Origin of the sequence: Nocardia sp. NPDC059764 (assembly GCF_042732555.1) — a bacterium.
In the GTDB taxonomy this organism is placed as follows: Bacteria; Actinomycetota; Actinomycetes; order Mycobacteriales; family Mycobacteriaceae; genus Nocardia.
Genome location: NZ_JBHWHH010000003.1, coordinates 1 through 57,671, shown reverse-complemented (window position 1 = coordinate 57,671; position 57,671 = coordinate 1). Strand labels below are relative to the sequence as shown.

Below are 57,671 nucleotides of genomic sequence, written 5' to 3'. Positions count from 1 at the left end.
GTTTCAAGGCAACGGCGTCGCGCAACCCACTGACCAGCGCCGCGATCGCGACCAGCATCGCCAGCGCGAGCACCCAGAATCCCGCAGCCGGTGAGATGTTCTCCCTGAACCCCCGTGCGTAGGCCATCACGTCGCCCGACGCGATCGACAGCACCATCCCGCCCGCGAACGCCGCGATCCAGAACAGAACAGTGCGCCGAGCACCCATCCTCACCACAAGCAATATCCCCGTCACCCCCGCCACGAGCACGACGAGCACATACGGAACGGCGTACATCCAGTCGGGATAGTGGGGTCCGCCGCTGTCTTTCCAGACAGAGGCTTCCCAGGATTGGTCATAGAACTGAATTTTCGCCACAGGCAGCCACAGCACCGCGAACACCAACACCGCCGCCCCGACCAACAGGCCCCCGGTGACCCGCCCTGCCCCCGCAGTCCTTGCCCCGGCCTCACCCACAACGCCGTCACTCCGCATATAGCTCATAGCTCCGCCCATCCCTCCCCGTGTGATGCTGCGACCCTAATTGCCCAGTTCTCCGGACGCCAACGAGAGCGTGCCCGAGGAAGGCCCGACATTGAGGAGGCGTGCGTGCCGACCTAGGACGAACGCTTCAATCGCGCAGCGCGTTCCGCGAGCTTTCGATCCAGCTCCGCGCGTCGGTGGGCGGCATTGCTCCCATCCAGTTGTCCGCTGAACGCTTGGCGCGCGGCGTCCATCGCGTTGCCCCGCAGCATCACCTGCGGCCGGGTCCTTTCGCGGCTTCAGTCGTCCCTTCGTAGCCACTCCTGGAAGCCGGCGAGTCACCAGTCGTCGGCGCGGATTCGGCCCGGGGTGATGTCGTCGAGTTCTTCGACGTCGGTGAAGGTCATGGCTGGTTCGTTGAGATGCCGGTCGGGGGAGTTCGGGGGTGCGGTGGAGGCGGGGATGGGTTCGGGGATGCGTTCGGTGAGGTCGGACATGCCTTCGATGAGGTCGGACATTTTGGGCATGCGGCCGCGGCGCTCTTGGATCGGGCTCAGGAGCTCGGAGCTCTTGCGGGCCAATTCGGTGGCCGCGGCTTGGGCGGCTTCGGTGATGGCTTTGGCGAGCTCGAGGAGTGGGAGGTCTTCGAGGTCGGGGTCCAGGCGGGTTTCGATGACGGTGCCGTCGGCGTTCACGACTACGGCGACCCGTCTCTGCAGCGCGTAGCCGGTGGCCATGAGTTGGGCACGCTTCTGCTGCATGTCGCCGAGGACCCGCATTTGCTGCTGGAACTCGTCGAGCATCGACGCCAGTTCGGCTTTCGCGCTCTCGTTCGCCATGGTTACTTGAACGCGCCGGCGCTGTTCTCGTCGGTGCCGCCGAGCTGCTTGCCGGACTTGGTCTGGCCGTCGGAGTTGTCTCCGGCGTTCTTGGCCAAGGTCTCGGAGAGCTCCTTCAGCGTCTTGCGGGCCGCTTTGTAGCCGGAGCCGTTCTCGGCGCCCGCGAATTGCTCACCGTAGGTGTCGTTGCCCCACGGTTCGCCCTTACCGCCGAGGGAAGCCATGAGGCTGTCCACCACGGTGCGTAGTCGCTTGTTGACGTGGTCGGTCTTGACGGCCGCCTGCCGCAACAGCTCCGGATCGACCTCGACTTTGTCCGTCATCTGGTACTACTCCTCCCCGTACAACACTGGCGCCGACACTAATTGGGCATCGGCATCGACGCCAACGCGATATTCAGCCGCGCTGCCGCATCCGTTCCTGGAAACGCTGCGCGAAGCCCGCGATGTACACGTTCGGCGGCACCGAGGACGACGATGCCTCGATCACCCCGTCGTCGGCCGTGTAGTAGATGGCGCGGCCGATCATGATCTCGCCGGGCCGGGTGGGCACGAAAACCATCCAGCCGTTGTCGATTCGCTCGGCGGTCAGCTGCTCGAGGGGGTATCCGCTGGTGTCGGTCCCGCGCGCGAGGATGAATCGGCGGACCTGTTCGATGGCGTCGATCCGGCTCAGCGGCGGCGCGGTGACGAAGGTCCGCAACCCAGCGAGCGTGAACTGGTTCAGCGCCGAATCCACGTCGTGCTCGGCGGGATCAAAGACCGCGGCCACCGTCTCGTAGGTCACGACGCCGGCCTGGGCCGCCGAAACCAGGTTCGTGACAGCGGATTTCGTGGCATCGGTGATCGTCTTGCCTGCCGAGTTCATCACCTGCAGGATCGTGTCGACGGTCGAGCCGGTCGTCCAAATCCCGGGCACCGCGGCAGCCACCCCGGGGCCGAGCGGCGATTCGCCGCGGAACCACTGCCCGTCCTCCCACCAGTAGCAGAAGGTCAACTGCCCGGTCGCGGCCCGCGGATTCAGCACCGCGTCGGTGACCCAATCCGGTGCGCCCGCATACAGATTCGGCAGGGGAGCGCCATCGTTGTAGACGGCATCGAGCTCGGGCGCGTTGAGCACTCCGCCCGAGATGACGGCCCGATCGCCGGGCAGCGTGTACAGCGTGCTCCCGCTGCGATTCGGGCCTTCGAACCAGGCCAGTGCGGGCAGTATCCGCGGACCGTGCGGAGCGTCGAGGGCGACGAACACCGCCGCGAGGGCGGTCCAGTTGGACCACATCACCGGCAGCGGTGGGAAGACCTCGGTCGTCGCCTGCCCGCGGATCTCCTTGGCACGGTCGGATCGTGCCTGCTGGGCCGCGACCCGCGGCGACCGCAGCAGCCGCTCGCCGTGGCTCACATACGCCGCCAGCCAGACGGGTAGTCGTTTGCGGGGATATTCCCGCAGGTCCGCCAGGTACGCCTCGGCCGGAAAGAGCTGGTCGTCCGGGAACGGCTCGTCGCCGTAGTCGTAGTCGGTCTGCACCTGGCCCGCGGTATTGAGGCTGATTCGCATCCGCCACCACGGGCCTTCGCTCATCGCGGCCGCGATCTCGCGCTGTTCCTGCACGAGCAGCAGGACGGTCTCCGACGGCTCGGCTCGAAACGCCTGGTCCCCGGCGGAGTACACCACGCTCCAGGTCTTGGCGGTGACGGTCCACGCGAAGGTGGCGTCGACGCGCTCCCAGCCTTCCGGCGCCGCGGTCGCGAGTTCACGGGCGATGCGGTGGGTCAATTCCCGCGCTTGCTCGACGATCTGGCCCTCGTCGGGAACGGATTCCGGTCCCGGGTGCGATACGACGCTGAACCCGATATCGGATTCCTGATTCGCCCGCTCGAATCCGGCCATGAACGACCGCATGAATTCGTCGTCCGGATTCCCCGCCTGAGGCCTGTCCACGTCTCGAGCTCCCCCTCCTCGACCGCCGCACGTTCCACCCGGTCGGATACCTGTGCGACCTTACACATTCGAGGTACTCGTGTCGGCTCCGGCCGAGGTTCGCTCAGTGTTCGCGGGGACCGATGTGACCGTCGTCGGTGATGTGCAGAGCGTCCAATCCCGCGGTCGGTCCGCCGGTGATGGCGACATCCCAGCCGCCCTCGGTGCGCTGCGGCGCGAAGGATATGGCGTCGGTGTCGACGCCCGCGCCGATCAGGTACAGCCGGATCCGGTCGGCGGCCTCCGATTCCAGCAGCCCGCCGGGGGGAGCGTCATGGACCGGCCAGGGACGACGCCGCCGGAAGCCGAGGCATTCGATCTCCCGGGCCTGCTGTTCCTCCAGGTTCTCGCCGCGCCCGCGAGCCAGGATGCTCCACACCGCGTCGCGCTTGTCCCAGCGGTAGAAGAACGCGCGGCTGGTCACCTGCAACCGGGCCGAGATCAGCCCGGAGTCCTGACGCTGCTGCACGTCGATGCGGGCGCTGTGCCCGTACCGATCGTCGAGCAGTACCTCCAGGTCGCGGGTCTTGGCCGACGAATCCTCCCGGGTCCGTGTCACCACGGTCGACGGCATGGCCGCGAATCGCCGTACCAGGTCGTCGAATTCGGTCGGCGGGCCGGAGAATCGGGCACTGATCTGGTGAATCCGCCCGTTGAAGCCCTTGTCGACGCGGTTGAACCCCTCCCCGACGAGACCGGCCTTGTCCCAGGTTTCGGACCCGTCGAGTTCGGGCTCGAACCCCAGTCCCTCGAGCAGCGAGACCAGCTCCCGGGCGCGATGCGCACCCTGCGCGATCACCGCGGCGGCCTGGCGTTTGCTGATCGGCGTCAGCGTCGAGGCGACCCCGCCTCGATAACCCGTGTACTCCTCGGGACCGATCCGGCGCACGCCCTGAGGAATGAACCACAGTGTTCGCACGGCGACATCCCTTCCGCGTCGGTCCGGCCCCCGGAATCTTGCCGCCGACCATAGCCGATCAATAGCGGCGGGGCGCCGCCCCAGTTGATCCTCGGCGCGTTCTGTGGCAGCGTGGCGCGAGATCGTGAGCTGTCACGGCGTGAAAGGCGCTGCCGGACAGCGCATCAGCAGAGCAGGTCAGCGCGTATTCGGGGGCGGTCGTGGCGTCGCGGGGGTGTCTGGTTGAAACCACTACCGGGCGAGTGATTCTCGTCGCAGGTGGTCGGCGATGATCTGGGAGCCGCCGCTCGCGGGGACGCTCGGGTGGCTGGTCGGCATGAAATGGCCGGACGGCAACGAGGATTCCATGTGGGGAATCGCCGACGACTGGAAGGCCAGCGCGCAGGATCTGCGCTCGATCGACGCCGATATCGACGATGCCATCGCGGCGGTCCGCAAGGCGTATCCGACCGGCGACGGCGGCGACAAGATCATCGAGCAATTGCGGACCATGCGCGTCGGCGACCAGTCGATCGACAAACTCGCCGAATGGTTCGAGACCATCGCCGGCACGGCGGAGAACACCGGAACCGAGCTCGAATACACGAAGCTCATGTTCTATACGACGCTGATCACCCTGGCCGCCGATATCGCCGCGGCCTGGCTGTTCCCGCCGACCGCGCCGATGGCGGAGGGCGCGGCGATCGGCATCGGGCGGATCGCGGTGCGCATCCTGACACGGCGGGCCATCAATTTCCTCGGCAAGGAGGGGCTCAAGGCCACCCAGATCTCGCTGATGCGGTTCGCATTGCGGCAGACGATCATCGGTGGTGCGCTGGGCGCGTTGCAGGACGGCGGAATTCAGGCCTATCAGCACGAATTCGGCCGCCGGAGCGAGATCAATACGCAGCAGGTGCTGCTCTCGGCCGGTGGCGGGGCGGCCGGTGGACTCGTCGCGGCCCCCATCGGCAGATGGCTTCCGCAAGCGATGGTCAACCAGATCGCCAAAGCGCCCATCAAGAGGATCACCGCCGAGAAGGCCTCCAATCTGCTGGGCGGCGGAATCGCCGGCGGCGTGGCTGGGCTCGCGGGCTGGGCGGTGAGCGGCGGCGTCACGCACAACTGGCATTTCGATCCGCGGGTCGTGACCGGCGGCATCGCGGGCGGCACCTTGCCCGGCCTGGCTCATGAGGGCAAGTCACCGTGGAAGGGGAGTCCGGACAAGCTCGGAGTCACCAGCCCGACGGTCGATGGCTCGCCGTTGGCGGTCACTGACAAGCAATTTCATCCTTCGGCGACCAATGATGTTGCGCTCACTGGGAATTCGCCGCACGAGGCAGCTCCGTCCCATGAGAAGAACACGGTCGGAACGACTCCGGGTGAGCATCCGCAAGGCAGAGTCGCCGATCCGCAGCCTCGCACCGCCGATCCCGGGACCGTCAAGGAGTCCCTCGCCGGTGTACCGAAAGCTGATCCGGTCGTGCAGGTTCCGGTCCACAGCGGTCCGGTCGTCGATGCGCGTCCGGTCGATACGCCGCACTCCTCCCCGGCGCATACACCGGCGTCGGGCGAACCCAAGCACGTTCCCGCAGCGGCTCCCCGAACCGAGACGCCGGTGGCTGCCCGGCCGGAGACCACGGTGGCGGCGCGCGCGGAAGCACCGGCTCCCGGCCGTGCGGATGCGCCGGGCACTCACACGCAACCCGCCGAACCGCGAGCGACTCCCGCGGCGATCCGTGACGCCGGGAGCCAGCCGACGCCGATGACGGCTCGGGCTACCGGCCTCGAAGTCCCTGCCGGTCGTGTGGGGGAGCGGGTGGATCTCGCGGATCCCGGACGTGCGGTCGAGTCCACCGCGCGCCCCGAACGCGAGCTCGTCGGCGCGGGTACCGGGCCCGAATCCCGCATCGGCGCGCGACCCGAGCACGCGGCGGGGTCGCCGGAACAACACGGCCCGCGGCGCACCGGCGACCAGACCCCCGATTCGTCGAGGCCCGGCGATCATCCCGTCGGCGACCAGAGCGCTCGTCATGCGGGTGATACCACCGCGGAACGTCCTGTGCTGCCGGAGGATTCGCCGATTTCGGAGGCCGAGCACGTGCACGCGCGCGAAGCCCTTCAGCAGTTGCACCCCGACGGCTCGCCCGAGCATCTGCTGCATCCGTCCGACACCGATATCGCGGGCGCGCACAACCGGGCGAGCGAGAACCACGAGTGGTGGCACGGCCTGACGCCCGAGCAGCAGCACGCGACGATCAAGGCGCATCCGCACGAGGTCGGCAATGCCGACGGTCTGCCCCCGCATGTGAAGGATGAGGCCAACAGGCTGGCCATCACCCGGGACCTGAACGCGCTGCACGAGCAGAATCCGCGCATCGAGAAGTGGACGAGCCGGTTCACCGATCCGGAGAACTTCCAGCAGTGGAAGAACCTCGAATCCACGCGCAAGGCGCTGGAGGAAGCACACGATCTCGCGGCGAAGTACGCCGACAAGTTCGGCTGCGAAGAACCGCCGGTGCATGTGCTGTCCTACGACTCGAAGGAATTCAACGGCGAGGGCCGGGCGGTCGTGGCCTTCGGCGATACGTCGAAGGCATCGTCGGTCTCCTTCCATGTTCCGGGCATCACGACCACGGTGCGCAGTCTCGAAGGCAATCTGGAGAACGCCTTCAACCACATGTGGGAGACGGCGCAGCGCACCCAGGAACCCGATATGGTCGCCTCCATCGCGTGGATCGGCTATGACGCGCCGAGTGGATTCCCGAAGATCGTCCGTGAGATGACCGATGCCCGCCTGGCGCAACGAGGCGGTGAGCTGCTGGCCCGAGATGTGGCCTCCTTCAGTCAGACTCGCCGACTGGGTGCGGAACTACCAGGCGGTCACCCCACCCCGGATGTTCACCTGTTCGGCCACAGCTACGGGTCCACGACCACCAGCTTCGCGGGCGCGGGCGGCCGCCTGCACGGCGACATCTCCACGATCACCCTGCTCGGTTCACCCGGATCGGGTCCCGTCGGCCATGCCGCGGACTTCGGCATCGGTGCGCACACTATCGGCGAAATCGGCCGTGTAGCACCGAAACTCGGCATGGGTCTGGGCATGGACCCTGCCATCGAAGCATTCGGCGCCCGCCGCGTCGCCGCCCAATTCCCCGGCGGCACACACACGTTGAGCGACATTTCGACGCACACCGGCTACTACAACCACATGGATGAGGGCCGCTCCGTCCCGAGCGAGTCCCTGCACAATTTCTCCCGCATCGCGTCCGGCCAAACCCCGCACCTCCTACCGGAGTACTCCCGTCCCGGCCACGAAGACCTCAACGCCCGGCAACGCACCCTGGGCTCCAGTCCCCACGACCCGGCCCGCTTCCGCGCCCCCGAAACCGAAAGCCACCAGGGCGAACACCCCTACGGCTACGACGATCTGGTCCACGCCAACCGCACCCTGGACCCGCCCGCCGCCCCCGAACGCACCCACACCGAAACCAACGACTGCGGCCCCCAAGCCCTCCGCCAGGTCCAGGAACTGACCGGCAACCCCAACATCCACGTCCCCGACGACCCGACGATCGCCGACCACGGCATGACCGCCGCGGAACTCGAGCACGCGGCCGGTGCCCACCTCGACCGCCACGAAACCCTGGGCTCCATAGCCGACCAGCTCCACCGCCTCGGCGACGGCGCAACCGCCCTGGTCGTCGACGAATTCCACGGCCCCACAGACGCCAACGGCGTCGGTGCCCACGCCTACACCATCACCAACGCCGGCGGCCGCCTCGTAGTCCACGACAACGCCGTCCCCAGCGGGCCGCACCCGTTCCCACCGGACCACACCAACGTCAAATCCACCCACGCGATCGTCTTCGACTCGCACGGCAATCCGGTGCGTCCACTCGAATCCGTCCCACGCGAGAATCCGGTCGGACAGCGGCCGGAAGCCCGTATCGGTCAACCGGATTCGCACCCCGCTGGACCCGAACACGCGAACCCGGCCCATGTCCCGGACGGCGCCGAGCCCGCGCGCCCGAAGCTGCCGGTCGAGGGCAAGCCGTACTACGCGAACCCGCGCTACCAAGACCCCACGGCCTCACACGAATACGCCGCGAAGAACAGGATCAGCCACGGCGAGGTCCAAACCATCCGCGACTTCGAGACCGCGAACCATCCCGAGATCTCCCGGCTCACCGATTCCGAACTGGATGCGATCCGTCGTAACCAAGGGTTCAACCTCAACGAGCCGGTCAACGAAGGCACACGCAACGGCAACCCAACCGCGCTGGCCGACCACGACGTCGAGATCCGCACCCTGGTCTCGGCATACAACAAGCTGCCGGATCATGAGGGGACCGTCTATCGCTCGCTCTACTTCGATGATCCGGTCGCTTTGGAGAGGTTTCTCGAGGCCTACTCTCCGGGCAAAGAGCCACCGGCCGACCCCGGATTCGCCTCGGCGGACAAAGACAGCTCGATGCCAGGCGGCAATGTCGAGCTGATCATCGATTCCCACACCGGGAAGGACATCTCCTGGGCCAGTCTCTCCCAAGAAGAGGTTGTCTTCCCGCCAGGCACCCGATTCCAGGTCGAAAGCCGTGACCTCATCGGCGGCAAGTACGTAGTCCGTCTCACCGATATAGGAAGGACCCCCGATGCCCATCAGCCCGGAGGAAATGGAACGCATAGCGCGGAAGGTTCTGGGCCCCACGATGCGGGACGAGATCGAGGACCCGGAACTCCGGGCGAAGCGCGACCGCGACTTGGCGATCCTGCGGGAGAAGGACGCGAAGGGACGCCGCCCGGCCACCGAGGACCAGATCAAGATCTGGCAGGCATGGGGCGAGTCGGAGATCGCCCGGATCAACCGGGAACGGGGAGAGAACACCTAACCGGCGAAGATTCCGCGGCTCCCAACAGAGCCACCGAACCCGAACAACGCTCGCCCAGTAATCATTTCGATCCGACCCTAGAACGTCCGTCGGCGCTGACACCCCACCTGGCCTCCCGTTTCGAGGAAATGCGGGCCGCTGCGGGTGAAATCGCGAAGGCCCATTACGAGCCGACGCGCACCGCCGAACTACCCGCGCTCCGTGAGAAATTCGTCGAGATCCTGGACCGAGTGGGCCTCATGGACCCACGCGAGAGCGTGACTCCCTGGCGCCTCCTCAAGGAATACGATCCCGCGCTCGCCCGGTACTTCGAGCAACACCACGAGACGTTGCTACCCAAGGCAACCGAACCCGCCGCGCCGCACGCTCCCGAACCCACCCCTCACGAGACCGAGCCCGCAACCCATCCGACCGAATCACAGAACCGCCCAACCGAATCCGACCACCGCCAGAACCCCGACTCACACCAGGATTCGGACCACGGGGCCCCGGACCGCACCCACACAGAAGATCCGCTATCCCACTTCGCGGAGCGCACCCCCGCCGGCCTCTCGCTCCACGACGAGCCCGAAATGCGCGAACTGGCCCGCCAGGTCCCCGAGGACCCCCGCTACTTCACCATCGACGCGCACCTGACCGAGCGTGGCACCGTCCTCCTGGACGGTCGCGAATACACCATGGAGCAGCTGGCCACTCGCCTCCGAGAACTCGGCTACGACGGCCGCCCCATCCGCCTCGTCGGCTGTGACGCTGCCTCCACCGACGCCGCAGCCCGCCTGGCCAAGGCCACCGGCAACGACGTCCTGGCCCCGACCAAGCCAGCCTGGACCGACCCCCAAGGGCGCCTGTACTCCTCCGACGCGACCGTCACTCCCGAAGGCACTCGCCGCCCCCGCATCCCACCCGACGGTGACTGGGAACTCGTGCATCCCGACGGCACCAAAACCAAAGTCTCCGAAGACGGTTTCGTTCCGGGGACGCGGGAGGAGGACAAGCAAAGCCTCAGCTACGAAGATGCTCGGGATCGAGGCGGTGAAGGTCCGCGCGAACCTCAATACGATATTCCAGGACGAGACAGGGAAATTCGTGAGGGCGATCCGGATTTCGATGACCCGTTCGTCGAATGGGACCGACCTACCCATAAGCCGCCGGATCCGCTGGATCCGCAGGCGCCTCGCCAGCCGGTTGAAATCCACGATGAGATAAAGGCCGCCCACCGCGATCGGGAAACCGTTCCTGACGGCAACCGTGCCCCCGATCAGCTGAGCCCTGTCGAGCATCCCGAAGTAGTGCCGGTTCCATTGCGGGCGTATATGGGTGACGAGCCACTGAAGCCTTGGTCTGCTTACCCGGTTGTAAACGAAAACGGCACGAGAACAACATTCTTCACCAATGGAGACGGCCTCGTGAAGTGGGTTGAGGCTATACCGGGGTCTAGGTCACAGGCGCTCAATGGAAAGGGTCCGTGGTCCGGATTCAATCCAGATCTAAGCCATCCGCTCCTACCAGACGTTCAATATCAGGTGCCGAACTTCCATAATCCGGAGAAGGTACTGACCTTTCATACCGATATGCATGGACAGACCGACGCGTTGACGGGCGACGTCGAAGTCGGCGGGCAGAATGGAAATTTCCGAGACGACGATGGTGGAAAAGGCGCCCAGCAGCGCGCCTTTCAGGAAGGTGAATCGGCCTATCCCAGCGATCCGCCAGGCCGTAGTCTTAGCGCTGACGAGATTGAGCTTGCTCGAATCAAATGGGCGGGTGGGCACCTGATGGCAAACGAGTTGGGTGGCCTCGGAGAGTACCTGAACATGCATCCGCAGATGGCGGCCTCGAACTCGGGGAACAATAGAGACGGATGGGTTCATGCGGCAAGCTGGCGTGCTAAGGAGAACCAACTGGTTGCGTTTGCGCGAGAGGAACATCAGGACATCCGTGACTATCAGGTCAAGATGACCCGTGAGGTCGATGGTGTCGCGAACGAGGTCGTCATGCGATGGCAAGAGGTCACGTATGCGCGCAACGACGACGGCAGTGTCCGGCTGGGATTTGACGGCAATCCTATTGTGGAGTCGGTAGTGACGAAGGAACGTGTATTCCCGAATAGAGGTGCGAATTTTGGGCCACAGGATCGATACTCTAAGCGATGAGATCTGTGCGGCAGCGGAAGCGGGGGCGCCACTCGGGTGGGCCACGATCACGCTGGAGGTATGGTCGAACGTGATGGCTTGGGAGGTTGCGGTGTCCGCGCAGGGTCCCGATGGGCTCTCGGTGGGCGAGATGAGGCAGCTTGCGATCACGGAGAAATTGCAGGAACTGCGTGACGAGATGTGCGACGCGGATACCGGCGCGTGGCTATCCGCTCGGTTTATTGTGAATCGAGGCCGCCAACGGGAGATCATCTTCAATTACGATGAAAACCCGAATTGGTTGCCGGAGCTCCATCCGCTCATGTGGTTGCGTGACCTCGAAGCGTATCCGCGAGCGGAACAGCATGTTCCGCAGTGGTTGCGCGAGATGGTCGCTCTCGGACTGGATCTGGAACACCGACATGAACCAGGTGAGCCAGCCTAGTAGGCTGGGCGGCTAGCGAGATATCCGAGGAGGCCCTACCCAATGTCGAACCCGTTGCCGCTAGGACCGTTGGAGCAGCAGGACAGGCTTGCCGAGATTACGAGAGAGATTCTACCTACGCTGCCGATGGGCTGGAAGCGCCTCGTCATTCGCGCACGGTCCATCGGTCGTCACGCCGAACGCGAGACCGGAGTGAAGCTCACTGATGGTACGGTGCGTGGCTGGTCCTTCGAGCCTGACGTATGGCGAAAGTTCATGGAATTGCGAGCGGGAATGTATGCGCCGGAGCTGGGGACTTGGGTCGAGTTCAAGTACCTGCTCGATCCACCCGGGCGGTTCAACATCCAGTACAACCGCGATCAGAAGCCACAGTTCGAGACGTGGCCCGCAAGTGCTGATTTCGTGATCGAAAACGAGCGGTTTCCCCGTTCTATCGAGAACATGCCCGAATGGTTCCAGCAAGGTCTCGATGGGAAGGCTGTGAGCAGCTGATTTTAGCCGGGGACCAACTCTTGGTCCAGATGTCCTGCGCGAGTGGAATTCAGTCCTCGGCATGTGGCGAGGCGGGGGTTCAATTCCCAGGACAACCACCCTCATTCGTGGTACTTGCCGCTTTTCCTTCCGGATCGCCTTGATAGTTATGGAGATACCCGAAGCCTTGCGTGCACGGGCGAACCAGCCATCGCCCCCCGCGATTGACCAGGTTCGTGACTTCCTGAGCAGCTATGTCGCGGACTCCGTCGGTCTGGACGAGGTGCGCAGGAACATGGCTCGATTTGCGCAAATCAGCCGAAGGACTGTGGAACGCAAGGCAGAGGCCATCGAAGCGTTGCTGGCCACTCCTCAGCCGCCGGGCACGCTGTCGTGGATGGTGGCCGCCGACGGAAACTGGGCACTTGACGACGAGACATCCGATGCTGCGGCGGAAGCCTGGCTCCGCGACATCGCCGCACTCATCAGGGGCGTCCTTGTCGAAGCCGAAAACCCCAACAACGACTGAGCGCGCTTGTGGCACGTGAACGCAAGCCTACGATAGTGCGCTTTGACAGAGGGTGAGTGTGTGGCCGTGGTGGGTTTCGCGGTCCAGGCGTGCGCGGATCTCAGCGACTGTCGTGCCCCGGCTCGGGCGTCGGCGGGAACGGGTGGCGGAGAACGGCCAGGCAAGGATGATTCCGAAGCCGGTGCCGACGAGCAGGCAGGCAACTTCACTGATCATGGCCTTCCCCTTCATGATTCGTGCCGCTGAGAGAACGGACGGCACGCGTGTTGAGCTCCTCGAGCGCTTGACCGCCCACTTGCAGAAGGGTCTGTAGTGCTGTGGCGCTGACGAAGAGCTCGAAGTCTCCGTGCTCATCGAAGACGAGGGTTACCGCCTGGTCCTCGGCGTGAACGACGGTGCGAATGGGGCATCGGTCGTCGGCGCAGGCCTAGCTGCCGACCTTCAACTGCTCGAACATGGCCGTCCTTTCGACGGTTCGGTCTGCTGTGCAAGCAATCTGAGATGAGGATTAGCGTGAGGTGTGGCGAGCGCCACACCTCAAGAATGGGCTGATATATCAGCACGTTCAATGGGTTCGGCTGAATGATGTTGACCGGCAGGCTAATTCGCTATGCGTAAGAAGGGGAGGGGAGATGGGTGAACGTTCCGATCCATCGGCGTTGCGGTTCCTGATCGGGCACGAGTTGCGGGTCGCGCGCGAGCGCGCACGGGTGAAGCAGAGCGAGGCCGCGAAGGCGATCGGGTGCAGCCAGCCGAAGATCGTCGCGATGGAATCCGGGAAGTATCTGCAGCAGCCCGATGACGTGACCGCATTGCTGAGGTTGTACGGTGCCGACGTGGCCCACTTCGACCGGCTCGCGTCGCTGGCCGGTCAGGCTGATCAGAAGACTTGGTGGGCAGCGTTTTCCGAGGTGCTGCTGAACTGGTTCAAGACCTTTGTGGGTCTCGAAGGCCTTGCCCGAAGTCAGTTCATCTATCAGACAGTCACATTCACTGGACAGCTGCAAACCGGCGCCTACGCCACCGCTCTGCATGAGGGCAGCCCACTGGTCGCGTCGGTGGACGTACCGCAGATTGTGCGCGCCAGAATGGCCCGGCAGCGGCTGACCGGGCCTCATCCGATGAGCTTGAGTTCCGTCGTCGAGGAAGCGGTCCTCGATCGAGTGGTCGGCACTGCGGAAACGATGCGTGAGCAACTAGAGCATCTGTCTCGGCTGATGAAGTACGACCACATCGACATTCGCATCCTGCCGACCAGGAAGTATGCCCACGCTGGGAACGTCACAGAGTTCACGCTGCTGCAGTTCGCCGAAGCTCAGACCGTCGGCTATATCGAGTACCCGACTGGCGCGCTCTACCTGCAGGATTACGATGGGGTCGCAGTGTACGAGATGCTGGCCGAGCAGCTCCTTGCGGCGGCGTTGTCGAAAAGTGAATCCGCCGAACTGATCAGGAGCCGCGTGGCCGGGTTGAAATGAGGGAGTCGGTCGATGGCCCCGGTCAGTTCTGTCGGGTGGCGCAAGTCCAGCTACAGCGGAAGCAACGGGGGGCAATGCGTCGAGGTCGCCATCGCATCCGAGGTTGTGCGGATTCGTGACAGCAAGTACTCCGGACCGCCGGAACGTCGACCGATCATCACGGTGACGAACGCTCAATGGGTTGATGTGCTCGACTTCGTCCTATGCGGAAATACGGGTGAAGTCGGTATGGGATTGACTGTTGTGATCGACCCCGACGGCTGTGTGACCTTGAGGAGCGTGGACGGAACCGAGTTGGCGTTCACGGCCGCCGAGTGGGGCGCATTCGAGAAGGGCATTGTGAACGGCGAGTTCAGCGCCTCGTAGGGCTTGGCCCCTATGTCCTGTGCAATGCTGGTGGCCGAACTCTGGGGCGGAGGTTTCCTACGGTGAGTGCCGAATTCGACGAGCTACCACGGCTCGCACGCGTCTACGACAGCCGCGACGACAGCGGGCGTCCGATCGCGGTCAGGGAGCCGCTGCCCGCGGATCTGCGCGACCGCATCCTCGGCTATCTCAACTCCGCGCCGATCGTCCTGGCCGCGCGCAGCTTCGAGGTTGACGAATTCGCCCCATCCGATCGCGATGTGCCGCTGACCTTCCGGACCGACGGCGTCTGGATATGGGCCGGTGCGGTGACCCACTACCTGCGTAAACATGCGCTGCCCCCGGATCCGGAGTTGGTGCGCCACATCACCACTCGCGACTATCAGCTTGGCGAGGTCACTGCGGAGGCCAAGGACCTGGCCGTTCGGGTCATCACGACGGGATAGTCGTGTGCTTCAGCTGAGGTGTTGGTTGCCTGTATTGAGCTGTGCAACAGCCTGATTGATGGCGGTCGCAAGCTCGGTTGTGAGTCGCATGATTTCGAGGTAGGCGGCGGAGTCTCTGTCGTGGACGCCTCGTATCCAGCAGATGGTTGCGCCCTCGTTGACCCGGATTCGGGCGGTGGGCGCGATCTGGACGATGGAGTAGGCGGCAGCCATTACCGGGCGGGTCAGCAGCTGGCGGGCCTGCTCGGGGTGGTTGGGGGTCAGGCCGAGGTACCAGCGGTCGAATTCTTCATTACCGCTGGAGAATCGGCGGTGTTCGACGGATTTGTTGTTGAACTCGAGGAGCCATTCGCCTTGCGTCGAGAGCAGGTCCAGCCTGTCCACGGAGCGGTCGACGCCTTCGATGACGACGGCGGTGTGCCGCCAGGTGGTGATCATGTTCTGGAACATGGTCTGGTGCTCGACCAAGAAGGTAGTGAAGGGAGCGCCAGCTGCATGGCCGTGGATGGGAGCCTTGTAGCCGGCCTTCGACGGATACGGGCACAGTCCGATTCTCGAGTGCTGCTGACGCCACTCGGCTGAGGGCCAGCCGACCGTGCCGCCCATCGCAGCCGCCATTGCCGCTTGTCGTTCACGCTCTCGGGCGTTGCCGGAAATATTCAGCGCTACCAGCGCCGCGACAACGATCACGCCGATGACAATGGCCACAACCATGAGATCCCCCTCCGTCACCGCTGACCCTATACGTTGATGCACACGGACTCCGGGACAGGGCGCTGCCCACCAGGCGTCCTCGCTATGGATCAGGCGTAAATGCTGAGATCGCGAGAATCCCTCGGACGCCCGAACCTGGGAACGCCACGGTTCGCGTCGCCGTCTACCGATGGGTAGGGTTCCGTTCGGTAGTGCTCGGTCGATTGGGGGACGATGTATCAGCCACAACAGCCTGGTTCTGCGCAGAATTCGCCGGTTGCCGAGCCCGTGATCGAGGTGGCGGTCCCGTCGGACTCCGGCACCGCTCTGCGGTTGAGCCGTGTTCTCGCTCTGGCCCGCTGGCGGTCCCCATCGACCGTGGGGCTGCTGCTAACGATCCCGTTGATCGTGATGTCCCGTCGCTTCCTCGAACTCTTCAATGCGACGAGCAGCCCGGACTGGAAATTCACGGATCTACTGCTGTCGTACCTCGTAGTCCTCGTGCTGGCTGTTGTGATCGGCTTGCTGCTCACTGGGATCCAGATGCTCAAGCGCAACCCGGCGGTGGTGGCGTACACCGCGCCCGGCACCGCGATATCGGCCCGGTTCCATCAGGACTCGCTCGAACTGGTGCGGACCACCGGTGTCGAGACTGTTCCCTATCACCGGATCAAGGACCTCTTCACGATCGGGGGCGGGGCCTTCCTGCGGGAGAAGGGCACGCGCGGGACGGCGCTGCCGGGCGATTTGTTCACGCCGGCAGCGCGTGACCTGATCGACGGAGCTCGTGGCCGTGCGCCTGCCGCCGGACAGCCGATCGCGGGAAACGGAGAACGGAAGCTCATCGTGGTTGCGATAGTGGGTGCCCTGGCGCTCGTCGGTGCAGGGGCATACGCGGTGAGTCATACCGATACAGATACCGATTCCGGTGCTGCCGCTGCAGAATCCACGGTGCACGTGACACCGTCGGCCCCGCTGCCCAGCCCATGCGTACTCACGCCCGAACAGATGCAGCGGTTCGGATTCACTACCCAGTTCTACGACAGCGACCAGATGGATGCCCCGACCCTGCGCCGTTGCGAGTGGGACGACGGCGGCAAACACCCTATCGGTTACGTTGGACAGGTCCCCAGCGGCAAACTGTTCCTCAGCGTCATGCGGCCGAATGACTTCGGGGTGTCGCCCCAGCCCGTTCGTCTTCTCGGAGGCAGGATCGACGGCCAGGAGTACAAGACGTTCCTGGATCCAGGTAGCAACAACAATGCGTCGTGTTGGGTGGTATGGCCCACGTCCTACGGCTTCGCCAAATCGGAACTGCGCGCTTACAGCATCCAGGGCGTGGATGTCGGCCAACTCTGCAGGGGCGCTGAGGAACTGGCGAATCTGCTGGCCAACAGTCTGCCCGGCTGAGGAACGGATCAGGATAGTGTCGTTTCTGGGCATTGAGTCCGAGGCGGTTTCGGTACAGATCATCAGGTGGGGGGAGGATCCCGGATGGGCGACAACAGCAAAGTTGACTTCAGTCCCGCAGTGGCCACGACGGCGATCGATGGCTGCAGCACGTTGATCGGGCACCTGCTCGCGGTGAGGTCGTTCCTGGGGGCACGGAACGTGGAGGACTTCGCCGGTCCTGAAGCGATATTCAAGTCCGGTCATCTGTGGACCGAGGGATTCACGAAACTCGATACCGAGCTCGACGCCGCGCTCGGCACACACATCGCTGTCGTGACCGCCTTGTCCGAAAAGTTCAAGAACGCGATCAAGGAATTCAAGAACGCGGAGGATGAATCCATCGCCGTGTTCCTGAATCAGAAGATGCCTGACACGATGCCTGCCTCACCCACTTCGGTCAGTCAAGGTCCGGACTACTCGAAGATCGGTAGCAAGACGCCCTCGCCGAAACCTGTTGAGAAGTATGTCTCGAATCGAAGTAGCAAGTCGCGCACGCATGCCTATGCGTACAACGAAACGGACATCAAGACTCAGGGAGCCGTCTGGCCCGAGAATCCCTACGTCAAGGGATGGAATGACCTGCGTGCGCTGGGGGAGAGCATCAAAGGGGCGCCGGGGCGTCTCGCAGCCGATTGGGGCTGGATGAAGGATGAGCTCAATAAGGCCGTGACGGATTTCAAGGCGAAGACCAACGAGGCGAACTTCAGGAACTCGTGGACGAGCGGGTCGGGCCCCCTGGCTCTGGCGGCAATGGAAAGTGCTCGAACGGCCATCTCGGACTTGATATCCAAGATGGGCGATGTAGAAGACCGCCTCTACAAGGCGGAAGGGTGGTTGAAGTCGACCGCGGAGCGTATGCCTAAGGGTGACGCGCCCGAGGTGAAGTTTCATGCGGCTACGAAAAACCAGAACGGCAGAGGCTCAGCGGCTGGTTACACAGTCACGGACGGGGGCAAGACCTACCAAGCGGCGACCGCGAACGATTGCATGGAATCGGCGCTCGTCAAGTACCGGCAGGATTGCGAAGCCTATTACGTCGCCGGCCTCATGGAGTACAACTCTTCGCGCGTGACCCTGCCGCAGCCCGAGGCCCCGAAGGTGGATGCCCCGCCATCGATTCCACAACCCAATGGAAATCCGAAGACGGACCAGCCCGCGGGTTCGCCGCAGACCAACCCATCGGGATCTCCGACGGGTGGTACCCCTTCGGCGCCGAATCTGCCCACGGATACTCCGCAAACGCCGCAGACCCCGGAAACTCCGCAACAGCCAACCACCCCGCAGACGCCGATGACCACAACCCCGGATACCACCCTAACCACGCTTACGTCGGCTTTGACGACGCTCGCCCAGAGCGGCGCCCAAATGGTGGAATCGCTTGCTTCGCAGGGTTCCAGCTTGATCCAGTCCCTCGCGCAGACGACTCAGAAGACCACGGACACCACCGCCAAACAGCTGGAACAGCAGCTCGCGTCGCTGCTGACCACGCCTACTACCCCGGTCGAACCGACCTCACCCGGCGGCAGTCCAGGGGGAACACCAACCGGTGGGGCTCCTGGTTCGACGCCCAAGAGCGACAATCCGCAGACCAGGCTCTTTCCTCGGGCAGCTGCCGTCGCTGATGAAAAGACTGAAACACAATCTGTCTCACGTGCTGGGTTGGCCACCGGAACCACCACTGGTACCGGTACCTCGTCCGGAAGCGGCATGGCCGGCAGCCCGATGGGTGCGGGTGCGGGTGCTGGTCAGGGTGGAAGCAAGGAGCACAAGCGACCCGAGTTCTTGCGGTCGGGCCAGAACCTCGATGACGTGTTCGAAGGTGTTCCGGAAGCGGTGAGGCCGGTGGCGGAGAAGTGACCGGTGGTCTGCGTTTCGAGGACCTGGAGTTCGTGGTGCTGTGGGAGCAGGCCACGGGTGACGCCATGCCGGCGCCATTTCTGTACACCAGCCGTACCCCGATGTACTACGACTACCTTCGCGAGAAGCGAGAGGTATTCGAACGACTGCAGCGTGACTGGACCAAGCGGCTGGATCTGCTGTCGGACGCCATCGCCGAACCCGACCTCAGCATCACGGCCAATGGATTCGATGGACGCGATCCGTCTCGTGCGGATGGTCGGGTTCGGATCCGCGCGCTGCGACGAGGCACCTACGGGTTCGTGATCGAGCAGTTGCCGGGCGAAACCTTTCTGCACAGTGGTGGATTCACTGTCACCGAATGTGATCCGGTGGCGTTGGCGGACCTGGTTGTGGCGGCCCTGCCGCAGGTTGGCGGCGGTAGCCATTCGGAGGTGATGTTGCAGGCTCCGGGTGAGCCGGACAGTAGCCACGACGAATACCGTCGCTCACTGATCGAGGACAACCTCGAGGACCCGATCGGCCTGCGAGCTAAACGCTTTCTGTCGGCTCCGATGGAATGCATGGGAACCATCGAAGTGGTTCAGGGCTTCTCGAAGTACGGGCCGCGCGGCATTACCTCTCGCCAGATGGACTGGCGCGACGTCGAGGATGACGGTCGATACTTCATCGGAGGTGACGAGCTTCCGTTCATGGCAGTGCCGGCGGACTCGAAGCGGATGGTGACGGCAATCAACAGTCGCGTCGCGGCGGTCGTACAAGCGATCCGCGAAGAACGCGGACAGTGATCCGCGAAGCCTGAATGCGCTGTTCGGATAGCTGATTCCGGGAAATCGAGGTGACACCGCGCGGTGTCGTATGGTAGTCATACGCCAAGCTAACTGGGAGGGAGTTCGCCGTGACTGAGGTGGGGGCGGTCAGTTCTGGTGCTGGTGAGGGGGATTGGGCCTCGCTGGTGGTTGCCAATACGACCGGGTCGATTCGGGTGCGGACTACCAATCAAGGTCTGCCGCTGGCCGTGAAGGTTGAATCGGCTGAGTTGCATCGGGATCCGGGGCAGTTGGCGGGGGAAGTGTTGCGGCTTTGTCAGAAGGCTGCCAATCGGGCTGGACTCGCGCTGCGGAAGCAGTTGGAGGAGGCCGGGGTTGATGCGGCGGGGCTGGCTCGGGCGGGGCTTCCTACCGAGGCGGATGTGGCTCGGCAGGAGATTGTCGAGGAGCAGGACTACGATACTGAGCCGCAGAGTTGGCTCAGGACGGTGTGAGAGGGGGGCTCGTGGTTTCGTCGATGGATGAGTTGCAGGAGCAGGTGCGGCGGCAGCTGTATCGGTTTCAGGACTTGGCGGATCAGATGGCGGCCGTGCGCGGGCGGGAGACGTCCGAGAACGGGGCCGTGACCGCGGAGGTCGACGGGAACGGCGCGCTCAAGGACCTGCAGTTCAGTAGCGCGGTATCGCGAATGACACCGGCGGAGTTCGAGCAGGCCGTGGTGACGACGGCGGCGCAGGCGGCGCGGCGGGCGTTCGAACGGCGGGCCGAGATCGTCGACCGGTTCAATGAGGAGATGGCCGAGTAGGCCGGTTTGTTAACAGAACTTTGCGCCAGAGTTTGCATCTTGCGGTCTGGCACAAGAAATTTCGTGCTTGTAGTCTGAGCAAGATCAAGGGTAGTGGGAGGGACACTGATGGCTGATCACGTGGCGGCGGAATTTCCGCCCATCCTGGCGTACGGCACCGAGAAGGCGGGAATCGCCGCGCAGGTCGCGGGGGCGGCGGCCGCGGACGTGGGCGCCGCGATGGCGCAGGCGGTTCCGGTTTTCGGTCTGATCGGTCAGGAATTCCTGGCGGCCTTCGCTGTCGCGCAGGGGAACTTCCTGATGTCGTCGGCGGAGATCGCAGCGGTGCACGCGAACACGGCGACGGCGGCGTACACGGCGGTCGGCACCTACGGCACCAATGAGGTGACCTCGGCGGCGAGCTTCCTATCGACGATGCTGTGACGAGTCCGTCGAATCCGACCGTGCTGGACGGGCTGCGCAGCAGCCCGATCGGTCCTTACCTCGATACACCGGTCACGGATGTGTTGAGCACCATGGGATTGCCGCAGCTGCCGCAGATCCCGCAAATCAGCCTGCCGGATCTGTCGGGGCTGCAGCTGCCGACGCTGCCGACCATCGACCCCACGGCGTTGATCCAGCCGGTCACCAGCCTGCTGCAATCGTTCGGGACAGGGAGCCTGAGCAACAGCAGTTTCAACCCGGCGACCATCATCACCTCGCTGGTCAGTGCGCTGACTTCGGCTACCTCGCAAAGCAAGTCGGCGACCAGCACGCTGATGAACACTTTCAGCGGGGACGCGGCGACCGCCGCTCAGCTCAAGAGCAACGAGGTCGAGGCGCAGAGCGGCACGGTGGCCGCGCAGGGCGCGCAGCAGCACGCCATCCTGCTCTCCGCCGAAGCCATCGTCGCCGAGGGCTACGCCGAAATGTCCGCTCTCATAGCGCAATTCATCGCCCAGGTGACCGCGGCGACCGCGCTGATCGCCACCCCCGCCGGGATCCCGTGGCTGATCGCCACCGCGACCGAGACCATCAACGCGGGCCTGGCCATCGTGGCCAAGACCAAGGTGCAGCTCGCGGGCAGCACCGCCGAGATCCTCGAGGCCGGCACGAAGATCATGATCGCGGGCGCGCCCGTCGCTTCCAATATCTCGAACCTGGTGAACATGGTCGGCACCGCGCTGCAGCCCATCTCCAGTGTCGCGCCGACGGTCGCCGAGAAGGTGGTCGAGAAGGGCGCGACCGTGCTGTCCAGCGGCGTCAGCGATCTCAGCTCCGCGCTGACCAGCAACAACAACACCAATACGAACAACAACACCAACAAGACCACCACCACGACGCCCTCGACGACCACCACCAAGACCGACGAGACCAAGAAGACCGAGAACCCGGACGGCACCAAGACCGACGGTGGCGGCGGCAGCCCGCTCAGCACCATCTTCGGCGGCGGCGTGCCCACCACCACGACGCCCTCGACCACGGTGGGCGCCAACCGGATTCCCACCGGCGAGGTCAGCAATACCGGCGCCGGAATACCGAAGACCACCACCGAGGCCAACGGCCGCACCACCTCGACCAGCTCGCCGGGCATGACGGGCGCCGGCGCCGCCGGACGCGCGGGCGCCGCCGACGAGGAATCCACCTCGGACCGCTCGGGCCTGGTCACCGGCGCGCACGGCGACGAAGTGGTCGGCGTCATCGAAGGCGTGGTGCTGCCGGTCGTCGGCGCTATCGAGGCCATCGAGGAGCCACCGGACAAGGCCCTCACACTCTGATTTCGAATTGCCAGGGGACACAGGAGGATTGGCATGAGCATCAACGCATTCGACGGTCTGCGCTTCGACGCCTCGACCGCCCGCGACGCCGCGGCCCAGCTGGACGCGCTCGCCGACCGCATCGCCAACGGGCTCGGTGTGGAGCAGGCGAAGCTGGACTTCGCGCCCGCCGGCTCCGACGAGGTGTCGCAGCGCGCCGCGCAGACGCTCAACACGGTCGCCGCGTCCTTCGTGGCCTCCGGCGGCGACGGTGTGACCGAACTGCGTAACCTCGCCTCGACGCTGCGCAGCCAGTTCGACGCCTTCGGCAAGGTCGAGGAACAGTCCGTCCTCGGCTTCGCCGGCTGAGCGGAGACCCTCCTCGATGCTGGAACCGACGAAACCCGGCTTCACCGAGACGGTTTGGGAATCCAAGCCGCCCGAAGAGCTGGCGCGCGAACTGGTGACGGGCGCCGGGGCGATCCCCGCCGCCGAAGCCGGGCTCGCGTGGACTCGACTGAGCGCGGGTTTCGCCGCCGCCGCCGTGGAATACGAGAGAATTCTCGTAATCCTCGACAGTGCTTGGGAATCCAAGAACAGCGGGCCGTTCATCGAACGCATCAAAGCGCTGCGTGACTGGATGGGAGCCTCCGCCTCCGCAGCCGCCGGTAATGCTGTTCAGGCCGAAACGCACGCGGCCGCATACGAACTCGCGAAATTGACCATGCCCGACGTCGACGAGGTCGAGAAGCTCAAAGATCTGCAGCAGCTGATGCAGCAGCTCGGCCTCGCGGGCGGGATGCCTCTACTAGGCGGGCTCGCCAAGACCGACATGGACGCCGACGCCGCCAAGGCGCAGGCGGCGCGGGTCATGCGGACCTACGAGGCCGCCACCGAATCGCTGGCCAAGCCGTGGGAACACCAAGCTCCGCCGCAGGTCACCGCCGAGCTGACGCCCGCCGAACAGCCGGTCGCGCCGGTCGAGATGGAAGCGCCCACGGTCCCGACGCCGTCGATGCCGAACATCAACCTCGGCTCGCTCAACCTGCCTCCCATGCCGCTGACGCAGGTGCGGGCCACCACCGTCGAGGCCAAGGAAACCACCACGCAACGCGTTGTGACGCAACCGGTTACGGTGCAGCAGAGCGGGACGACCATGGCCCCCACGCCGATGGGGGGCACGGGCCAGTCCAGCGATGAGGAGCACACGCCGCGGGCCGGGCTCGTCGGCGCGCCCACCAGCGACAACGAGCTGGGCCTCACCTCCGGCATGCAGGTCGCGCCCGCCGTCCTCGGCGGCCTGGACCCGGCCGCCCAGCGCGCGCCCGTCGACATCGCCTTCAATGCCGGCAGTGGGTCCGAAAAAGCCTCCAGCACAGCGGAGTCCGACGGCAGTCAGGGGTCGGCCACGTGACCACCCTCACCAACGACGGACTCATCGCGCTAGCCGGCCACCTAGGTGTGCAGACTCTGCCGCTCGTCCTATCCGTCGGGCCACGCCAGGAGACCTACGAGGACTGGCAGGAAGCCCAGGAACAGGCCCGCGCCGACCTACGCACCCGCCGCATCGTCGACGCCCACGGAGACGTCGACACCGACACCGCCACAACGCTTTTCACCTTCGCCCAACCCGACCGCGAGCTAGCCATGCGGGTCCACACCGCAAACGGCCAACTACGCGTCTGCGTCGCCCGCCGCGCCGACAGCCACGCCGTCGCCATCCGCCGCGGCGACACCCTCGACCTGAATCCCCTATGGTCCGACGGCTCCGGTGACTCCCTGGCCCGCCCCCTCCTCGACGCCCTCGGCCCCTGCCCGCCCGCCGATCTCGCCGCCTTCAGCGCCGAATCCGCCGACCTGGCCGAACGCCTCGACACCGCAACAACTTCCGAGGACTACGCGAGCACCGTCTACACCCTCGGCGTCCCCGACACCGACGCCACCGCCTACGGCCTCGCCCTCTCCGCCACCCACTCCTACGCCGAAATCGTGGCCTACGCCTACGCCGACGGCGTCACCGACCGATCGCCCGGAGCCGTCGCGGTCTACGACACCGCACGAGGCCGCATCGTGGCCGCACCGGGCGTCGCCCAGGACCAGCAACTCTGGTCCACGCTGACACCGGGCAGTGATCACCGTATCGCGCAGTCGATCTCGGCTCTGATCGACTCGCTGCCCGGGGGGAGGTGGCTGTCGTGAGTCACCCGTGACTTGCTCGCAGCTGACGCCCCGAACCGGTGATGCCGCAGCGCATCGCCTATCCATTTCCGAAGAAAAGGCAAGGTACAGACGATGGTTGCAAACGAAGCGGAACTCGCGAAGGCCGCGCAGTCCCACATGGCCGATGTGGTCGCGTCGATCAAGGACGTGCTGCGCAAGATCACCGAGACCGTGGACAACTCCCGGACCGGCTTTGCGGGCCAGGCGGCTGAGGCGTTCAAGTCCGCTGCTGACGCGTGGGACACCGAGGCCCAGAACCTGAACAAGGCGATGGACGAGTTCCAGGAGAAGGTCGGCGCGGGCACGGACGTGTTCAGCAACGTGGACATCACCAATGAAGACGCCTTCAAGGCCGCCCTCACGAACCTCGGGTAGTACGGGCCAGCGCCCCACCCATTTCTTCTTCACTGCAAAGGAATACTCATGCTTTACGACAAAGCCCACATGACCCAGCTGGTGGACGAGCTTCGCACCTTCCACCGTGATCTGGTCGCCGTTGCCGGTGACGGCACCGCCGCGGTCGACACCAGCAGCGACCTCGGCCAGGCGTACGAGCGCCTGAAGACCGCGTGGACGGACCCCAACAGCGGCGCCGAGAACGGTGCTCTGCAGGCCGTCATCACCGCGAAGTCCCACTGGGACTCCGCGTACCACGACAAGTGCCTGACCATTCTGGACAAGGTCACCACCGCGGTTGAGAACGCGCTGCACAACGCGCTGTCCGCGGACGCCAAGGTCGGTCAGTCCTTCGGCGGCTAATTGCAAGAAAATCGGTGCCACTCGCGACAGCGCACTCCTCCTTGTGGAGGGCTGCGCTGTCGTTGGCTGGTGCGCGGTAATCTACCTGCCCGTAGTTCCCGGTTCGACGGAGGATTTGGTTAGTGCCAGCCCAATTGACCACTCGTGCCCAGGTCAATGGGTACCGCTTTCTGCTGCGTCGACTGGATCACGCGCTGATTCGTCGCGACGTGCGGATGCTGCACGACCCGATGCGGTCGCAGTTCCGGTCGTTGATGGTGGGAGCCGTGCTCGCGCTGCTCGTGGTGGCCGGCGCGGCGATCATGGCCTTCATCCGTCCGCAGGGCTCCATCGGCGACGCGAACATCGTGATGGGCAAAGACAGCGGTGCGCTCTACGTCGTCATCCGGGACAAGGACGACAAGAGCAAGATGACTTTGTATCCGACGCTGAATCTCGCGTCGGCGCGGTTAATCTCGGGCACCAGCGAGTCGCCGAAATCGGTCAAGGACTCCAAACTCAACTCGGTCCCGCGGGGTCCCATTCTCGGCATTCCCGGTGTCCCTGCGGCTTTGCCTGGAACGGGACAGGGGGAGCGGTCCCAATGGACCTTGTGCGACAAGGTGCCATTGTCGGCGTCGGGTGGTGCGGCATCGTCCGCTGGTGCGGAGACGACCGTCATTGCAGGACATCTCGAACTCAGTGACCGGATCAAGCCGGTCGGCACCGACGCTGCGATCTGGGTGAGCAAGGGTGGCAAGGACTACCTGGTATACAACGGCAAGGTCGCTGAATTCGATCGGACGAAGGACTCGATCGCGCAGGCGCTCGGCCTGAGCGGAAAACGATCGCGGCCCGCTACCAGCAATCTTGTCGGCGCGGCGATTACGGTTCCGGCTCTGCTGCCGCCCACCATCCCGCGCGTTGGAGAGAACGGTCCGGGCAAGCTCAGCAGTGTGCCGGTCGGCGGAATCATCAAGGTCGCGGCCTTGGATGGTTCGGATCGATCGGACCTGTATGTCGTGCTCGCCGACGGTGTTCAGCGGATCTCCGCGTTCACCGCGCAGGTCATCGGTTCCAATAACTCCCAAGGAATGAACGGCTTCAAGTCCGTGACACCGGATGTGTTGAACGGCATCCCGGTGCTGCATACGCTGCCGGTCGACGACTTCCCCGAGAGCACTCCGAAGACCATCACCGCCGAGGACGACCCGGTCGCCTGCATCACCTGGGCTAAGAAGAGCGGCCTCGGTCGAGAACAGGCGGATGCCACCGAGGGGCCTTCGGACCGTGCGACCGTTCAATTGCTGCTCGGCACGCGTCTGCCCCTGCCCGAGTCGCAGCGTCCGGTTGATCTGGCTACCAAGGACGGAGCCGCAGGCGATCGCGTTGATGCGGTCTATGTTCCGCCCGCCACCGGAGAATTCGTGCGGACCACCGGAGTCGAACCGGGGAGTCAGCGGCGCGACAACCTCTTCTATATCGCCGATAACGGAGTCCGGTACGGCATTCCGGATCTCACGACTGCCGGGATCCTCGGACTCGGGACCGCACCCCATCTGGCTCCGTGGGAGATCATCAGCCAGCTGGTTCCCGGCCCCACGCTGTCCGGCAAGGACGCCCTGAAGAACTGGGACACCCTGCCGGGACAGTGACGGTGATTCGACCGCTGACAGCCGACCGGGACTACCTGACGCCTTTGGCAAGGATCGGCACAAGCTTGTCGATCAGGATTTGTTCGGAGTTGTCCGACCACTGGCGGATCGCGGCCACAGCGATCGGGTCATCGAGAACAATGACCGACGCCTTGGTCGCCGCGAGCGGGGACGGGAGATTCACCAGACCGCCTCCACCGGAGTCGGTGTCGCTGCGGACGGCGAGAACGAAGCCGGTGGTGAGGGGTGTGAGCGCGTTGTATTTGGCATCGGATCCCGGTGCGATTGGCCGTGGATTCGGCTCATCACCCTTCCGCAGGAAGTTCGGGTTGTAGCTGAAACCCAGGTCCTCGAAGAACTTGGCTTGAGGACCCGGCTTCAATTGAATGTCCATGTCCGCCGCGGAGCCGCTGGTGCCCGAGATATCCACTACGGCCATGCTTTTCCCATAGAAGGCGGGGTTCTGGGATCGGGCATCGGCCATTGCGTTATGGGCCGCCGATCCAGCTGACCCCTGCTGCGTTGCCCAGATGCCCACGCCTGCACCGAGCGCGACGACCGTAGCGCCGACCGCCGTGATGAGCAAGGCACGCCTTTTCGCAGCAGGTTTGGCGGGCGTGCTGGGTGCCGGTGACAACGACATCGTCGTGTCGGTGGGTCGATTGTGTGGCACAGTCTGCATCGAAAGGCCCGAGACACCGTATTCCAGAGCCGATTTCAATGCCGCGGTGAATTCATGGCAGGTATCGAATCGCTCAGCCGGGTTCTTGGCCATGGCGGCGGCGATCACTTCGTCCACAGCCGCGGGAATCGTAGGGTCGACTGCGGTGATCCGCGGTGGGGCTTCGCTGAGGTGGCCCATCATCACGACGGCCGGTTGTGTTCCCGGGTAGGGATTCTGACCGGTCAGCAGTCGAAAGAACGAGCAGGCGAGGCTGTAGATATCGGCACGATGGTCGAGCCGGTTCCCGCTCAGCTGTTCCGGCGAGGCATAGGCGATAGTAGCCACGAACCCGCCGGCTTGGGTGAGCTCATTCGTGTCCTCGGTCGATTTTGCGACACCGAAGTCGGTGAGCAACACCCGTTCCTCACCGTTGTCGCCGGTGGACAGCAAGAAGTTCGCGGGCTTGACGTCCCGATGCAGTAGGCCCCGGCGGTGTGCATGGTCGAGACCCCGCCCGACCTCTGTGACGATGTGCAGCGCGCGCCACGGTGTCATCGACTGCGGATCATGCTCGGCGGCCTCCGCCGCGTCGATGCCGTTCACATACTGCATCGCGATCCACAGCTGACCGTTGTCCTCGCCGCGGTTATAGATCGAGACGATGTTCGGATGATCCAGGGCCGCTGCAAGATTCGCCTCGCGCTCGAAACGTGCGCGGTATTCGGGATCCCGACTGTACTGCGGGCTGAGAACCTTCAGCGCATCCCAACGCGGCAGCTCGGGATGCCTTGCGAGGTAGACCGTGCCCATGCCGCCCGAGCCGAGTACGCGTTCGATACGGTAACCACGGACAATGACGCCCGGTCCGATGTTCATCCCAAGTCCTCACATGAACTGGCTGTTGGCAAGCAGGGCATATTGTGCGGCCGCACGCAGATGGACGTCTGCTAATTGCGAGCCCGCGACCCGTGCGACGTAGCGGTCATAGTGCAGCGTGCAGACGAATCGGCTGTACTGATTCCACGCCTTGAGCGATCGGGTGGTCTTGGCCTTCGGATTCTCGGCGCAGGAGACGCCGGGGACACCCATCGGTTTGTCATCGGAATCCGGTGTGATGCCGTTGATCCCAGACCACAGGGCGGTCGCACCAGCTGCGTCGCGTGCACGGAAGAGCAATGCGCCATTCCTGGCCGTGGAGATTCGATCCACTCCATTGTCTTCGAGCAGTCGTTTCCAGACAGTCTCATCCCCGGCGTAATGCAGATAGCCACGAGGAGTACGGGTGATCTCATCGTCGGCGTCAGCGTCGGCGTAGTCGACCGTATGCAGGGTTCGGCGCAGCATCCCGTCCGGGTCGTAATCCAGTCGAAGAACGTCTCTGTCCGACAGAGGAGGCAGCCTCTCGAGGAACGGATTCTGGGCCGCGAACACTTTCTCTACCAGGGCCTTCAAACCCTCGAGCTCTGGTTTGGGCTGTTGGACGAAGACGGATACCACGTACTGCCCGCTGGCCATGGTCGCCGACATGGACGGAATGCCCGGACGCCAATGCGCTTTGACACTGGGCTGCTTGTCGAGCGTGACGCCGACGTTCTGGTCGGCGGCTATCCCGAAATCCGCGGCCTCCATCTGCTCGGCTGCGGTCCGGGCTAGCTGCTGGTCAGGGAACTGAAGCACGGTCACATTGAACGATGTCGCCTCGGGGTTGGCTTCCGCGCCGCCGAGAGGGTGGTAGATCAGGAAGTCCTGCGAAATGAACTTGTCGGGAAGCGGATGCGTACTGGCACTCGCGCTGAAGGCGAACATCATCTTGTTGTTCTGCAGGACCGGTGCGACCGAACGGGCCAATACGCCGGAGCTGAAGGGATCGACGAGCGTATCGGTCAGGACGCTGTGCCCGAACATGGCGTCGACATCGGGTCCGGTCACGACCGCGTCGGCCAATCGACCGGTCGCGAGTTGCTTGCCGGCGAGTACCTCGTGAAGGTAGGTGGCCCGCGTGTCGAAAGGCTCGGTAACGTACTTGCCGACCTCGAGCTTCCGGACGTCGATTTCACCGGCGGTCGAATTGCCGGACACCGTACTTCCACATCCCGCGACGATGCTCGCGGTCAACAGGATCGCGGCCGAACCGAAAACTCCTCTGCGCGATGCACGGCGCATACGGAAAATACCCACGGTTCCCCCTACTTGTTGTTGGCGAGGATGGCGTACTGCGCGGACGTCCGCTGGTACACGTCCTGCTGCTGGGCTGCCGGAACCGCAACCGCGTATCGGTCGAAGGTGACGTAACAGTGGAAAGAGAACTGAGTCGCGTTGGGAGCCTTCGCCTTGTAGCAACTAGCTGATGGCAGTCCGGGCGGCGGATCGATCCTGTGCTCGAATCGGCTGACCGGGATTTCCTGAATGTATCGCTTGGCCGCTTCCGTGTCGCGGGTCCGAACCATCTGTCCCACGCCGTAACCGACGTAGTCCACGCCTGTGTGGTCGTAGCGAGGTGCAGTCTTGGAAGGATCGGCCGAGCTGTGCAGCGCGCCCTTGTTGTCGAGTACTCCGTCGAACGAATAGGCCATCGGATCACCGGTGGGTCGCCGTAGCGTCAGCCGAAGAATGCCTTGTGGGTCCAGAGGAAGCGCGGCGAGCTTGTCCGTGGAGGTCGGCTGGAAGTTCTTCAGCCGCTCGACTGTGGCCGAGGTGGCCTTGTCGGAGAGGTTCAGCAATCCGGGTTGATCCGAAACCTTCAACTGCATGTTCTCGGTGTTCTGGGCAACCGTCACGATGACGAATCTGCCTGTCGCGTAGAAGGACGCGAGCAACTGATAGTTGGGGACCCAGGTGACGGAAGCGCTCGGATACTGGGGTGAACTTGCCGGTTGGGCGAGTTCAGGGCTCTCGGTCCGGGCGAAGCCGCCACGCGCCAAGGCGGAAGCCGCCGACGTAGCGGAGTCCGCGGTGTCGAAGATCATCACGGCCTCACGGAGTGAGAACGCAATATTGTTGTCGGCGTCCGACTTGGCCGATGTCGCGAAGCCTGCTACCAACCCCGGGGTATTTGCTGTGAAGTGTTCGTTGTCCAGTACTTGGAGGAACGGATCTCCTTCGAAGGAATCCACTCCGGTGAAGGGCTGGACGCCGAGCATCCTGTGGGTCAGGGCCGGGTCGATATCCATCGGCAAGGGCACAACATTGCCCAAACGCAGGGCCTCGGTCGTGCGAGCCGCGAGTGCAGCATCTTTGGGCTCGAACTGCTGTGGTTTCGTTGCATAGCTTCCGGTGTCCAGCTTCGTCAGATCAACCGTTTGCTGCTCAGCCGAGTGTGATTCCGACCCGCACCCCGCGCTCACCAGGACCGAAATCGCCAGCGCTGCGGCCGCGGCCGCGCGCACCCCGAGACGGGCCGACCGTAGGCGGCCATGGCCATGACGCATGTCGAAATATCCCCCCGATACCGAATTACCTGTGACGCCGTACTTCTGGTGTGCCGAGTGTACTGGTGGGTCGGATGTGAGGCGCGCCATGCTGATCCGCTGTGGGGGTTCTTGCTGGTTGTGAGGTTCTGGAGGGAGGCTGGCAGATCAGAAGGATTGGCTGTTCGCGAGTAGGGCGTACTGGGCGGCTGCCTTCTGTTGGGCTTCGAGGAGTTGGTCGCCGGCGACCTGGGCTACGTAGCGGTGGTAGTGGAGTGTGCAGGTGAATTTGTCCTTGTGGTTCCATGCGTTGAGGTCGGACCAGGGGCGGCTGGTGTCGGGGTGGGTGGTTCGGGCGCAGGTGGTGTCGGGGACGGCGGGGGGATCGGCGGAATCCGGTGTGAAGGAGGTGATTCCGGTCCATAGGGCGGTGGCGGATCTGGTGTCCGGCGTGCGGAAGAGGAGGCCGCCGCTGGAGGCGGTGGAGATGCGGTCGACTCCGTTCGCATCGAGCAGTGGCTTCCACGTCGCCGGGGCTTCGACGTGGTGCAGGTAGCCGCGGGTGGTGTGGGTGCTCTCCCAGTCCGTGCTGGGGTCGATGTACTCGGTGGGGTGCAAGGTGCGGCGCAGCATGGCGTCGGGGTCGTAGTCGAGGCGGAAGATCTCCACGGTCGACAATCCGGGGGCTCGTTCGAGCAGCGGGAGTTGGGCGGCGAAGACCCGGTCGGCGAGGGAGCGCAGGGCATCCAGGTCGGCGGTCGGCATCTCGACGAACACATTGACCACATAGCGGCCTTCGGCGACGGTAGCGGCGAGTGACGGAATACCCGGCCGCCAATGAGCTTTCGCGGCGGAGGTACGCTCCAGCGTGACGCGGGCGTTCTGATCGGGAGACACATCGAAGTCGGCGGCTTCCATCTCCTCGGCCGCGGTCCGCGCTTGCTCCTCGTCCGGGAACTGGATCACGGCGACGTTGAACGAGGTCGCGGTCGGACCCGCGATCCTGCCGCCGAACGGCTGGAAGTTGCTGGAGACCTCGAAACCAATCATCTGGTCTCGTGCTTCGGTGCTGGCCGCGGCGGAATAGCCGTACACCATGTGGTTCCGCTCCAGTACCGGTTGCACGGCCCCCGCCAGCACCATGGAGGCGCCCGACGGCGATCCGAGCACCCTGGACAGCACGGTGTGACCGAACATGGGATCCACCTCCGGCCCGACGACCACATTGTCGGCCAGCCGGGCAGTGGCGAGATTCTCCGCGATGATCATGGACCGGTCATAGGTCGTACGGATGTCGAGCGGGTCGGTCGGGTAGTTGCCCACCGGCAGTTGCCGGACGTCGACCTCCGCGGCGACCGCGACACCAGAGACATCGTGACCACATCCGGCCAGCGAGGGGATGGCCGCGACGGCCGCGATGCCGAGGGCCAGCCTGTCGAAGAGCTTTCTGCCGCACTCACGGCGGGTACCGATGCGCACCGCGATTCCCCTACTTGTCATTCGCGAGGATGGCGTACTGGGCGGAGATCCGCTGCGACGCGTCCTGCCGTTGCTGGGACCACACGTGCGCCACGAACCGGCCGTAGGCGACTGTGCAATCGAACGGGAACGCGCGGCGGTTCGGGCCGTGATACTTCGTGCACCGGGCGCCCGGGAGACCCGCGGGCGCTTCGATCCGATGGCGGAACTTGTCGACGAAATAGGTGTCGAGCAGATCTTTCGCGGCGGTGTCGTCCCTTGTGCGATACAGAACTCCCGCGCCGTAACCGACGGCGTCCACGCCGTCCTTCGCGAAGAGTGAGAGCGCCTCCCCGGAATCGTATTCGCGGTGGAGTGCGCCGTGCGCGTCGAGAGCGCCGTTGAATCCGTGCGCGGTTCGATCACCGGCCGGGCGCGGCAAGGTGAGGCGACTCATGCCCAGCGGGTCGAGCGGCAAGGAGGTGAGCCGGTCCGGCGGCGTCGGATGAAACGACTTCAACCGATCCTCGGTGACGGCAATGGCCTTGTCGAACTTCGCGATCAGGTCGGGCAGATCCGAGATCTTCTCGGATGCCTTCTCCTGATTCTGGATCAGCGTGCCGATGACGAAACTCCCCACCGGATAGAACCCGGCGACGACCTGGCGGACGGGCTGCAAGGACAACAGCGCACCGGGGTGGGCTTCCGACCGTGTGGGCTCGCCGGAGCCCTCGCCCCAATCCAGGAATCGGGCCGACGCGAATACCTCCGCTGCCGCGGCGGCGTCGCCGGCATTGTCGAAGGACAGGACCAGATCGGTGAGCTGATACCCGAGGTCGGCATCCACGTCGGTCTGTGCGGAGGTGGCGAACCCTGCGGTGAACCCCGTCGGATCGGTCGTGAACGCCGTGTCCTCCAGCCACCCGAAGGCCGACTTACCGCCCCTCATCTCGGGGATCAGTAGGTCGGAGACACTCGTGAACGGGCGTACGCCACCGGTATTGATGGTCAGGGCCGGGTCGATATCCATCGGCAGCGGCATGGCGTCGCCGATCCGCATCGCCTCCGCGGCGCGGCCCGCCGCGTCCGCGTCGGACGCGGTGACCTGCGTCGGCGCGGTCGCGTAACTGCCGGTGTCGAGCGAGGTCGGATCGACCGATTCCACCTCGCGTGCAGTCGATTCCGCGCCGCACCCCGTCATCGTGAAAGACATGACGACCGATGCCGCTACCACCGCGCACAGCCTTGTCCGGGCCGACTGACGTCGGCCGACAGCTTGGATCACGTAGAAACTCCCCCGAGTGAATTACCAGCTGCGCCTTGACATCTGGCGCACAAAGCATACCGGTAGGTCTAGGCGGAGGTACACCCCTGAATCCAGGGGCGCTGAATCGGCGCCACCGACCGCGGCCAGGGCGGGCTCTGCGGCGACGCCACCGTGGGCGACCTGTGGCAGCCGGGTACCAATGCGGTCACGGTCAAGTCCGAGAAGGTCAGCACCGACTGGGCGAAGTTTCACCAAATATCAGTGTGCCGAAGGGCAGTTCATGATCGGCTACAGCCTGCGCGGTGACGAGATGTCGGCAGTCCTGTGCGCGCCCGGTTGACTGCCGCTGGCGGGTGCGGGCCGCACCGTGTGGTTCGACCGCGGCGACAACCGCCCGGCCTCCGGTGAGGGCGGCGACTGGGCCGAAGGCTGGTTCAAGGGCCAGTGCAACGCCAACGAGTACCTCGCCGGCATCGCGTTCTCCAACCGCGACCGCCGCGGCAACCATCCCCAAGCCCTCTACTGCCGCACCCTCCTCTGATCCGCGACTAGCAATCGGGCCCGACACTCCACGGTGCGGGCCCGACTCTCCTCCTTGAGAATGCGGGCCCCGCACACGGTTGGCGACTGAGCGCGAATATCCTCAACTGCCGCTTACGGGGCGGCTCGGACTGACCGAGCCGCGGTCGGCCAAACGCGCGCTCATGCCGATGATCGTGAATGTGGACACTGGCACCGGTCTCGAATTGCGAAGTCAGAATCCCGCCAGCGTGGAGAACCGGTCGCTGTGAGGATCGGGAGAATGTCAGTTGATGTGATGACAACTCTGCGGGCCTTCTATGCGGCCGAGGCCGCCTACCTCACCGAGGGTGCCAAGTTCGAGCAGATGGCCGCGCACTTGGCCTCGGACGTCGTTATGTACCAGGCATCCAGCCTGCCCTACGGTGGCGAATGGCGTGGGCACGAGGGCTTCCGGAAGTTCATTGCCGCCATGGGCGAGAACTGGGACGGTCTGTGGTTCGACGAGCAGCAGTTCCTCAGCGATCAGAATCGGGTCGTGGTCTACAGCCGCGGCCGACTGCGCGCACGACGCACCGGCCTTACATTGAAAACGTCACTACTGCAATGGATCAGCTTTCGAGATGGCTTGATCACCGAGTTCCGCCCGTACTACCACGACACCTCTGCGGTGCTGGCCACACTGACCGAGTGATCGAATCCTGGGTTATGCACGATATCCGTTCATGCCGCATACCGCGCTGACCGAACCGGCCAGCGCGAGGAGGACGACATGATCCAGCCGTCAGGCAAGTTCGGGACCCCGGTGGTCGGGTCACGGCGCCTCGTTCGATGAGTCGTCGGAGCGGCAGCGGCCGGTGTCGCGTTCTTACAATCGTGGGGCGGCGTCGGCGATCCAGACTGGGCTGACAGCAATGTTGTTGCGGAAAGGAAAGATCCATGGCAGTTGCCACACTGAAGATGCTCACCCTGGACAGTGCCGACGCGCGGCGAGACGCCGAGTTCTGGGCGGCCGCGCTCGGTTGGGAGATTGCCCACGTGCAGGACGAGTACGCCATGCTTACCGGTCCAGACCACGCGCTGGGATTCGGCACGGTCGCGGACTATCAGCCGCCCACCTGGCCGAACGAGAATGGAACCAAGCAGTTCCACCTGGATTTGGCGGTCGAAGACCTCGAGATGGCCAGTAAGCAACTGGTCGAGTTGGGCGCTACGGTGCCCGAGTTTCAACCGGGTGAAAGCTGGCGGGTGCTGCTCGATCCGAGCGGCCACCCGTTCTGCCTCACCCTCGCCGCCAATTGGGCTAGCTGACCGGTCTGGCCGTATCTGACTGGGTATCCGCAAATGCCGCATACCGCGCTGACCGGACCGGCCAGCGCGGGCCACCATCGGCGAGACCGACCACTGGATGGGAACATCCGCTCATGCCGAGGACCGTGCTGGAACTAGATCAAGGCTGGGTGCAGGCATGTTCGCGATTGAACGAGCCGACGCTTCCGGTGCCGGTGGGGAGGTTGCGGGTGGCGTCTGCGTATGCCTCCCCCGGGGTCGCCCCCTTACCGAAGCCCACGATCGGGAACCCTGCGACGATCGCGAGCGGACTCGTCACGACTGCACCGCAGCCGTTCGCGAACGTCACCATCATCCGGCAGTCGATGATGCCTTGACCCTTGCACGCTCGGTCGGCGGCTCGAATGGCGTCGGCTTCCGTCGGGTGGTTGACCGAAAACGCGTAGACGTTGCCCCACACGCTGAGGGAAACGGCGCCCCAGTTGACCGGGTCGGCGGCGGCAGGCGGTGCCGCAAGAACGGCAGCGGCGCTCACCGAGAGGGCGGCGGCCGCAATGGATTTGTTGAACAAGTAGCGTGCTTCCTCTGCGCGCCGACCAGGGTGCGGCGATCGCCTGGAAGATACCGCAGCGCATGGACTCGAGATCGCCCCAAGTCTTGGGGGCACGGCAAAGACCGTCACGAACTGCGGTGTTCGTGACGGATCTGCTGAAACCGATCTAGTCGCCCTTGGCTGCGGGAGCGCCCTCGTCGGTGGCCATCGCCTCGCGCAGCGACGGACGCGGTCAACTATGACGACGTGTGGCCCGGGCGAGAGCCGTGGCTGCGGCGGATTCGGTCCTCCCTCGACGAGGTCGCCTTGCCGCATACCGCGCTGACAGAACCGGCCGGCGTGGGTCGCCGGTGGTCGCAGCTGGAGTGCTGGCGGTCAGTGCGATGGACGTACCCGATTGCTGTCAGACGGTCCCGGCGTCAGATCGCGACTTCGAGCATGGAGATTTCGCCCGGCTCCACAGAGATCGTGTTGTCGATCTTGGTGCCGCCCGCGGCGAGGACTCGCACCGTCCATTCGCCTGGGGTAGTGAGAAATTTGAATTCCCCGGCGCTTCGGTGCGCGGGGTCGCGGGCTCGCTGATCGTCGAAATCGACACGGACGATTGATCCCGAGTGGTGGCGGTCCGGCGGGTTATGCGGCCTGGGCCCGAACGAGTTTGACGATCAGCGGTAGGTCCGTCAACGTCAGCGGGCGATCGACGGGCTTGTTCAGATCCTGCTCGACGAGCCACCGCAGATATTCGGACTGGCTCATACCCCGCTCCTTGGCGCGGGCCTTGAGTCGGCGGTCCTGAGTCGGGGGCAGTTTCACGGACCGTGGAATGTTGGCTGGCTCGGTTTTCGCACCGGCGGGAGGTGGCAGCATTTGGGCCTGGTCGGTCTGAATCCGCAGTCGCTGCGTCATCTCCAAGATCTGGTCTGGGGTCATGTTTTCGAACTCGTTTGCCGGATCAGTCATTGCGGGCCTCCCATGCTTCAAAGTCGGCGACCAGCTCACTGGACGGACGGCTTGCATTGACTACATGAACCAAACGCGGAAGCACACGGTGATCAGCGCCGGGCCGAGGCTCCGCTCAGGTAGTGCTGTTCCGCCGGGGTGGTGACCATGAGTGCCGTTGTCATCGTGGCCGGGGTGTGGACCGAGATGGTGTGCGGTGCGTCCGGGTGCTGGACGATCGTCACGTCGGCGTCGGGTTCGTAGTCGGTGGGGATGGTTTCGTGGATGGTGACCACGGTCGCTGAGCCGGGGGGTGCTGTGGTGGGGACGCCGTCGAAGACGATCACCGTGGCGGCGGGGCTGGCGAGGCGGCCGGTGACCGCTGTGCCTCGGGAGCTGTGGGTTACCGAGGACGCCAGGGAAAGGGCTTGGGGGGCTGCGACATTGGTGACCATGCCCTGCCAGGCCCAGGGGCGGGCGGTGTGGACCACCGCGCCGGCGCCCAGGGCGATGGCTCGGATGATGACCTGTTGGGCCAGTTGGAGGCTGGCGATGATGTCGATGCGGCGGGAGCCGTCGCCGATGAGGGGGACGGCGATGCCGCTGCCGGTGGCGTCGGCGCCGATGAGCTGGCCGCAGCCGGCGGTGGGCATGGTGATGTCGGTGAGGACGTCGACCGGGCCGCGGTAGCCGGAGGGGCGGATCTCCTGGGTGCCGTAGGACAGGATGTCCATGAGGGCCCAGAGTTGGCGGCGGGGGAGTTCCTTCAGGCCCGCCACGGGGGGTTCGCCGTGCTCGTAGGGGGTTTCGTAGCGGACTCGGGCGTCCACCTCGACGATGGCGGCGGGCTGGCCGGGCTTGGCGCCGGGCTCGGGGACCGGCTGCAGGCGGACGGTGACGGTGGTGGCGAGGCTGCGGACCGCCCAGATCTTGGCCAGGCCGTCGGAATTGAACAGCTGCGGATCGATCTGGTAGCTGGTCAGGTGAATGCCGTTGTGCTCCAGGTTGTCCGGGTGCTCGGTGAACTCGGCGACGGGGATGCCGCGGGTGAGTTCGCGCAGGGCGGTGGACATTTCGGAGGTGGTCAGGACCGAGGCCGTGATGCCGTGCCCGGCCAGGCGGTTCGCCACCCGGCGGGTGGCGACCAGGGCCGAGCGGAGCGCGCCCTCGGGGCCGCCGCCGCGATTGTCGACCGCCTTGGCATTGTCGAGCGGGTTCAGGCGCAGCACCAGCCACATGGTGCGGTGCGCGATGGCGGGCAGCGGGCCCAGGATCTCGTCGTAGAGCCGGCCCAGCGGGGCGATGCTGGCCGCGTAGCCGGAGATCACCGCCTCGGTGCTGGCCGTGCGGGTGCCGGTGCTGATGACGTCCACCGAATGCAGCTCGACATCGTATTGGCGCAGGCAGGCCGCGATCTCGTTGAGCGGCAGCAGCTGATCGGTGCTCAGCGAGCCACGACGCAGCAGGGTCAGCGTGTCCGGCGGCGGATCGATGCGGAGCATGGTGGTCAGCAGGGTGCCGTCCCAGCGCAGACCGCAACTGCCGCCGTCGGGGAGCGGGACGTCGACCGCGGCGTTCTCGTCGAGGTTCGCGCGGCGGGCCTGCTGCCAGCGGTAGGTCGCCCAACGGCCCAGCCGCAGACCGATCGGGACGCCGCCCACCGGGATCAACAGGATCAGAGCCGGAATCAGACCGGCCGGGAGCGTACCCCACCACGGGGCCTTCAACGTGACCGCGACCAGAGAGAGCACGACGCCCAGCAGCGCGGCCGGAATCACCAGGCGCAGTGGCAGGTTCCGCAGCAGCCACAGATCGTCCGAACGTAGCTCGGAGGCAACGGCATTCGCGGCAGCCGTCGAGTCGGGCCGCGGCGCGCGCCGTCCGCGAGACCGGGCCTCGGGCTCCGGAGTGCCCGAGCGGTCCGACTGCGGTCCGGACGATTGCGGCGCGTCCGGCGGAGCCTGAGGGACCTGCGGCTGCGGAGCCGGAGCAGGCGGTACCGGTCGCGGCGGCGCCGCGACATTCGAGGTGCGCTGCAGGAAGTCGTCGAACTCGCGCCCGAAACCGCTTCCCCCACTGGATGAGTGGCCGGGCGCACCCTGCGGTTGGCCAGGATTGCCGTGCGAGCCGGGATGACCGGCCTGCCCAGGATGACCGGGTGCCTGGCCGGGATCACCGTATGCCTGGCCGGGGCCGTACGACTGCCCCGGACCGCCATACCCCTGGGGCGGACGGCCCTGCCGCTCGCTCCCGCCATTTCCGCCCGGCTGATAGCCGCCCGCTCCCCGCGGAAAGTCGTTCACAGTTCAGTTGCCCCTCAGTCGGCGGCCGACGCCAGATTCAGCGAGGTGAGCAGGGTGCTCAACGCGGCCTTCATGTCGGGACCCTCGATGCGCATGAGCACCGATTCGTCCACGGCGCTCAGATCGATGGATTCGTCGTTGGCCAGCCGGAACTCGCGTTCCTCCTCGGCCGCCTCGATCAGGTTGCGGATGAAGCGACCGTTGCCGGCCACGTCGACCCCGCGGCGCGGTTGCCCGCTCTGATCGGTGCTCTCCATCGTGTAGAGCTTCTGACAGGTGGTGATCAGCGCGGCCAGCGCGTCCTCGGACAGGTCCGAATCTCGTTTGGACGCAACGACTTCACCGATCGCGCCGAGTTCCTCGGCGGTGTAGGACGGGAACTGGAGCCGCTTGGCGAAGCGGGACGCCAGACCGTCGTTGGCGGCCAGGAAGCGGTCGATCTCGCCGTCGTATCCGGCGATGATCACCACCAGGCGGTCGCGGTCGTTCTCCATGCGGGCCAGCAGGGTGTCGACGGCCTCGCGGCCGAACGCGTCACCGCCGGAGAGCCCGGTCTGGATCAGGGTGTACGCCTCGTCGATGAACAGCACGCCGTCCATGGCGGTGTCGATCAGGGCGTCGGTCTTGATGGCGGTGGAACCCAGGTGCTGGCCGACGAAGTCGGAGCGCTTGGTCTCGACCACCTTGTCGGTCTTGAGAATGCCCAGGCCGCAATAGATCTTGGCGACCACGCGCGCGATGGTGGTCTTACCGGTTCCCGGCGGACCGGTGAAGGCCAGGTGCTGGCCGCGCGCGGAGCTCGAAAGCCCTTTCTCCGCCCGGATCTTCGCCAGCTGCGCACTCGACTGCAACTTGGCCACCTGCGTTTTCACCGCCGCCAGGCCGATCTGCTTGTCCAGCTCGGCGCGCGCCTGGGCCAGGATCTCCTTGGCCCGGTCCTCGTGCTCGGCGGCCTGCTTCTCCTCCAGCGAGGGCGCCGACGCCGGATCCCAGCGGTCGGTGCGGGCCTCGATCACCTCGCGGGTGGTCAGGGTGATGCGGTAGGTGCGGTCGCGCATGGCCGCGGTGTTGGCGTCGAAATCCGGTGCCTGCGAATACACCTTCTCGAACAGCGCCTGGGCCTCCTCGGCCGCGCCGTTCTCGCGCAGGCACAGACCGCGGCAGAACATGGCCGCGGTGCGGGCCGCCGGGATCGGGCCCGCCTCGGCGGCCTCCATGCGGCGGATCGCCTCGCCGAACAGGCCCAGCTGCGCGCAGGCCGTGCCGACCATCACATGCGCGCCCGCGGCCAGATACGGGTCCTCCCAGCTGTCGGAGCCGTTGAGGACGGTCATCACGTCCGGCCAGCGCTGGGTGTTGTAGTGCAGGATGCCGCGCACGTATTTGGCGATCCGGCCGTCGATTTCGAAGTCCGGTTCCGAGGCCCGCGCCCGGCGGTGCTTCTCGAGTTCGTCGAGGACCTGTTCGGCCTCGTCGTACTGCTTCTCCGCGATCAGGTGCGCCGCCCACGCCAGGTGGGTTTCGGTGAAACTCGCCAGCGGATAGTCGATGTAGAGCCCCGGCAGGAAACGTCCGGCAAGCGTCCGCGGCGGCAGGCCCAACCGGCGCTGTTCCCGTCCCAGCGAGACGGTGCTGCACTTGTACAGGTTGCTCAGAACATCCGTGGTGACCTCACCGGCGGCGGCCCGGCCCAGCCAGGCGTCGGCCATGGTGGGGTCCCACTCGGTGGCGCGCTGGAACGCCAGTTTCGCGTAGTCGAGGTCCCGGTTCGATTCCTGGCCCTCGATGCTCAACCCCAAGGACAGCACTCCCGCGTCGAAGGCGCGTTGGGCCTGGCGAGTGTCGATCATCCTAGTCGAACCCCGAATTCGTCGAACCTGGTTGGTCTTTCGTTCACTTTCCCCACTCACACCGCGCGAATCGCACGCCTGGGGACAGTCGGATACATTATGGTTAACCGCCCTGGGCGGGCAACTGTTGAGAGCTATAGGGGAGCAGTTCAGCAAGTGACAGCACAGTCGATCAGCGGCCCGCGGGCGGCTGAACCCGAATTGTGCCGAGTGTCCGTCATCGGGGGGAATACCCAGCTCGACGTCGGTCTGCCGGCCAACGTGCCGATCGCCGCGTTCATCGGTGATCTGGTGCGTCTCATCGAATCCCGCAATCCCGATCCGATCGGCGGCGATGAGGGTGGCACGCCACTTCAATCGCAGCATTGGACACTGGCCAAATTGGGCCGCGACATGATCGCGCCCAGCCAGACCCTCAATGACGCCGAGATCTACGACGGCGAATTGCTGGTGCTGCGTGCGGTTTCCGCCAAGGAAGCGCCCGCCCTGTTCGACGACGTGATCGACGCTGTGTCGAGACTCACGGCCGAGGAGTTCCGCAGCTGGTCGCCGAGCGCGGCCCGCTGGACCGGTCTGGTGGCCGGAGTGTCGGCGGTGCTGTTCGCGGTGCTGCTGGCGCTGCTCTCGCGTGCGGACGGCGATAAGTTCGTCGCGCCGCCGCTGCTGCTGCTCGGCGCGATCGGCGCACTGGTCGCCGGGGCGATCGCCATGCGCAAGTACGCCGACGAGCTGACCGCCACCGTGCTCACGCTGTGCATGCTGCTGCTCACCTTCGGCGGCGCGGCGCTGGCCGTGCCCGGTTCGCTGGGCAGTCCGCACCTGATGCTCGGCGCGGCCGCGACCCTGCTGCTCGCCGTCGTCGGCTACCGCATCATCGGGGCCGGCGCCGCGGTGGTGTCCGCGGTCGTGACCGTGGTGCTGCTGTCCGGACTCGGCGCCGCCGTGCGCATGATCTGGGACGCCGGAGTGCCGAAAGTGGCTGCGGGCGTTCTGGTCGCATCGATCGTCGTGCTGTCGATGGTGCCGCGACTGGCCGCCATGCTGGCCCGACTACCCGTGCCGCCGGTGCCCACCGCCGGCGCGGCCATCGACCCGGCCGACCACGAACCCCGGCCCACCATCGAAGGCATCGGCGCGATCGGCGCCACCGTGCTGCCGTCCGCGCACGGACTCGGGCAGCGCGCCCGCACGGCCAATCAGTTCCAGACCGGCATCGTGGTCGGCAGCGCCATCGGCGCCGTCGCCGGTGCGCTGGGCACGGCCGATCCACTGAAATCCGACCGCTGGCAGGGCATCGCGCTCGCCGTGGTCGTCTCGATCATCCTCTGCCTGCGCGGGCGCTCGTTCGCCGATCTCACCCAGGCCGCCACCCTGATCGTCAGCGGCTGCGTCACCTTCATCGGGCTGGCGGTGCTGCTGGCGGTCGCCGATGACGGCATGCCGTTGCTCTCGGCCGGACTGCTGCTGGCCTTCGCGGTGGGCGCCATCGGATTCGGCGTCATCGGTCCGCACGTCGAGGTCACCCCGGTCACCCGGCGCTTCAACGAGATCTTCGAGTACGGCTTGATCTGCTCGATCGTCCCGTTGGTGCTGTGGATCATGGATGTCTACTCGACGGCCCGGAACATATGATCGCGCGTCCCGGAAACTGGGCGCGAACACTGTGTGCGGCAGCGATTCTCGGCGGTGCGCTGCTGGGGCCGCAGGCCCCGGTCGCGAATGCGGCTGTCAGTCAGCCCAATCCCGACCTGTCCCATCTGGGGGAGGCGCAGGGGCTGGCGGGTAAGCCCGCGCCACCGGTGCCGACGCAGAAGAACGCCGTCTGCGTGGAACAGTCGCTCAAGGGCGACGCGCCGCGCGACGAACCAGTCGCGCAGAAGGTGCTCGACCTGCCCGCGGTGTGGCGGGCCAATCCCGGCCCGAACCGCAAGGGTGCGGGGCAGAAGGTCGCGGTCATCGACACCGGTGTCAATCGGCACCCCCGGCTGGCGAACCTCCAGGGCGGCGGCGATTACGTCGCCGAGGGCGACGGCACCAGCGAGGACTGCGACGGCCACGGCACCTTGGTGGCCGGCATCATCGGCGCGCAGCCCAGCCCGGACGACGCCTTCGTGGGTGTCGCGCCGGACGCGGAGATCCTGTCCATCCGCCAGCTCAGCGACGCCTACAAGGCCAAGGACTCGGCGGGCGGGGACACGCCCGGCAGCATGAGCAAGTCCGGCTACGGCAATATGCAGACCCTCGCCGCGGCCGTGGTCCGCGCGGTGAACATGGGCGCCACCGTCATCAATATCTCCGAGGACGCCTGCACCGCCGCGGGCGGCGACACCGCCGACGCGGTACTCGGCGACGCGGTGCGCTTCGCCTTCGAGCAGAACGTGGTCGTGGTGGTGGCCGCGGGCAACGTGGACCAGAACAGCGGCTGCGGAACCCAGAACGACACCTACACCGACAGCCGCACCAGCTGGAGCAAGGTCAAGACCATCGCCAGCCCGGCCTGGTTCGACAAGTACGTGCTCCCGGTCGCCTCGATCGACCCCAACGGCAGCCCGTCGAGCTTCTCGCTCTACGGCCCGTGGGTGGGGGTCGCGGCCATCGGCACCAATATCGTCTCGCTCGACAACAAGCCGGGCGGGACCGGACTGGTCAACGCCACCGGCGTCGACTCGGGCCAGAAGGCGCTCAACGGAACCAGTTTCGCCGCACCATATGTGGCGGGCCTGGCGGCGCTGGTGCGGGCCAAGAACCCGGACTGGACCGCGCGGCAGGTCATGAACCAGATCATGCTGACCGCGCACCAGCCCGGCACCGGCCGCGACGATCGCATCGGCGCGGGTCTCATCGACCCGGTCGCCGCGCTCACCACCGTGTTCCCGGCGGCCGTGCTCACCGCCGAGACGCCCGAGCTGCCGATCCACGCCGACGCCGACAAGTCCCACGCCTTCCCCAAGCCTGTGCAACCCGCCGGCCCCCCGCGCCTGCCGCGGCTGGTGGCCACCGTCGGCACCATCGTCTGCCTGTCCGCGCTGGGAATCGGTCTCGCCGTGTCGATTCCGTTCCGCCGCCACCGAAGCGACGACGAGCTGCCCGACCTCGATTCCTAAACGACCGGAGATATTTCCATGGCTACCGAAGGTTTCGTGCGCCGGCCCCGCATCGCCCCGCCCCGCGCGCCGGGTGGTGAGATGGCGCTGACCGCTCCGCCGGAGATCCCGCGGCCGGTCGCCGCGCCCCTGATGGCCAAGCTGATGCCGGTCGTCATGGTGGTCGCCATGATCGGCATGCTCGCCATGATGAGCCTCATGGGCCGCTCCATGCTGTCCAACCCGTACATGATGATGATGCCGATGATGATGATCATGTCGATGGCCGGCATGCTCATGGGGCAGCGCGGCAGCAGCAAGAGCTCGTCGGAGCTGAACGAGGAACGCAAGGACTACTTCCGCTACCTCGACCAGACCCGCCGCGAAGTCCGGCGCACCGGGCAGAAGCAGCTCGAGACGCTGATCTGGAGCCACCCCGAACCGGCCGATCTGCCCTCGATCGTGGGCTCGCGGCGCATGTGGGAGCGGCGGCCCGCCGACCCCGACTTCGGGCACGTGCGGGTCGGCATCGGCACCCACCGCCTCGCCGCCAAGCTGGCGCGGCCGGAGACCGGACCGCTCGAGGACCTGGAGCCGGTGTCCACCGTGGCGTTGCGTCGTTTCGTGCGAACGCATTCCGTGGTGCACCACCTGCCGACCGCCGTGTCGCTGCGCGCCTTCCCGGCCATCAATGTGGAGGGCCCGATCGAGGACGCGCGCGGGCTGGTGTGGTCGATGCTCATGGAGCTCACCGCGTTCCACGGCCCCGACCACGTCGCCGTCGCCATCGTCACCGCCGAACCCGACTGCGAGGCTTGGGCGTGGGCGAAATGGCTGCCGCACGTCCAGCATTCGAGTGAACGCGACGGCATGGGCGCGTCCCGCATGATCTACGGCTCGCTCGGCGAGCTGGAGACCGCGCTCGCCGACGACCTGCTCGAGCGCGGCCGGTTCATGCGCAACCCGCAGCCCACCCAGGGGCGGCTGCACCTGGTCGTCATCATCGATGACGGATACGTCAGCGGCAGTGAGCGTCTGATCAGCGAATCCGGTCTGGACGCGGTCACCGTCATCGACCTGAGCTCCGCCGAGAACAGCCTGGCCGCGCGCCGCGGACTGCAGCTCGTCGCCACCGGCGGCGAGGTGTTCGCCAAGAGCGCCGCGGGCACCGAGAAGTTCGCCAACGCCGACACCGTGACACTGGCCGAGGTGGAGTCCTTCGCGCGCAGCCTGGCCCGCTTCCGGATCGCCACCGCGGCGCAGATCGTCAGCCTCGGCGACAACACCACCGCCAGCGACCCGGGTCTGATGAACCTGCTCAAGATCCCGGACGCCGCGCAGATCGACCCCGCCAAGGTATGGCGGCCGCGCGCCGGGCGTGAACGACTACGCGTGCCGATCGGCATCACCCCCGACGGGACGCCGGTCGAGATCGACATCAAGGAATCGGCCGAGAACGGCATGGGCCCGCACGGCTTGTGCATCGGCGCGACCGGTTCCGGAAAGTCGGAATTCCTTCGCACGCTGATTCTTTCGATGGTCACCACGCACTCGCCGGACCAGCTCAACCTGATCCTGGTCGACTTCAAGGGTGGCGCGACCTTCCTCGGCATGGACCCGCTGCCGCACGTGGCGGCGGTCATCACCAACCTCGAGGAAGAGCTCGAGCTCGTCGACCGTATGCGCGACGCGCTCGCCGGTGAGATGAACCGGCGTCAGGAACTGCTGCGCTCGGCGGGTAACTTCGCCAATGTCGTCGAGTACGAGAAGGCGCGCGCGGCCGGCGTGCCGCTGGACCCGCTGCCCGCGCTGTTCGTGGTCATCGACGAGTTCTCCGAATTGCTCTCGCAGAAGCCCGATTTCGCCGATCTCTTCGTCATGATCGGCCGACTGGGCCGGTCGCTGCACGTGCACTTGCTGCTCGCCTCGCAGCGGCTCGAGGAGAACAAGATGCGGGGTCTGGACTCGCATCTGTCGTACCGCATCGGTCTGCGGACCTTCTCGGCCAACGAGTCGCGCGCCGTGCTCGGCATCACCGACGCCTACCACCTGCCCGGTATCCCGGGTTCCGGTTACCTCAAGAGCGACGCGTCGGATCCGTTGCGGTTCAACGCGACCTACGTGTCCGGGCCCTACGTCGCGCCCCGCTCGGCCCGCCAGGCCGCCGACGGCACCACCGTCGTGGAGGCGCCGCCGCGCGAATTCACCGCCGCCATGGTCGAGATCCTCGAGCAGCCCGAACCGGCGAACCCGTTCGATCCGCTCGACCTGCTGCCGCCCCCGCCGCCGTCGGGCGACGAGGGCCTGCCCGACAGCCTGCTGCAGACCGTCGTGAAACGCCTGACGGGGCACGGCCGTCCCGCCCACGAGGTGTGGCTGCCGCCGCTCGAGGACTCGCCGACCGTGGACATGCTGCTGCCGGATCCGGACTGGCGGTCGCCGGTCAATCGGCACGGGCAGCTGTGGATGCCGATCGGCATCATCGACAAGCCCTACGAGCAGCGCCGCGACGTGCTCACCATCAATCTCGCGGGCGCACAGGGCAATGTGGCCGTCGTCGGCGGCCCGCAGTCCGGTAAGTCGACCACGCTGCGCACCATCATCATGTCCGCGGCGGCCACCCACACGCCCGAACAGGTGCAGTTCTACTGCCTCGACTTCGGTGGTGGCTCCATGGCCGGTCTGGTCGGGCTGCCGCACGTCGGTTCGGTCGCGGGCAAGCTCGACTCCGACCGGGTGCGGCGCACCATCGCCGAGCTCACCACCCTGCTGCGCGAACGCGAGGAGCGCTTCGCCGGGCTGGGCATCGAATCCATGGCCGAGTTCCGGCGGCGCAAGCACGCCGCGCAGAACGCGCCGCAGTCCGACGACCCGGTGCTGGGCGACCGCTTCGGCGACGTGTTCCTGGTCATCGACAACTGGCAGGTCGTCCGCGAGGAATTCGACAGCCTGGAGCCGCTGGTCGGACAGCTTGCCGCACAGGGCCTTTCGTACGGCATCCACGTGATCCTGGGCGCCAACCGGTGGGGCGAGATCCGGGCCTCGGTCAAGGACATGATCGGCACCCGCATCGAACTGCGTCTGGGCGACCCCTCGGACTCCGAGATGGGCCGCCGGGTCGCGGTCAACGTGCCGCTCAACCGGCCCGGCCGCGGCCTCACCTCCGACCAGCTGCACATGCTGATCGCCATGCCGCGTCTGGACTCCGACACCAATGCCCAGAACCTGGCCGAGGGCGTGGCCGCCGCGCGCACCGAGATGCAGGCCATCTGGGGCGAGCGCCGCGCGCCCGAGGTCCGCACCCTGCCCGGCAACGTGCCCCGCGAGCAGATCCTGGAACTGGCTCGCCGCCACGGGATTCAGCAGGGCCCGACCAAGGTGGTCATCGGCATCGGCGAATCCGAGCTGCAGCCGATCGTGCTGGACTTCGCCTCCGATCCGCACTTCATGGTGTTCTCCGAGGTCGAGTCCGGCAAGACCACGGTGCTGCGCAACATCATTCGCGGCATCGCCGAGAGCTCCAACGCCGACACCGCGCGCGTCATCCTCATCGACTACCGCCGCACCCTGCTCGGGGTCCTGGAGGGCGACCAGCTCGCCGGGTACTCCACCTCCTCGCAGACCTGCGGCGGCATGATCAAGGAAGTCGTCAACTACCTGTCCAAGCGCATCCCGGGCTCCGACATCACCCCGCAGCAGCTGCGCGACCGGGACTGGTGGACCGGCCCCGAGATCTATGTCGTGGTCGACGACTACGACATGGTGGTGGCGGGCGGAAACCCGTTGGGCGCGTTGATCGAACTGCTCCCGCAGGCCCGCGACATCGGCCTGCACGTGGTCATCTCCCGCAATATGGGCGGCATCTCCCGAGCCCTCTACGACCAGGTGCTCGGCTCGATGAAGAACCTGTCCGTCCCCGCGCTGCTCATGAGCGGCTCCCGGGACGAGGGCAAGCTCATCGGCGACATCCGCCCCATGCGCCTGCCCCCCGGTCGAGGCATCCTCTGGTCCCGCTCCCGCGGCGACGAGATGATCCAGATCGCCGACCTGGCCGCGCTGTAGCTCAGGTGGTGGCCGCCGAGCCCGGCTCGGCGGTCACGCCCGGGTGCGGGCGGACGAAGGGGTGCTGAGTGAGCGTCCAGGTGGGGGCCGAGGCGGGATCGACGGTGAAACGGGTGGTTTCGCCGGCGGCCAGGGTGAGGGTCGGGCGGACCAGGTCGTGAGACCAGGCCGAGGTCGGGCGTTCGAACAGGGCCCGGGAAGGGCCGGTCGCCTCGGGGCCCGCGATGCGCGCGAGGCGGAAACCGGCGCGGCGGTAGTAGGCGTGCAGGCCCTGATTGGTGGTCCAGGCGTCCAGGCGGACCCAGCCGCGGTGCTGGCGGCGGGCCAGGAGCGCGGCGTGCGCGAGCAGCGCCTCGCCGACGCGGATTCCGGCGAAGCGCAGATCGACGATCATGTAGTGGATGATCACGGCATCGGCCAATTCGCCGGGGGACCAGAGGTTCTCGTCGGCGCGGTCGTTGACGGTGATGGTCCCGGCGGGTTCGCCGTCCACCTCCGCTATCCAGGTCTCACCGCGCCGGACCGCGTGGGCCACGGACCGGACGAAGGTCTCGATGGGGAGACCACGTCCGGCCCGCGTCCACTGGTCACTGCCGCGCGCCGCCAGCCAGCTGGTGCGCTGCAACCGGAACCGGGTGATGGTCCCCAGATCCGCGACGCGGGCCCGACGCAGGTGCGGTTTCATGGCGAACCGGGTAGCAGGGAATTACCAAAGGAATGAGAATTACCGGTCGGAAAGGGCGCACCCAGAGTTTTACGAATAATGTCCGTTCCTTCGTCATCGCCCAATTCGTATGCCAATCGGTTGCGGGCCGCAGTGGAACGATGACGGGTCACTCGAGTGACGCGATCATGATTGGCCCCGATGCGTAAATGATCGAGAAGAATGGTGCCTGGACCGATGCCCAATAAAGCCGCTTCCTCGGCCGTGGCGGGACGGGAAACGACCGTGTCGCGGTGCGCCGTCTCGGCGTGTCCGCGGTCGGCGAGGCGCCGCGTCGTCCCCTCGGGGATATCGTGCGGCACGTCGATTCCGGTGGCCTCGGCCAGATCTCGCGGATAGAAGCTGACCTCCCATGACCACGGTTCGTTGTCCAGATACTGCATGATAGTGCGCGAAACGACCCATTCGTCGCGCGCCACGCCCAGCCAGTGCGCCACCTCCTGACTGGCCGGTTCCATTCTCGCGCTGAACTGTTTGGACGGCTCACGACCGGCCGCGCGCGCGATCTCCGAGAAGATATCGTGGGCCGCACGCGGCCGATCAGGCCGAATGTGGTTGGTCACAACGGATTCCAGGACCTCCTGGCTGCGCACGATGGTGCCCCGGGAAGTCGCTGTATAGACCAAATTCTCGGCAACCAGGAGTTGAATCGCATTGCGAGCCGTCGTAATCGAGACCTGCATCTGATCGGCCAACTCATTGTGACTCGGTAGTCGATCGCCCGGTTCCCACTTGCCGGCGCGGATCTCCTCGCGGAGGAGGTCTGCGATCCGTTGGTATCTCGGACCGTCCGCCATCTCGCTCCTCGTTTGTTGCTTCAAGGGTTGGAAGTCTACTCCGGTAGTTCTACTGCCGTGTAAGGCTTGACAGCAGCATTCTGAGGTTTATTGTAATGAACGTCCTGAATGCGGTGTTGTTATACGTCGAACGCGAGGCAACGTGGCAGGTTCGGAGACATCAAACACGGTCGTTGTGGCATTGCCCGACGTGTCCTGTTCCTATGTGGACTTGGAGGCGCAGCCACTGGCTTCCGGCCTATTGCCGACCTCCGACCTACTCCTGCGCGCTTGTCGCGGTCACCGGGTCATCGGCGGACCCCTGCTGTGGTTCGCCCATGATCTCGCGGTGCTGCACGAGCGGCGAGTGGTCGGGCGCGGTGGTGTCGGCCCGGAAACCGATCCGACCTCGATCATCGAAAACAAGCGTCGCCGAATCGAATTGGTCATGGCCATAGACGATTGGATCGTGCGCTCGGTGCCCCAGCATCGACTGGGTGCGACCTTGCACACCGAAACAGTCGGATCGGTCATCGACCGGCTCGCGGACGCATCAGTGAGAGCGCATCACGCGTTGATGACCCTTGACGCCAATGATGAAATGCTGCACGGCGCTTGGCACCATTTAGCCGAATTGTCGGACGCCTACGACGATCTCGTGCGAGATGTTCTCGCCGGGCGTCGCCGGCTGCCCGCCTGGTAAACAGCGAGACCGATGCGCGGTCCGGACCCGAGGGTGGCCCGGACCGTCATCTTTGCGTTTCCGCGTATACGGTTGGCACGATCATTGAGTTCGACCACAAGGGGAGTTGTGGACAAGCTACAAGTTCGTGCGATAGTCGCTGCGCTACTGGCGATTACGGCACTCGCTACCGGGGGATGCGGGTCCGACCCGGGAACCGCCGCCGAAACCGTCGACCTGGGCAAGCTGGACACCGGCAACTACGCCACCAAACCCCAGCAACTGGTCCCCGAGGACCCGGCCCGCATGAGCCGCAACCTGGAAGCCCTGCGCCTCGCGGACGCCGTGCCGTTGCCGCAGCAGATCGATCCGGCGCTGACCCACAATCTGGGCGGGGTGCACACCTTCATCGACGTGAAGGCCTTCGGCAACAGTTCGCCTTTCGCGTCCTTCGACAATGACGCCTTCACCGCCAGTACCCCTGGCCTGGTCGCCGGATTCGGGACCGCAGCCGCCTCCAATGCCGACACCAAGAACCTCGGGTACACGCTGCGGCACTCGGTGATGATCTTCGAGAGCGACACCGCCGCCACCGCCGCGGCCATCGCACTGTCGGGGATGCGTTTCGACACCATCACCAATCCGGATCCGTTGCAGTCGACCGGGTATCCGAGCGCGCGCGTGGTGTGGATCCCGCAGTTCCAGGCGCTCTCGTCCTGGTACGCGACCGGCCGGTACGTGATCGGCGACGTGGTCAACCACCACGAGAACGTCGAGCTGAAGATCTCCGACCCGAACGTCATGCTGGCGTTGTCGGACAGGGCGATCGGCGTGACCATCGAACGGCTGAAGGACTTCCGGCCGACTCCGGTCGACCAGCTCGCCAACCTGCCGATCGACCCGCAGGGCATCCTGAAGCTGACCCTGATCCGTCCGGACGGCGATCAGACGGCCTTCGCGCTCCAGGGCACTCTGAGCCGGGACGCCGCGCTGCACCGGGAAGACGACCCGAACGAGGGGCGCGCGCTGTTCGACAAGTACGGGGTCGACTTCATGGGATTCGGCGCCGGTCGGCTGGTCCGCACCCGGGATGCCGCTGCGGCCGAGGGGTTCGTCGGCGTGGAATCCGTTGGCCGCGCCTGGCATCGGATCGACTCCCCGCAGGGGCTGCCCAACGCCCGATGCGTCAAGTACCAGGGGCCGGTCGTGTTCCAGTTCCCGTACCGCTGCATGGTCGCCTACGGGCGGTACGCGGCCGAGGCGTGGTCGCAGCAGCCGCAGGACGTCTATCAGCGGATCTCGGCGCAGTACGCCATTCTCGCCAACGACAAATAGGGGTAGTCGTGAACAAGATCAATCGGCGTAGGGCCGTATTCGCCGCTACCGCTGCCAGTTTCAGCCTGGTGCTCGCCGGGTGCGGGGGCACCGTCTCCGGTGCGCCCGCCGCAGGCGAGATCGACATCCGCACCCTGGCCATCGGCAACTACCCGACCACGCCCATGGACTTCCGCGCCTCCTACGATCACTCGTTCCGCGACGGCAGCGCCATCGCCGTCGCGCGGCTCGGCGACGCCGTGGTGAGCGGCGCGGACGTCGACCCGCGCTTCGGCTACACGGCACTGGCCCGGCCTGAGACCGGCTTCGCGATCGCGCAGGCCGCCAAACCGGTGCTCGACGCCAATCACCTGATGCTGGCCTACTCGACCACCGTCAGCGACCACGCCCGCCTCGAAACCCTGTACATCGACCACAGTTCGGGCAATGCGAGTCCCTTCGAAGGCTGGGAGAACGATCCCACCGCGACCACCCTCAACGTGACCGTGATGCAGTTCCCCGACGAACAGCAGGCACGGGTCGCCGCCGACGGCATCGAATCCGCCGACTTCGCGGTCGCGGCCGCCGACAACGTGCGGGTGAGCTTGGATAAGTACCCGACCGCGAAAGCCCACTGGCGGCCCGGCATTCCCTCCATGGCGGCGACGGTGTCCCGCGGCCAGTACGCGATCAATATCGCGGTCCGCACACCCGAGGCGGAGATCGACGGCCTGAAAGCACTGGCCACCAAGATCATCGACGCCCAGCTGCCGCTGCTCGACAAGACGCCCCCGCTGACCGCGCGCGAAATCCTCTACCTCGACTACGACCCCGAAGGCATGCTGCGGCGAACCCTGCACCCCGCCGACTATCCGCGACCGGGGCAGGACGAGGCCGTGCGAACGCCCCGCGGCTACCTGCACACCGTCGACAACCAAGCGCCGTGGGAGCCGCTGCTCGACGACAACGGCGTCGACCTGACCGCGACGACCGTCAAGGGCGCGTTACTGTTCCGCGCCCGCGACGCGAAAGCCGCGGCGAGTCTGTGGACCGGCATCAACGGGCTCATCCAGGGCACGACCGACGCACCGCCCGGCGTGCCCGGGGCGACCTGCGCCGAGAACCCCAGCCCCAACCGCACCAGCTACTCCCAGGCCTGGAACGCCACCGACCGCTACGTCTGCACCCTGCACTACGACCGCTACGTCGCGCGCGTCGCCGGGGCCCAGCTCCTGGACGCCCAGCAACGCGCGGCCGCGCAGTACGCGCTGCTCGCCAAGGCCCAATACCTGTAGCGGGCGGCTACTTGGGCAGCTTCGAGACCGCGTCGGCGAGGAGCTTCGCCGCCTTGCCGCACGCGTCCGGAGTGGCCGACTGATCCGACGCCTGCAACTTCAGCTGCTCGGCATTGCCCTTGTCCGTCGGGCGCACCAGGTACGCGATATTGCAGTCGTTCGGGGTGCGGGCGCCGATCACATAGGTGGTGTAGTCGCCGGTCTGCACGGCCTCGTAGGCCCAGTCGCCCTGATCGGGGCGGGACTGGTCGACCAGGTCGACGCGCACCCAGCCGTTGGGGCCGACCACCGCGCACGCGTGCGGCGAATGCTGACGGTCGGTGACCTCACCGGTGATGTCGTGAATCGTGCTGTCCTGCAGCAGGGAACACGGGTCCACGCGCAGGACCGACGTCGCGGCGGCCTTACGCTGTGGGACCACCTCGGTCAGATGCTCGGCCACGGCCGCCAGCGCCTGCTCGGCAGCGGTGCAGGCGGCACCCGGCTGGGCCGCGGGATCCAGCTGCTCGGCCGACATGCGCAGCGGGACATCACCGGCCGACTTGGCGACCAGGACCGTGTCGCACTTGTTGTCGGCCGCGCCCGCGCTGAGGATCGTGCCCCAGCTCGCGGTGCGCGTGGTCGGCTTCAACTGGTCCACGCCGATCGCGGCATCGGGAATGTCGAGGGTGTAGTGGACCTTTCGCTGCGACGAATCGAGCACCGTGGTGGCGCAGCCGCCGGGCTGGGCCACCGGATCGCCGGTGCGGGTGCCCAGCTTGCCGGGCAGCGCCTTGTCCAGGACCGCGCAGGTGTCCAGCAGTCGCAGCTCGGCGGCCGTCAGATCCAGGGACGAATCCGTGCGCGCCTGCGCGTGGCCCTCGGAATCGGAGGCGCGAACCAGGCCGATCACCGTGCCGCCCACCACCACGACGCCGGTCACGGCCGCGGCCGCCAAGCCGATGGTGCGGCGGCGGCGATCCGCCAAGCGCGCCAGCTGATCCCGGTAACGGGTCTCCTGCTCGCCACTCGACGCCCACCACTCGGCGTCGGTGCGATGCGCCTCCAGGAAATCCAGCACCGGCTGCGGCCAGGCCGACTCCCCGGGAATGCGCTCCGCTTGCTCCAGCAGCTGCCGCGCCGACGGGCGATGCGCCGGATCGGCCGACAGGCAGGACTCGACCAGCTTGCGCAGCGCGTGCGGAACCGCCTGCAGATCCGGTGTCGCCGACATGGATCCGGTCGCGGCCAGCACCAGCAGCATGCCCACCGCGTAGATGTCGACCGCCGAGGTCACCGGCTGGCCCTCGGCCTGCTCGGGCGCCAGATACGCGGGAGCGTGGGCGGTGGCCGCACCGTCCTCGCGGGCGCGCGTGATGCCGAAGTCCACCAGACGCGGGCCCTCGGTGGTCAGCAGCACATTGCCGGGCTTCAGATTCCGGTGCACCAGCACCGCGCGGTGCACCTCCAGCAGCGCGGACGCCAGACCCGTCGCCAGCATGCGCAGACCCGGCACCGGCAGCGGGCCACAGCCCGCGATCACCGTCGCCAGATCCGGTGCGGGCAGGTATTCGGTGGCCAGCCACGGGCGTTCGGCATCCGCGTCACTGTCCACCACCGGCGTGAACCAGGAACCGGTCAACTGCTTGCCGGTCTCCAGCTCCCGCTGCAGGCGGGCCCGGAACTCCATGTCCACCGGCTGCGAGCCGTGAATCTGCTTGACCGCCACGAGCTTTCCGGTCGGCGTCCGACCCAGGAGCACCCGGCCCAGCTCACCCGTGCCGACCACCGCGATCATGTGGTGCGGGCCGATCCAGCGCGGATCGTCGGGCAACAGCGCCTTCATCGGAGATCCGCCGGGTTCGGCGCGAGCGGGCAGGGTGCGGCGGACAGGCCGCGGACATTACGCATCCAGGTGTACTCCGAGTTCTCGGGGTCGGCCGCGAGGAATTCGCCGGACAGGGCGGCAGCGCGATCGAGCCACAAACTAGCACCCGTTCGAAGCCGTGTCATGCGCAGCCACCCGCCCACGGCCACCGTCACCGCGGGGTCGAACGCCCTGCCGCCGAACCGCTTCGGAACCGGTCCCTGCTCAGCCCCGATAGTGCCGGTGGTCGGTGCCGAAATCATCGGCGACCGCGGCCGCCAGCTCCACATAAGCGCGCTTGACGGGCTTGCTCAGGCGATGCAGATCGATCTCCGCGCCCTCACCCAGGTGGGCGTCGTACGGGATGATGTGGACCGCGCGGCAACGCGACAAGAAATAGTCGCGCAACTGATTGATCCCGACATTCGGGGCGCCCGGGCGGGGCAGGTTGATCACCACCACCGCATTGCGGACCAGATGGTCGTGACCGTGCAGCGACAGCCAATCCAGCGTCGCCGCCGCACTGCGCGCGCCGTCGATCGCCGAACTCGAGATCAGCACCAGCGAATGCGCCAGATCCAGCACGCCCGCCATCGCCGAATGCATCAGGCCGGTACCGCAGTCGGTCAGGATGATGTTGTAGAAGCGCTGCAGGATCCGCGCCACCGCGCGGTACTCCTCCTCGCTGAACGCCTCCGACGCCGCCGGATCCCGCTCACTGGCCAGCACCTCCAACCGGCTGCTGCCCTGCGAGGTGTGCCGGCGCACGTCCGAATACCGCTGAATGTGATCGTCCAGCAACAGATCCCGCACCGTCGACCGGGTCTGCAAGGGCACCCGCTGCGACAGGGTTCCGAAGTCCGGGTTCGCGTCCACCGCGATCACCCGGTCCCCGCGAATCGACGAGAAGATCGAACCCAGACCCATCGTGGTCGTCGTCTTGCCGACGCCGCCCTTCAACGACAGCACCGCGATCCGATAGTCCCCGCGCACCGGCTGCCGGATCCGCGCCACCAACTCCTGCAGACGGCGCTCCTCCGCCGACATACCGGGATTGATCGCGCCACCGGACATATGGTGCACAGCCCGCCGCCATCCGGAGCCCGGAGCCTTCTTCGCCCGGCGCAACGGCACATCATCCAGCGATGGCGCGGGACCGCCGGCGAACCCGGCCGGGCCCCGAGCGCCCTGCGGGGGACCGGCCTGAGCCGGAGCGCCGTACTGACCGGGCGCACCGAATCCGGGCTGCACAGAACTCATCCCGTACTGCCCGGGCATGTGGCCACCCGGCTGCGCGTTCACATCACCCCAGACGGGCGCGTCCGAGCCGGGCTGTCCCGGGAAACCGGGCGCTGCCGACGGACCCGGCTGACCTGGAACGCCAGGCGTTGCGTACGGGCCGGGCCCGCCCGGGTAGCCGTGCTCCGGCCCGGGTGCGGCCCAAGGCATCTGCCCGCTCTGTGGGCCATCGGCCCCCGGACCCCACTGCGACCGCGCGGGAGCGCCGTCGCCCGGCATACCCGTGCCGGGCGGCACCATCCCGTCGGCCTGCGGCCCGTTGAATCCGGCGGCCGCAGCCTCGGACGTCGCGGCATTCGACCACGGGTTCGCGTCACCATCGGGACCCTGCGGAGCCGACTGGGGCGCGAACGGACCCGCCGGGAAACCATGCGGCGGAGTCGGCATCCCGGAATCGGGCTGCGACGCGCTGACCGGATGCCGACCACTCAGCCCGGCCGCCGCCGCCTCGGACAGCGGCGCGTTCGCCCAAGGATTCGCGTCCGGGTCCTCGGCCTCCGCCTTGTCCGGACCGCCAGCCGAGGGGTGTTGCCCAGGCATCGGAGGATGGCCGTCCGGCGCCCAGGCCGCTGGTGGCGATACGCCCTGCCCGGCGGGAAACCCCGGGGGCATACCCGAAATGTCGGAATCATGTCCGATGGGAGCGTTCGAATGCGGCGCGGCCTTGTTCTTCGGGCCGTTCGCCCACGGATTCAACTGCGGCGGAACGGGTCCGGACACGAGTCCCTGGTTCGGCGGCATCGGAGGAACACCGGAGTTCGGGGCAGGCGGCAGGCCCTGCGCGCCAGGGAGGGGTCCCGGAGCGGGCGGCAGGCCCTGCGCGCCAGGGAGGGGTCCCGGAGTGGGCGGCAGGCCCTGTGCGCCGGGGAAGGGTCCCGGGGCGGGCGGCAAGTGCTGCGCGCCGGGGAACGGTCCCGGCGGCGGTGGTAGCTGCTGACCGGCCTCGGCGGACTGCTGCGGGCCACCCGGGACCTGCGGCAGCGGGCCCGACGCCGGCGCCGAAAGACCGGGCGGCGCGGGCGGAATGTCGAGGCGCGGGTCGACAGGCGGCGTGACCTCCACCGCGCGATGGCGGCCCGGCGTCATCGCCTGATCGAAATCCGCCTCCGGGTCCGAGGCCTCGCCTGCAGCGGCATCGAGCTCCGCCAGTTCCGCGTCGAGCAGCTCGTGCGCGGCGGCCGTCGTATTCGGCACGGGAGGAACGTCATTGCCGGACCCCGGGCGATCGGCCGAGCTCGGCTTCGGCGTGCCCGGCGCCGGCAGGGGCTCCGGTCGGCTTGTGCTGGCACCTGATTCAGGGGCAGGCGGCAGCGGCCGGCGAGTCGTCGGATCGGCGGGCGCGATGATGCCGGACCCGGTCGCGTCGAGATCGCCCGGAGCCGGCGGCAGCGGCGGCTGCGACATCTTCGTGGTGACCTCGGCCGGATCGGCCGCGGGCGGCGTCGGCTCCTGGTCGCCGTCGGCGAGCTCACCCGGTGCCGGAG

At 66.2% G+C, this 57,671-nt stretch carries 50 protein-coding genes (1 of these 50 running past the window's edge); 29 read left to right on the top strand and 21 right to left on the bottom strand.

Annotated features, from left to right (window positions below; all coding sequences use genetic code 11):
- The 5 genes from ACFV4K_RS01320 to ACFV4K_RS01300 all read right to left on the bottom strand — a co-directional run.
- A protein-coding gene (locus tag ACFV4K_RS01320) for a hypothetical protein (RefSeq protein ID WP_379271103.1) crosses the window boundary here: on the bottom strand, nt 1–388 show its start. Its footprint begins 1,091 nt before the window's first position; only the first 388 of its 1,479 coding nucleotides appear in the window; its start codon is at nt 386–388; the stop codon falls past the left edge of the window.
- A gap of 413 nt (nt 389–801) precedes the next feature.
- Entirely contained in the window at nt 802–1,302 is a 501-nt protein-coding gene (locus ACFV4K_RS01315) for a YbaB/EbfC family nucleoid-associated protein (protein WP_379271102.1), read from the bottom strand.
- Between the two features lie 2 nt (nt 1,303–1,304).
- Nucleotides 1,305–1,625 (bottom strand): hypothetical protein, encoded by a 321-nt coding sequence (locus ACFV4K_RS01310; RefSeq protein ID WP_357089028.1) that lies wholly within the window; start codon nt 1,623–1,625, stop codon nt 1,305–1,307.
- 73 nt (nt 1,626–1,698) lie between these two features.
- Nucleotides 1,699–3,240, bottom strand: a complete 1,542-nt coding sequence (locus tag ACFV4K_RS01305; protein WP_379271101.1) for a hypothetical protein — start codon at nt 3,238–3,240, stop codon at nt 1,699–1,701.
- Between the two features lie 103 nt (nt 3,241–3,343).
- Entirely contained in the window at nt 3,344–4,198 is an 855-nt protein-coding gene (locus tag ACFV4K_RS01300) for a hypothetical protein (protein WP_379271100.1), read from the bottom strand.
- A 268-nt stretch (nt 4,199–4,466) separates the two neighbouring features.
- On the opposite strand from ACFV4K_RS01300, the gene ACFV4K_RS01295 reads away from it, so the two are divergent.
- The 7 genes from ACFV4K_RS01295 to ACFV4K_RS01265 all read left to right on the top strand — a co-directional run bounded on the left by ACFV4K_RS01295 (nt 4,467) and on the right by ACFV4K_RS01265 (nt 14,930).
- On the top strand, nt 4,467–11,216 hold the full coding sequence (locus ACFV4K_RS01295; RefSeq protein ID WP_379271099.1) for an alpha/beta hydrolase: 6,750 nt from the start codon (nt 4,467–4,469) through the stop codon (nt 11,214–11,216).
- Between the two features lie 73 nt (nt 11,217–11,289).
- Nucleotides 11,290–11,640 carry a hypothetical protein gene (locus tag ACFV4K_RS01290; RefSeq protein WP_379271098.1) on the top strand — a complete coding sequence of 117 codons (351 nt, stop codon included), beginning with the start codon at nt 11,290–11,292 and terminating at the stop codon, nt 11,638–11,640.
- Nucleotides 11,641–11,682: 42 nt separating this feature from the next.
- Nucleotides 11,683–12,132: a hypothetical protein gene (locus ACFV4K_RS01285; protein WP_379271097.1), complete on the top strand. Its 450-nt coding sequence runs from the start codon at nt 11,683–11,685 to the stop codon at nt 12,130–12,132.
- A gap of 148 nt (nt 12,133–12,280) precedes the next feature.
- A complete protein-coding gene (locus ACFV4K_RS01280) occupies nt 12,281–12,640 on the top strand; it encodes a hypothetical protein (RefSeq protein WP_379271096.1) in 360 nt (119 codons plus the stop codon).
- 632 nt (nt 12,641–13,272) lie between these two features.
- Nucleotides 13,273–14,118 (top strand): helix-turn-helix domain-containing protein, encoded by an 846-nt coding sequence (locus ACFV4K_RS01275; RefSeq protein ID WP_379271095.1) that lies wholly within the window; start codon nt 13,273–13,275, stop codon nt 14,116–14,118.
- Between the two features lie 12 nt (nt 14,119–14,130).
- Complete coding sequence (locus ACFV4K_RS01270; RefSeq protein WP_379271094.1) at nt 14,131–14,484, top strand: DUF397 domain-containing protein; 354 nt, start codon at nt 14,131–14,133, stop codon at nt 14,482–14,484.
- Between the two features lie 62 nt (nt 14,485–14,546).
- Nucleotides 14,547–14,930 (top strand): hypothetical protein, encoded by a 384-nt coding sequence (locus ACFV4K_RS01265; RefSeq protein WP_379271093.1) that lies wholly within the window; start codon nt 14,547–14,549, stop codon nt 14,928–14,930.
- 9 nt (nt 14,931–14,939) lie between these two features.
- Here ACFV4K_RS01265 and ACFV4K_RS01260 read toward each other — a convergent pair whose 3' ends face one another.
- Nucleotides 14,940–15,644, bottom strand: coding sequence for a hypothetical protein (locus ACFV4K_RS01260; protein WP_379271092.1), 705 nt, complete (start codon nt 15,642–15,644; stop codon nt 14,940–14,942).
- 267 nt (nt 15,645–15,911) lie between these two features.
- Here ACFV4K_RS01260 and ACFV4K_RS01255 point away from each other — a divergent pair, with 267 nt between their 5' ends.
- From ACFV4K_RS01255 to eccB, 13 genes are all read left to right on the top strand, one after another.
- Entirely contained in the window at nt 15,912–17,033 is a 1,122-nt protein-coding gene (locus tag ACFV4K_RS01255; protein ID WP_379271091.1) for a hypothetical protein, read from the top strand.
- A gap of 84 nt (nt 17,034–17,117) precedes the next feature.
- Nucleotides 17,118–18,932: a hypothetical protein gene (locus tag ACFV4K_RS01250; protein WP_379271090.1), complete on the top strand. Its 1,815-nt coding sequence runs from the start codon at nt 17,118–17,120 to the stop codon at nt 18,930–18,932.
- Complete coding sequence (locus ACFV4K_RS01245; RefSeq protein ID WP_379271089.1) at nt 18,929–19,720, top strand: ESX secretion-associated protein EspG; 792 nt, start codon at nt 18,929–18,931, stop codon at nt 19,718–19,720. The genes ACFV4K_RS01250 and ACFV4K_RS01245 overlap by 4 nt, the downstream gene beginning before the upstream one ends.
- Before the next feature lie 110 nt (nt 19,721–19,830).
- Nucleotides 19,831–20,196 carry a hypothetical protein gene (locus ACFV4K_RS01240; RefSeq protein WP_357089002.1) on the top strand — a complete coding sequence of 122 codons (366 nt, stop codon included), beginning with the start codon at nt 19,831–19,833 and terminating at the stop codon, nt 20,194–20,196.
- 23 nt (nt 20,197–20,219) lie between these two features.
- Nucleotides 20,220–20,507 carry a YbaB/EbfC family nucleoid-associated protein gene (locus ACFV4K_RS01235; RefSeq protein ID WP_357282351.1) on the top strand — a complete coding sequence of 96 codons (288 nt, stop codon included), beginning with the start codon at nt 20,220–20,222 and terminating at the stop codon, nt 20,505–20,507.
- A gap of 108 nt (nt 20,508–20,615) precedes the next feature.
- A complete protein-coding gene (locus tag ACFV4K_RS01230; protein ID WP_357088998.1) occupies nt 20,616–20,930 on the top strand; it encodes a hypothetical protein in 315 nt (104 codons plus the stop codon).
- Nucleotides 20,927–22,264 carry a hypothetical protein gene (locus tag ACFV4K_RS01225; protein ID WP_379271088.1) on the top strand — a complete coding sequence of 446 codons (1,338 nt, stop codon included), beginning with the start codon at nt 20,927–20,929 and terminating at the stop codon, nt 22,262–22,264. Before ACFV4K_RS01230 ends, ACFV4K_RS01225 begins: the two co-directional genes overlap by 4 nt.
- 33 nt (nt 22,265–22,297) lie before the next feature.
- Complete coding sequence (locus ACFV4K_RS01220; protein ID WP_357088993.1) at nt 22,298–22,612, top strand: PE family protein; 315 nt, start codon at nt 22,298–22,300, stop codon at nt 22,610–22,612.
- A gap of 16 nt (nt 22,613–22,628) precedes the next feature.
- Nucleotides 22,629–23,657, top strand: a complete 1,029-nt coding sequence (locus ACFV4K_RS01215; RefSeq protein ID WP_379271087.1) for a PPE domain-containing protein — start codon at nt 22,629–22,631, stop codon at nt 23,655–23,657.
- Nucleotides 23,654–24,442, top strand: a complete 789-nt coding sequence (locus ACFV4K_RS01210) for an ESX secretion-associated protein EspG (protein WP_379271086.1) — start codon at nt 23,654–23,656, stop codon at nt 24,440–24,442. The genes ACFV4K_RS01215 and ACFV4K_RS01210 overlap by 4 nt, the downstream gene beginning before the upstream one ends.
- A gap of 93 nt (nt 24,443–24,535) precedes the next feature.
- On the top strand, nt 24,536–24,838 hold the full coding sequence (locus tag ACFV4K_RS01205) for a WXG100 family type VII secretion target (protein WP_379271085.1): 303 nt from the start codon (nt 24,536–24,538) through the stop codon (nt 24,836–24,838).
- Between the two features lie 48 nt (nt 24,839–24,886).
- Nucleotides 24,887–25,222 (top strand): hypothetical protein, encoded by a 336-nt coding sequence (locus tag ACFV4K_RS01200; protein ID WP_379271084.1) that lies wholly within the window; start codon nt 24,887–24,889, stop codon nt 25,220–25,222.
- A gap of 122 nt (nt 25,223–25,344) precedes the next feature.
- On the top strand, nt 25,345–26,856 hold the full coding sequence (eccB, locus tag ACFV4K_RS01195; RefSeq protein ID WP_379271083.1) for a type VII secretion protein EccB: 1,512 nt from the start codon (nt 25,345–25,347) through the stop codon (nt 26,854–26,856).
- A 31-nt stretch (nt 26,857–26,887) separates the two neighbouring features.
- Here eccB and ACFV4K_RS01190 read toward each other — a convergent pair whose 3' ends face one another.
- The 5 genes from ACFV4K_RS01190 to ACFV4K_RS01170 form a co-directional block, all read right to left on the bottom strand.
- Entirely contained in the window at nt 26,888–28,396 is a 1,509-nt protein-coding gene (locus ACFV4K_RS01190) for a protein kinase (RefSeq protein WP_379271082.1), read from the bottom strand.
- 9 nt (nt 28,397–28,405) lie between these two features.
- A complete protein-coding gene (locus ACFV4K_RS01185; RefSeq protein ID WP_379271081.1) occupies nt 28,406–29,698 on the bottom strand; it encodes a hypothetical protein in 1,293 nt (430 codons plus the stop codon).
- Between the two features lie 8 nt (nt 29,699–29,706).
- Nucleotides 29,707–30,906, bottom strand: coding sequence for a hypothetical protein (locus ACFV4K_RS01180; protein ID WP_379271080.1), 1,200 nt, complete (start codon nt 30,904–30,906; stop codon nt 29,707–29,709).
- Between the two features lie 189 nt (nt 30,907–31,095).
- On the bottom strand, nt 31,096–32,406 hold the full coding sequence (locus ACFV4K_RS01175) for a hypothetical protein (RefSeq protein ID WP_379271079.1): 1,311 nt from the start codon (nt 32,404–32,406) through the stop codon (nt 31,096–31,098).
- 10 nt (nt 32,407–32,416) lie between these two features.
- Nucleotides 32,417–33,598 carry a hypothetical protein gene (locus ACFV4K_RS01170; RefSeq protein WP_379271078.1) on the bottom strand — a complete coding sequence of 394 codons (1,182 nt, stop codon included), beginning with the start codon at nt 33,596–33,598 and terminating at the stop codon, nt 32,417–32,419.
- 421 nt (nt 33,599–34,019) lie between these two features.
- Between ACFV4K_RS01170 and ACFV4K_RS01165 the strand changes: the two genes are divergently transcribed.
- The 3 genes from ACFV4K_RS01165 to ACFV4K_RS01155 all read left to right on the top strand — a co-directional run bounded on the left by ACFV4K_RS01165 (nt 34,020) and on the right by ACFV4K_RS01155 (nt 35,482).
- Nucleotides 34,020–34,193 carry a hypothetical protein gene (locus tag ACFV4K_RS01165; protein ID WP_379271077.1) on the top strand — a complete coding sequence of 58 codons (174 nt, stop codon included), beginning with the start codon at nt 34,020–34,022 and terminating at the stop codon, nt 34,191–34,193.
- A gap of 261 nt (nt 34,194–34,454) precedes the next feature.
- The gene (locus ACFV4K_RS01160; RefSeq protein WP_357284993.1) at nt 34,455–34,865 is read left to right on the top strand and encodes a nuclear transport factor 2 family protein; all 411 of its coding nucleotides are present in this window, start codon (nt 34,455–34,457) and stop codon (nt 34,863–34,865) included.
- Between the two features lie 245 nt (nt 34,866–35,110).
- Nucleotides 35,111–35,482, top strand: coding sequence for a VOC family protein (locus tag ACFV4K_RS01155; RefSeq protein WP_040862753.1), 372 nt, complete (start codon nt 35,111–35,113; stop codon nt 35,480–35,482).
- Between the two features lie 139 nt (nt 35,483–35,621).
- Here ACFV4K_RS01155 and ACFV4K_RS01150 read toward each other — a convergent pair whose 3' ends face one another.
- The 5 genes from ACFV4K_RS01150 to eccA all read right to left on the bottom strand — a co-directional run bounded on the left by ACFV4K_RS01150 (nt 35,622) and on the right by eccA (nt 41,106).
- Nucleotides 35,622–36,032, bottom strand: coding sequence for a DUF4189 domain-containing protein (locus ACFV4K_RS01150; protein ID WP_379271076.1), 411 nt, complete (start codon nt 36,030–36,032; stop codon nt 35,622–35,624).
- A 401-nt stretch (nt 36,033–36,433) separates the two neighbouring features.
- Nucleotides 36,434–36,523: a hypothetical protein gene (locus ACFV4K_RS01145; protein ID WP_379271075.1), complete on the bottom strand. Its 90-nt coding sequence runs from the start codon at nt 36,521–36,523 to the stop codon at nt 36,434–36,436.
- A gap of 124 nt (nt 36,524–36,647) precedes the next feature.
- On the bottom strand, nt 36,648–36,974 hold the full coding sequence (locus ACFV4K_RS01140) for a CopG family transcriptional regulator (RefSeq protein WP_379271074.1): 327 nt from the start codon (nt 36,972–36,974) through the stop codon (nt 36,648–36,650).
- 92 nt (nt 36,975–37,066) lie between these two features.
- On the bottom strand, nt 37,067–39,256 hold the full coding sequence (gene eccE / locus ACFV4K_RS01135) for a type VII secretion protein EccE (RefSeq protein ID WP_379271073.1): 2,190 nt from the start codon (nt 39,254–39,256) through the stop codon (nt 37,067–37,069).
- A 14-nt stretch (nt 39,257–39,270) separates the two neighbouring features.
- A complete protein-coding gene (eccA, locus tag ACFV4K_RS01130) occupies nt 39,271–41,106 on the bottom strand; it encodes a type VII secretion AAA-ATPase EccA (protein ID WP_379271071.1) in 1,836 nt (611 codons plus the stop codon).
- Nucleotides 41,107–41,316: 210 nt separating this feature from the next.
- On the opposite strand from eccA, the gene eccD reads away from it, so the two are divergent.
- From eccD to eccCa, 3 genes are read left to right on the top strand one after another with little or no spacing between them, the layout of a single operon-like run.
- Nucleotides 41,317–42,738 (top strand): type VII secretion integral membrane protein EccD, encoded by a 1,422-nt coding sequence (gene eccD / locus ACFV4K_RS01125; protein ID WP_379271069.1) that lies wholly within the window; start codon nt 41,317–41,319, stop codon nt 42,736–42,738.
- Entirely contained in the window at nt 42,735–44,210 is a 1,476-nt protein-coding gene (gene mycP / locus ACFV4K_RS01120; RefSeq protein ID WP_379271067.1) for a type VII secretion-associated serine protease mycosin, read from the top strand. The genes eccD and mycP overlap by 4 nt, the downstream gene beginning before the upstream one ends.
- A gap of 18 nt (nt 44,211–44,228) precedes the next feature.
- Complete coding sequence (eccCa, locus tag ACFV4K_RS01115; RefSeq protein ID WP_379271065.1) at nt 44,229–48,251, top strand: type VII secretion protein EccCa; 4,023 nt, start codon at nt 44,229–44,231, stop codon at nt 48,249–48,251.
- 1 nt (nt 48,252) lies between these two features.
- Here the strand turns inward: eccCa and ACFV4K_RS01110 are convergent, their stop codons facing one another.
- Together ACFV4K_RS01110 and ACFV4K_RS01105 are read right to left on the bottom strand one after the other, a co-directional pair.
- Nucleotides 48,253–48,936 (bottom strand): GNAT family N-acetyltransferase, encoded by a 684-nt coding sequence (locus ACFV4K_RS01110; protein ID WP_357282325.1) that lies wholly within the window; start codon nt 48,934–48,936, stop codon nt 48,253–48,255.
- Nucleotides 48,933–49,796 carry a GntR family transcriptional regulator gene (locus ACFV4K_RS01105; RefSeq protein ID WP_379271063.1) on the bottom strand — a complete coding sequence of 288 codons (864 nt, stop codon included), beginning with the start codon at nt 49,794–49,796 and terminating at the stop codon, nt 48,933–48,935. The genes ACFV4K_RS01110 and ACFV4K_RS01105 overlap by 4 nt, the downstream gene beginning before the upstream one ends.
- A gap of 151 nt (nt 49,797–49,947) precedes the next feature.
- On the opposite strand from ACFV4K_RS01105, the gene ACFV4K_RS01100 reads away from it, so the two are divergent.
- The 3 genes from ACFV4K_RS01100 to ACFV4K_RS01090 all read left to right on the top strand — a co-directional run bounded on the left by ACFV4K_RS01100 (nt 49,948) and on the right by ACFV4K_RS01090 (nt 53,042).
- On the top strand, nt 49,948–50,454 hold the full coding sequence (locus ACFV4K_RS01100; RefSeq protein WP_357282322.1) for a DUF4254 domain-containing protein: 507 nt from the start codon (nt 49,948–49,950) through the stop codon (nt 50,452–50,454).
- A 108-nt stretch (nt 50,455–50,562) separates the two neighbouring features.
- Complete coding sequence (locus tag ACFV4K_RS01095) at nt 50,563–51,768, top strand: hypothetical protein (RefSeq protein ID WP_379271061.1); 1,206 nt, start codon at nt 50,563–50,565, stop codon at nt 51,766–51,768.
- An 8-nt stretch (nt 51,769–51,776) separates the two neighbouring features.
- On the top strand, nt 51,777–53,042 hold the full coding sequence (locus ACFV4K_RS01090; protein WP_379271060.1) for a hypothetical protein: 1,266 nt from the start codon (nt 51,777–51,779) through the stop codon (nt 53,040–53,042).
- 7 nt (nt 53,043–53,049) lie between these two features.
- Here ACFV4K_RS01090 and ACFV4K_RS01085 read toward each other — a convergent pair whose 3' ends face one another.
- The 3 genes from ACFV4K_RS01085 to ACFV4K_RS01075 all read right to left on the bottom strand — a co-directional run bounded on the left by ACFV4K_RS01085 (nt 53,050) and on the right by ACFV4K_RS01075 (nt 57,381).
- Entirely contained in the window at nt 53,050–54,867 is a 1,818-nt protein-coding gene (locus tag ACFV4K_RS01085; RefSeq protein ID WP_379271058.1) for a serine/threonine-protein kinase, read from the bottom strand.
- A complete protein-coding gene (locus ACFV4K_RS01080; RefSeq protein WP_379105221.1) occupies nt 54,864–55,007 on the bottom strand; it encodes a hypothetical protein in 144 nt (47 codons plus the stop codon). Before ACFV4K_RS01080 ends, ACFV4K_RS01085 begins: the two co-directional genes overlap by 4 nt.
- A 106-nt stretch (nt 55,008–55,113) precedes the next feature.
- The gene (locus tag ACFV4K_RS01075) at nt 55,114–57,381 is read right to left on the bottom strand and encodes an AAA family ATPase (protein WP_379271056.1); all 2,268 of its coding nucleotides are present in this window, start codon (nt 57,379–57,381) and stop codon (nt 55,114–55,116) included.
- Between the last annotated feature and the right edge of the window lie 290 nt (nt 57,382–57,671).

Excerpts from the sequence above, each read along its gene's own strand:
- ACFV4K_RS01315 (WP_379271102.1), bottom strand. The coding sequence starts at position 1,302 with ATGGCGAACGAGAGCGCGAAAGCCGAACTGGCGTCGATGCTCGACGAG.
- ACFV4K_RS01310 (WP_357089028.1), bottom strand. The coding sequence starts at position 1,625 with ATGACGGACAAAGTCGAGGTCGATCCGGAGCTGTTGCGGCAGGCGGCC.
- ACFV4K_RS01295 (WP_379271099.1), top strand. The coding sequence starts at position 4,467 with ATGATCTGGGAGCCGCCGCTCGCGGGGACGCTCGGGTGGCTGGTCGGC.
- ACFV4K_RS01290 (WP_379271098.1), top strand. The coding sequence starts at position 11,290 with ATGGCTTGGGAGGTTGCGGTGTCCGCGCAGGGTCCCGATGGGCTCTCG.
- ACFV4K_RS01285 (WP_379271097.1), top strand. The coding sequence starts at position 11,683 with ATGTCGAACCCGTTGCCGCTAGGACCGTTGGAGCAGCAGGACAGGCTT.
- ACFV4K_RS01280 (WP_379271096.1), top strand. The coding sequence starts at position 12,281 with ATGGAGATACCCGAAGCCTTGCGTGCACGGGCGAACCAGCCATCGCCC.
- ACFV4K_RS01275 (WP_379271095.1), top strand. The coding sequence starts at position 13,273 with ATGGGTGAACGTTCCGATCCATCGGCGTTGCGGTTCCTGATCGGGCAC.
- ACFV4K_RS01270 (WP_379271094.1), top strand. The coding sequence starts at position 14,131 with ATGGCCCCGGTCAGTTCTGTCGGGTGGCGCAAGTCCAGCTACAGCGGA.
- ACFV4K_RS01260 (WP_379271092.1), bottom strand. The coding sequence starts at position 15,644 with ATGGTTGTGGCCATTGTCATCGGCGTGATCGTTGTCGCGGCGCTGGTA.
- ACFV4K_RS01250 (WP_379271090.1), top strand. The coding sequence starts at position 17,118 with ATGGGCGACAACAGCAAAGTTGACTTCAGTCCCGCAGTGGCCACGACG.
- ACFV4K_RS01235 (WP_357282351.1), top strand. The coding sequence starts at position 20,220 with ATGGATGAGTTGCAGGAGCAGGTGCGGCGGCAGCTGTATCGGTTTCAG.
- ACFV4K_RS01230 (WP_357088998.1), top strand. The coding sequence starts at position 20,616 with ATGGCTGATCACGTGGCGGCGGAATTTCCGCCCATCCTGGCGTACGGC.
- ACFV4K_RS01220 (WP_357088993.1), top strand. The coding sequence starts at position 22,298 with ATGAGCATCAACGCATTCGACGGTCTGCGCTTCGACGCCTCGACCGCC.
- ACFV4K_RS01215 (WP_379271087.1), top strand. The coding sequence starts at position 22,629 with ATGCTGGAACCGACGAAACCCGGCTTCACCGAGACGGTTTGGGAATCC.
- ACFV4K_RS01205 (WP_379271085.1), top strand. The coding sequence starts at position 24,536 with ATGGTTGCAAACGAAGCGGAACTCGCGAAGGCCGCGCAGTCCCACATG.
- ACFV4K_RS01200 (WP_379271084.1), top strand. The coding sequence starts at position 24,887 with ATGCTTTACGACAAAGCCCACATGACCCAGCTGGTGGACGAGCTTCGC.
- ACFV4K_RS01190 (WP_379271082.1), bottom strand. The coding sequence starts at position 28,396 with ATGAACATCGGACCGGGCGTCATTGTCCGTGGTTACCGTATCGAACGC.
- ACFV4K_RS01170 (WP_379271078.1), bottom strand. The coding sequence starts at position 33,598 with ATGTCTTTCACGATGACGGGGTGCGGCGCGGAATCGACTGCACGCGAG.
- ACFV4K_RS01160 (WP_357284993.1), top strand. The coding sequence starts at position 34,455 with ATGTCAGTTGATGTGATGACAACTCTGCGGGCCTTCTATGCGGCCGAG.
- ACFV4K_RS01155 (WP_040862753.1), top strand. The coding sequence starts at position 35,111 with ATGGCAGTTGCCACACTGAAGATGCTCACCCTGGACAGTGCCGACGCG.
- ACFV4K_RS01140 (WP_379271074.1), bottom strand. The coding sequence starts at position 36,974 with ATGACTGATCCGGCAAACGAGTTCGAAAACATGACCCCAGACCAGATC.
- eccA (WP_379271071.1), bottom strand. The coding sequence starts at position 41,106 with ATGATCGACACTCGCCAGGCCCAACGCGCCTTCGACGCGGGAGTGCTG.
- mycP (WP_379271067.1), top strand. The coding sequence starts at position 42,735 with ATGATCGCGCGTCCCGGAAACTGGGCGCGAACACTGTGTGCGGCAGCG.
- eccCa (WP_379271065.1), top strand. The coding sequence starts at position 44,229 with ATGGCTACCGAAGGTTTCGTGCGCCGGCCCCGCATCGCCCCGCCCCGC.
- ACFV4K_RS01110 (WP_357282325.1), bottom strand. The coding sequence starts at position 48,936 with ATGAAACCGCACCTGCGTCGGGCCCGCGTCGCGGATCTGGGGACCATC.
- ACFV4K_RS01085 (WP_379271058.1), bottom strand. The coding sequence starts at position 54,867 with ATGAAGGCGCTGTTGCCCGACGATCCGCGCTGGATCGGCCCGCACCAC.